61 protein-coding genes (2 of these 61 cut by a window edge) are annotated in these 52,595 nt (G+C 72.2%); 33 read left to right on the forward strand and 28 right to left on the reverse strand.

Annotation, left to right across the window (positions count from 1 at the left end; translation table 11 throughout):
• Nucleotides 1-256: the end of a TetR/AcrR family transcriptional regulator gene (locus ACFPLC_RS36875; RefSeq protein ID WP_378207463.1), read on the forward strand. 350 nt of this gene lie to the left of the window's left edge; only the last 256 of its 606 coding nucleotides appear in the window; the start codon falls outside the window, past its left edge; its stop codon occupies nt 254-256.
• On the opposite strand, the gene ACFPLC_RS36880 is transcribed toward ACFPLC_RS36875, so the two are convergent.
• Nucleotides 236-1,012 carry an SGNH/GDSL hydrolase family protein gene (locus ACFPLC_RS36880; protein ID WP_378207465.1) on the reverse strand — a complete coding sequence of 259 codons (777 nt, stop codon included), beginning with the start codon at nt 1,010-1,012 and terminating at the stop codon, nt 236-238. The two genes, ACFPLC_RS36875 and ACFPLC_RS36880, sit on opposite strands and share 21 nt — an antisense overlap.
• Before the next feature lie 119 nt (nt 1,013-1,131).
• Between ACFPLC_RS36880 and ACFPLC_RS36885 the strand changes: the two genes are divergently transcribed.
• Genes ACFPLC_RS36885 through ACFPLC_RS36895 form a run of 3 tightly spaced genes read left to right on the forward strand, consistent with a single transcriptional unit; the run spans nt 1,132 to nt 4,473 of the window.
• Complete coding sequence (locus ACFPLC_RS36885; RefSeq protein ID WP_378207468.1) at nt 1,132-1,707, forward strand: dihydrofolate reductase family protein; 576 nt, start codon at nt 1,132-1,134, stop codon at nt 1,705-1,707.
• Between the two features lie 60 nt (nt 1,708-1,767).
• A complete protein-coding gene (locus tag ACFPLC_RS36890; RefSeq protein ID WP_378207470.1) occupies nt 1,768-2,442 on the forward strand; it encodes a class I SAM-dependent DNA methyltransferase in 675 nt (224 codons plus the stop codon).
• Nucleotides 2,443-2,472: 30 nt separating this feature from the next.
• The gene (locus ACFPLC_RS36895; protein WP_378207477.1) at nt 2,473-4,473 is read left to right on the forward strand and encodes a DUF1707 domain-containing protein; all 2,001 of its coding nucleotides are present in this window, start codon (nt 2,473-2,475) and stop codon (nt 4,471-4,473) included.
• Here the strand turns inward: ACFPLC_RS36895 and ACFPLC_RS36900 are convergent.
• Nucleotides 4,470-4,982, reverse strand: a complete 513-nt coding sequence (locus tag ACFPLC_RS36900) for a CGNR zinc finger domain-containing protein (RefSeq protein ID WP_378207480.1) — start codon at nt 4,980-4,982, stop codon at nt 4,470-4,472. The genes ACFPLC_RS36895 and ACFPLC_RS36900 overlap by 4 nt on opposite strands.
• Nucleotides 4,983-5,007: 25 nt before the next feature.
• Between ACFPLC_RS36900 and ACFPLC_RS36905 the strand changes: the two genes are divergently transcribed.
• Complete coding sequence (locus ACFPLC_RS36905; protein WP_191306046.1) at nt 5,008-5,172, forward strand: hypothetical protein; 165 nt, start codon at nt 5,008-5,010, stop codon at nt 5,170-5,172.
• 178 nt (nt 5,173-5,350) lie between these two features.
• Here ACFPLC_RS36905 and ACFPLC_RS36910 read toward each other — a convergent pair whose 3' ends face one another.
• On the reverse strand, nt 5,351-6,385 hold the full coding sequence (locus ACFPLC_RS36910; RefSeq protein ID WP_191306047.1) for a site-specific integrase: 1,035 nt from the start codon (nt 6,383-6,385) through the stop codon (nt 5,351-5,353).
• A gap of 88 nt (nt 6,386-6,473) precedes the next feature.
• Here ACFPLC_RS36910 and ACFPLC_RS36915 point away from each other — a divergent pair, with 88 nt between their 5' ends.
• From ACFPLC_RS36915 to ACFPLC_RS36935, 5 genes are all read left to right on the forward strand, one after another.
• Entirely contained in the window at nt 6,474-6,818 is a 345-nt protein-coding gene (locus tag ACFPLC_RS36915; RefSeq protein WP_378207484.1) for a YciI family protein, read from the forward strand.
• On the forward strand, nt 6,815-8,005 hold the full coding sequence (locus ACFPLC_RS36920; RefSeq protein WP_378207487.1) for an RNA polymerase sigma factor: 1,191 nt from the start codon (nt 6,815-6,817) through the stop codon (nt 8,003-8,005). The genes ACFPLC_RS36915 and ACFPLC_RS36920 overlap by 4 nt, the downstream gene beginning before the upstream one ends.
• Before the next feature lie 181 nt (nt 8,006-8,186).
• Nucleotides 8,187-9,260 carry a coiled-coil domain-containing protein gene (locus ACFPLC_RS36925; protein ID WP_378207490.1) on the forward strand — a complete coding sequence of 358 codons (1,074 nt, stop codon included), beginning with the start codon at nt 8,187-8,189 and terminating at the stop codon, nt 9,258-9,260.
• A gap of 9 nt (nt 9,261-9,269) precedes the next feature.
• Nucleotides 9,270-9,620, forward strand: a complete 351-nt coding sequence (locus tag ACFPLC_RS36930) for an ArsR/SmtB family transcription factor (RefSeq protein WP_378207493.1) — start codon at nt 9,270-9,272, stop codon at nt 9,618-9,620.
• Nucleotides 9,617-10,048 (forward strand): SRPBCC family protein, encoded by a 432-nt coding sequence (locus ACFPLC_RS36935; protein ID WP_378207495.1) that lies wholly within the window; start codon nt 9,617-9,619, stop codon nt 10,046-10,048. The genes ACFPLC_RS36930 and ACFPLC_RS36935 overlap by 4 nt, the downstream gene beginning before the upstream one ends.
• Nucleotides 10,049-10,051: 3 nt before the next feature.
• Here ACFPLC_RS36935 and ACFPLC_RS36940 read toward each other — a convergent pair whose 3' ends face one another.
• Nucleotides 10,052-10,978 (reverse strand): AraC family transcriptional regulator, encoded by a 927-nt coding sequence (locus ACFPLC_RS36940; RefSeq protein WP_378207498.1) that lies wholly within the window; start codon nt 10,976-10,978, stop codon nt 10,052-10,054.
• An 82-nt stretch (nt 10,979-11,060) separates the two neighbouring features.
• On the opposite strand from ACFPLC_RS36940, the gene ACFPLC_RS36945 reads away from it, so the two are divergent.
• The gene (locus ACFPLC_RS36945; RefSeq protein ID WP_378207501.1) at nt 11,061-11,882 is read left to right on the forward strand and encodes an NAD(P)H-binding protein; all 822 of its coding nucleotides are present in this window, start codon (nt 11,061-11,063) and stop codon (nt 11,880-11,882) included.
• A gap of 17 nt (nt 11,883-11,899) precedes the next feature.
• Entirely contained in the window at nt 11,900-12,358 is a 459-nt protein-coding gene (locus ACFPLC_RS36950; protein ID WP_378207504.1) for an anthrone oxygenase family protein, read from the forward strand.
• On the opposite strand, the gene ACFPLC_RS36955 is transcribed toward ACFPLC_RS36950, so the two are convergent.
• Genes ACFPLC_RS36955 through ACFPLC_RS36975 form a run of 5 tightly spaced genes read right to left on the reverse strand, consistent with a single transcriptional unit; the run spans nt 12,355 to nt 16,305 of the window.
• On the reverse strand, nt 12,355-12,840 hold the full coding sequence (locus ACFPLC_RS36955) for a GyrI-like domain-containing protein (protein WP_378207508.1): 486 nt from the start codon (nt 12,838-12,840) through the stop codon (nt 12,355-12,357). The two genes, ACFPLC_RS36950 and ACFPLC_RS36955, sit on opposite strands and share 4 nt — an antisense overlap.
• Nucleotides 12,840-13,175, reverse strand: a complete 336-nt coding sequence (locus tag ACFPLC_RS36960) for a YciI family protein (protein WP_378207511.1) — start codon at nt 13,173-13,175, stop codon at nt 12,840-12,842. Before ACFPLC_RS36960 ends, ACFPLC_RS36955 begins: the two co-directional genes overlap by 1 nt.
• 1 nt (nt 13,176) lies before the next feature.
• Entirely contained in the window at nt 13,177-13,941 is a 765-nt protein-coding gene (locus ACFPLC_RS36965; protein ID WP_378207514.1) for an alpha/beta fold hydrolase, read from the reverse strand.
• Nucleotides 13,938-15,212, reverse strand: a complete 1,275-nt coding sequence (locus ACFPLC_RS36970; protein WP_378207517.1) for an RNA polymerase sigma factor — start codon at nt 15,210-15,212, stop codon at nt 13,938-13,940. The genes ACFPLC_RS36965 and ACFPLC_RS36970 overlap by 4 nt, the downstream gene beginning before the upstream one ends.
• A 22-nt stretch (nt 15,213-15,234) precedes the next feature.
• Entirely contained in the window at nt 15,235-16,305 is a 1,071-nt protein-coding gene (locus ACFPLC_RS36975; RefSeq protein WP_378207520.1) for a TetR/AcrR family transcriptional regulator, read from the reverse strand.
• An 86-nt stretch (nt 16,306-16,391) separates the two neighbouring features.
• Here ACFPLC_RS36975 and ACFPLC_RS36980 point away from each other — a divergent pair, with 86 nt between their 5' ends.
• Complete coding sequence (locus ACFPLC_RS36980; protein ID WP_378207523.1) at nt 16,392-17,567, forward strand: cytochrome P450 family protein; 1,176 nt, start codon at nt 16,392-16,394, stop codon at nt 17,565-17,567.
• 56 nt (nt 17,568-17,623) lie between these two features.
• On the opposite strand, the gene ACFPLC_RS36985 is transcribed toward ACFPLC_RS36980, so the two are convergent.
• Nucleotides 17,624-18,409, reverse strand: a complete 786-nt coding sequence (locus ACFPLC_RS36985; RefSeq protein ID WP_378207526.1) for a TetR/AcrR family transcriptional regulator — start codon at nt 18,407-18,409, stop codon at nt 17,624-17,626.
• A gap of 79 nt (nt 18,410-18,488) precedes the next feature.
• On the opposite strand from ACFPLC_RS36985, the gene ACFPLC_RS36990 reads away from it, so the two are divergent.
• From ACFPLC_RS36990 to ACFPLC_RS37010, 5 genes are all read left to right on the forward strand, one after another.
• Nucleotides 18,489-19,415, forward strand: coding sequence for an ATP-binding cassette domain-containing protein (locus ACFPLC_RS36990; RefSeq protein WP_378207529.1), 927 nt, complete (start codon nt 18,489-18,491; stop codon nt 19,413-19,415).
• Nucleotides 19,412-20,194, forward strand: coding sequence for an ABC transporter permease (locus tag ACFPLC_RS36995; protein WP_378207532.1), 783 nt, complete (start codon nt 19,412-19,414; stop codon nt 20,192-20,194). The genes ACFPLC_RS36990 and ACFPLC_RS36995 overlap by 4 nt, the downstream gene beginning before the upstream one ends.
• A gap of 68 nt (nt 20,195-20,262) precedes the next feature.
• A complete protein-coding gene (locus ACFPLC_RS37000) occupies nt 20,263-22,740 on the forward strand; it encodes a DEAD/DEAH box helicase (RefSeq protein WP_378236294.1) in 2,478 nt (825 codons plus the stop codon).
• A complete protein-coding gene (locus ACFPLC_RS37005) occupies nt 22,737-23,825 on the forward strand; it encodes an SWIM zinc finger family protein (protein WP_378207538.1) in 1,089 nt (362 codons plus the stop codon). Before ACFPLC_RS37000 ends, ACFPLC_RS37005 begins: the two co-directional genes overlap by 4 nt.
• Nucleotides 23,826-24,109: 284 nt before the next feature.
• A complete protein-coding gene (locus ACFPLC_RS37010) occupies nt 24,110-24,988 on the forward strand; it encodes a transposase family protein (protein ID WP_378208316.1) in 879 nt (292 codons plus the stop codon).
• Between the two features lie 288 nt (nt 24,989-25,276).
• Here the strand turns inward: ACFPLC_RS37010 and ACFPLC_RS37015 are convergent, their stop codons facing one another.
• Nucleotides 25,277-26,488 carry an FAD-dependent monooxygenase gene (locus ACFPLC_RS37015; RefSeq protein ID WP_378198097.1) on the reverse strand — a complete coding sequence of 404 codons (1,212 nt, stop codon included), beginning with the start codon at nt 26,486-26,488 and terminating at the stop codon, nt 25,277-25,279.
• Nucleotides 26,489-26,565: 77 nt separating this feature from the next.
• On the opposite strand from ACFPLC_RS37015, the gene ACFPLC_RS37020 reads away from it, so the two are divergent.
• Nucleotides 26,566-27,099, forward strand: coding sequence for a TetR/AcrR family transcriptional regulator (locus ACFPLC_RS37020; protein WP_378198095.1), 534 nt, complete (start codon nt 26,566-26,568; stop codon nt 27,097-27,099).
• Nucleotides 27,100-27,183: 84 nt separating this feature from the next.
• Entirely contained in the window at nt 27,184-27,678 is a 495-nt protein-coding gene (locus ACFPLC_RS37025; RefSeq protein ID WP_378198093.1) for a pyridoxamine 5'-phosphate oxidase family protein, read from the forward strand.
• Here ACFPLC_RS37025 and ACFPLC_RS37030 read toward each other — a convergent pair.
• Genes ACFPLC_RS37030 through ACFPLC_RS37040 form a run of 3 tightly spaced genes read right to left on the reverse strand, consistent with a single transcriptional unit; the run spans nt 27,675 to nt 30,375 of the window.
• On the reverse strand, nt 27,675-29,297 hold the full coding sequence (locus ACFPLC_RS37030) for an acyl-CoA dehydrogenase family protein (RefSeq protein ID WP_378198091.1): 1,623 nt from the start codon (nt 29,295-29,297) through the stop codon (nt 27,675-27,677). The two genes, ACFPLC_RS37025 and ACFPLC_RS37030, sit on opposite strands and share 4 nt — an antisense overlap.
• The gene (locus tag ACFPLC_RS37035; RefSeq protein WP_378198089.1) at nt 29,281-29,886 is read right to left on the reverse strand and encodes a TetR/AcrR family transcriptional regulator; all 606 of its coding nucleotides are present in this window, start codon (nt 29,884-29,886) and stop codon (nt 29,281-29,283) included. Before ACFPLC_RS37035 ends, ACFPLC_RS37030 begins: the two co-directional genes overlap by 17 nt.
• Nucleotides 29,887-29,919: 33 nt before the next feature.
• A complete protein-coding gene (locus tag ACFPLC_RS37040) occupies nt 29,920-30,375 on the reverse strand; it encodes an SRPBCC family protein (RefSeq protein WP_378198087.1) in 456 nt (151 codons plus the stop codon).
• A 22-nt stretch (nt 30,376-30,397) separates the two neighbouring features.
• Between ACFPLC_RS37040 and ACFPLC_RS37045 the strand changes: the two genes are divergently transcribed.
• Entirely contained in the window at nt 30,398-31,009 is a 612-nt protein-coding gene (locus ACFPLC_RS37045) for a TetR/AcrR family transcriptional regulator (protein WP_378198085.1), read from the forward strand.
• Here ACFPLC_RS37045 and ACFPLC_RS37050 read toward each other — a convergent pair.
• Nucleotides 30,993-31,556 carry a helix-turn-helix domain-containing protein gene (locus tag ACFPLC_RS37050; RefSeq protein ID WP_378198083.1) on the reverse strand — a complete coding sequence of 188 codons (564 nt, stop codon included), beginning with the start codon at nt 31,554-31,556 and terminating at the stop codon, nt 30,993-30,995. The two genes, ACFPLC_RS37045 and ACFPLC_RS37050, sit on opposite strands and share 17 nt — an antisense overlap.
• A gap of 43 nt (nt 31,557-31,599) precedes the next feature.
• On the opposite strand from ACFPLC_RS37050, the gene ACFPLC_RS37055 reads away from it, so the two are divergent.
• The 5 genes from ACFPLC_RS37055 to ACFPLC_RS37075 all read left to right on the forward strand — a co-directional run bounded on the left by ACFPLC_RS37055 (nt 31,600) and on the right by ACFPLC_RS37075 (nt 34,903).
• The gene (locus ACFPLC_RS37055) at nt 31,600-32,115 is read left to right on the forward strand and encodes a GNAT family N-acetyltransferase (protein ID WP_378198081.1); all 516 of its coding nucleotides are present in this window, start codon (nt 31,600-31,602) and stop codon (nt 32,113-32,115) included.
• 31 nt (nt 32,116-32,146) lie between these two features.
• The gene (locus tag ACFPLC_RS37060) at nt 32,147-32,596 is read left to right on the forward strand and encodes an SRPBCC domain-containing protein (RefSeq protein ID WP_378198079.1); all 450 of its coding nucleotides are present in this window, start codon (nt 32,147-32,149) and stop codon (nt 32,594-32,596) included.
• Entirely contained in the window at nt 32,593-32,937 is a 345-nt protein-coding gene (locus tag ACFPLC_RS37065) for an ArsR/SmtB family transcription factor (RefSeq protein ID WP_378198077.1), read from the forward strand. Before ACFPLC_RS37060 ends, ACFPLC_RS37065 begins: the two co-directional genes overlap by 4 nt.
• Before the next feature lie 3 nt (nt 32,938-32,940).
• Nucleotides 32,941-33,381, forward strand: coding sequence for an SRPBCC family protein (locus tag ACFPLC_RS37070; protein WP_378198075.1), 441 nt, complete (start codon nt 32,941-32,943; stop codon nt 33,379-33,381).
• A 541-nt stretch (nt 33,382-33,922) separates the two neighbouring features.
• Nucleotides 33,923-34,903: a tyrosine-type recombinase/integrase gene (locus ACFPLC_RS37075; RefSeq protein WP_191306077.1), complete on the forward strand. Its 981-nt coding sequence runs from the start codon at nt 33,923-33,925 to the stop codon at nt 34,901-34,903.
• A 52-nt stretch (nt 34,904-34,955) separates the two neighbouring features.
• Here ACFPLC_RS37075 and ACFPLC_RS37080 read toward each other — a convergent pair whose 3' ends face one another.
• The gene (locus ACFPLC_RS37080; protein WP_378198073.1) at nt 34,956-35,336 is read right to left on the reverse strand and encodes a hypothetical protein; all 381 of its coding nucleotides are present in this window, start codon (nt 35,334-35,336) and stop codon (nt 34,956-34,958) included.
• Nucleotides 35,337-35,402: 66 nt separating this feature from the next.
• On the opposite strand from ACFPLC_RS37080, the gene ACFPLC_RS37085 reads away from it, so the two are divergent.
• Nucleotides 35,403-36,194, forward strand: coding sequence for a glycerophosphodiester phosphodiesterase (locus ACFPLC_RS37085; protein WP_378198071.1), 792 nt, complete (start codon nt 35,403-35,405; stop codon nt 36,192-36,194).
• Nucleotides 36,195-36,236: 42 nt separating this feature from the next.
• On the opposite strand, the gene ACFPLC_RS37090 is transcribed toward ACFPLC_RS37085, so the two are convergent.
• Nucleotides 36,237-36,905 (reverse strand): transglycosylase family protein, encoded by a 669-nt coding sequence (locus ACFPLC_RS37090; RefSeq protein WP_378198069.1) that lies wholly within the window; start codon nt 36,903-36,905, stop codon nt 36,237-36,239.
• 243 nt (nt 36,906-37,148) lie between these two features.
• Between ACFPLC_RS37090 and ACFPLC_RS37095 the strand changes: the two genes are divergently transcribed.
• The 3 genes from ACFPLC_RS37095 to ACFPLC_RS37105 all read left to right on the forward strand — a co-directional run bounded on the left by ACFPLC_RS37095 (nt 37,149) and on the right by ACFPLC_RS37105 (nt 39,909).
• Nucleotides 37,149-38,549, forward strand: coding sequence for an MFS transporter (locus ACFPLC_RS37095; protein ID WP_378198067.1), 1,401 nt, complete (start codon nt 37,149-37,151; stop codon nt 38,547-38,549).
• 21 nt (nt 38,550-38,570) lie between these two features.
• Nucleotides 38,571-39,335: a thymidine kinase gene (locus ACFPLC_RS37100; protein WP_378198065.1), complete on the forward strand. Its 765-nt coding sequence runs from the start codon at nt 38,571-38,573 to the stop codon at nt 39,333-39,335.
• 226 nt (nt 39,336-39,561) lie between these two features.
• Entirely contained in the window at nt 39,562-39,909 is a 348-nt protein-coding gene (locus ACFPLC_RS37105) for an RNA polymerase-binding protein RbpA (protein ID WP_003081521.1), read from the forward strand.
• A 158-nt stretch (nt 39,910-40,067) separates the two neighbouring features.
• Here ACFPLC_RS37105 and ACFPLC_RS37110 read toward each other — a convergent pair whose 3' ends face one another.
• Nucleotides 40,068-40,691, reverse strand: coding sequence for an NUDIX domain-containing protein (locus ACFPLC_RS37110; RefSeq protein ID WP_378198062.1), 624 nt, complete (start codon nt 40,689-40,691; stop codon nt 40,068-40,070).
• A gap of 48 nt (nt 40,692-40,739) precedes the next feature.
• On the opposite strand from ACFPLC_RS37110, the gene ACFPLC_RS37115 reads away from it, so the two are divergent.
• Nucleotides 40,740-41,489, forward strand: a complete 750-nt coding sequence (locus ACFPLC_RS37115) for a DeoR/GlpR family DNA-binding transcription regulator (RefSeq protein ID WP_378198060.1) — start codon at nt 40,740-40,742, stop codon at nt 41,487-41,489.
• On the opposite strand, the gene ACFPLC_RS37120 is transcribed toward ACFPLC_RS37115, so the two are convergent.
• Genes ACFPLC_RS37120 through ACFPLC_RS37135 form a run of 4 tightly spaced genes read right to left on the reverse strand, consistent with a single transcriptional unit; the run spans nt 41,422 to nt 46,263 of the window.
• A complete protein-coding gene (locus tag ACFPLC_RS37120; RefSeq protein WP_378198058.1) occupies nt 41,422-42,225 on the reverse strand; it encodes a PIG-L family deacetylase in 804 nt (267 codons plus the stop codon). The genes ACFPLC_RS37115 and ACFPLC_RS37120 overlap by 68 nt on opposite strands.
• Nucleotides 42,226-42,251: 26 nt before the next feature.
• Entirely contained in the window at nt 42,252-43,019 is a 768-nt protein-coding gene (locus ACFPLC_RS37125) for a polyprenol monophosphomannose synthase (RefSeq protein WP_191306086.1), read from the reverse strand.
• 26 nt (nt 43,020-43,045) lie between these two features.
• Nucleotides 43,046-44,656, reverse strand: coding sequence for an apolipoprotein N-acyltransferase (gene lnt, locus ACFPLC_RS37130; protein WP_378198056.1), 1,611 nt, complete (start codon nt 44,654-44,656; stop codon nt 43,046-43,048).
• 11 nt (nt 44,657-44,667) lie between these two features.
• A complete protein-coding gene (locus tag ACFPLC_RS37135; protein ID WP_378198054.1) occupies nt 44,668-46,263 on the reverse strand; it encodes an amidohydrolase in 1,596 nt (531 codons plus the stop codon).
• Nucleotides 46,264-46,382: 119 nt separating this feature from the next.
• Here ACFPLC_RS37135 and ACFPLC_RS37140 point away from each other — a divergent pair, with 119 nt between their 5' ends.
• Together ACFPLC_RS37140 and ACFPLC_RS37145 are read left to right on the forward strand one after the other, a co-directional pair.
• The gene (locus ACFPLC_RS37140) at nt 46,383-47,771 is read left to right on the forward strand and encodes a KamA family radical SAM protein (protein ID WP_378198053.1); all 1,389 of its coding nucleotides are present in this window, start codon (nt 46,383-46,385) and stop codon (nt 47,769-47,771) included.
• Between the two features lie 212 nt (nt 47,772-47,983).
• Nucleotides 47,984-48,982, forward strand: coding sequence for a hypothetical protein (locus tag ACFPLC_RS37145; protein ID WP_378198051.1), 999 nt, complete (start codon nt 47,984-47,986; stop codon nt 48,980-48,982).
• A 43-nt stretch (nt 48,983-49,025) separates the two neighbouring features.
• Here the strand turns inward: ACFPLC_RS37145 and ACFPLC_RS37150 are convergent, their stop codons facing one another.
• The 6 genes from ACFPLC_RS37150 to ACFPLC_RS37175 all read right to left on the reverse strand — a co-directional run.
• Nucleotides 49,026-49,967, reverse strand: coding sequence for a hypothetical protein (locus ACFPLC_RS37150; protein ID WP_378198049.1), 942 nt, complete (start codon nt 49,965-49,967; stop codon nt 49,026-49,028).
• Between the two features lie 240 nt (nt 49,968-50,207).
• The gene (locus ACFPLC_RS37155; RefSeq protein WP_378198105.1) at nt 50,208-50,654 is read right to left on the reverse strand and encodes a SitI3 family protein; all 447 of its coding nucleotides are present in this window, start codon (nt 50,652-50,654) and stop codon (nt 50,208-50,210) included.
• A gap of 15 nt (nt 50,655-50,669) precedes the next feature.
• Nucleotides 50,670-51,338 (reverse strand): CdiA C-terminal domain-containing protein, encoded by a 669-nt coding sequence (locus tag ACFPLC_RS37160; RefSeq protein WP_378198047.1) that lies wholly within the window; start codon nt 51,336-51,338, stop codon nt 50,670-50,672.
• A 7-nt stretch (nt 51,339-51,345) separates the two neighbouring features.
• Entirely contained in the window at nt 51,346-52,047 is a 702-nt protein-coding gene (locus ACFPLC_RS37165) for a hypothetical protein (protein ID WP_378198045.1), read from the reverse strand.
• Nucleotides 52,044-52,373: a type VII secretion target gene (locus tag ACFPLC_RS37170; RefSeq protein ID WP_378198043.1), complete on the reverse strand. Its 330-nt coding sequence runs from the start codon at nt 52,371-52,373 to the stop codon at nt 52,044-52,046. The genes ACFPLC_RS37165 and ACFPLC_RS37170 overlap by 4 nt, the downstream gene beginning before the upstream one ends.
• A gap of 27 nt (nt 52,374-52,400) precedes the next feature.
• Nucleotides 52,401-52,595: the 3' portion of a YbaB/EbfC family nucleoid-associated protein gene (locus ACFPLC_RS37175; RefSeq protein WP_378198041.1), read on the reverse strand. Its footprint extends 234 nt past the window's final position; the window shows 195 of its 429 coding nt (coding positions 235-429); its start codon lies beyond the right edge, outside the window — the gene reads right to left on this strand; the stop codon is at nt 52,401-52,403.

Here is a 52,595-nt window from a genome sequence, read left to right on the forward strand (position 1 = left end):
CACCGCGGCCGGGGTGACGGTGCCGGTCGCGAAGTCCGACATCGGCGCGCGGCTGCTGTCGGCCCTCGGCGTGCTGCTGTCCCGCGCGCAGCAGGCGGGCGCGGTCCGGGCCGACCTGGTCGTCGGCGAGCTGATCCCGGTGATCATCGGTGTCGCGCGGGCGGCGGAGTACGCCGGCCCGGACGCGGCCTTGCGCGACCGGGCCGTGGCGATCCTCTTCGACGGCCTGCGTTCCTCAGCGGGTGACCGGCGCTGAATCCACCGGTGCCAGCGTCGGGCGTTTCGCGGCCATGGCGTCCCCGGACGACTCGCCCTTCACCCGCCGCCGCACCCACGGCAGCGCGTGTTCCCGCGCCCACTGCAGATTCTGGCTCCGGCGCGCGGCCGGGCTCAGCACCGCGCGCGGTGCCGGTTCCGGCTTGACCAGCGGATGCTCCACGCCGAGGACCCGCAGCACCTCGATGGCGACCTCGGTGTGGCCGAGCGCGTTGAGGTGCAGGCGGTCCGGCGCCCAGAACCGGCGGTCGCACAGCTGCCGCATCGACCACAGGTCCACCAGCAGCGCGTCGTGCCGGGTGGCGATGCCGCGCACCAGCTCGTTGTAGATGGCCACCCGGCCGCGGATCGTGCGGAACAGCGGGTCTTCGACGCCGTCGACCCCGGTGAACAGCACCAGGCGGGCGCCGGTGGCCCGGATCCGGGCGACGGCCGCTTCGTACTTGACGAGCATCGCGTCGATGTCGACCTTGGGGCGCATGAGGTCGTTGCCGCCGGCGTAGAGGGTGACGAGGTCGGGCTCCATGGCCAGCGCCGGCTCGAGCTGTTCGGCGAGCACCTGGGGCAGCAGCTTGCCCCGGATGGCGAGGTTGGCGTACCGGAAGTCCGGTTCCCGCGCGGCGAGCTGCTCGGCGACGCGGTCGGCCCAGCCGCGCACGCCGTTGGGGGCGGCGGGATCGTCGTCGCCGACACCTTCGGTGAACGAGTCCCCCAAAGTCACTAAGCGCTTGCTCATGTGTCCAGTGTAGGCAGACCGCGAAGAAAGATTCCGGAGGCCTGTCGGATCGGGGCGGTGGTGTTCGTGGCCAGGTGAGGCGCCACCGGCGCGACCGACGATTCCCGCGAGGAGCCACCATGACCGCCACCTACACCTTCGACGTCTTCTCCACGCTCGACGGCTTCGCCAACCACGACGGCGACTGGGGCGGCTACTGGGGCAAGCAGGGCCCGGAGTTCCTCGCCCACCGCGCCGCCGCCTACCGCGACCCGCTGCGCATGGTGCTGGGGGCCAGGACCTATTCCTCGAACGCGCCGTTCCTGCGCGCGGGCGTCGACCGTGGCCGGTTCGATGGGTGGATCACGCGCATGTTCGAGTCCCCGGTGACGGTGCTCTCCCACCGGCTGACCGAGCCGCTCGACTGGCCGGGCACGACCATCGAGCCCGGTGATCCCGTCGAGGTGGTCCGGCGCCTCAAGGCCGGATCGGACGTGCCGCTGCGCTCCCACGGGAGCCTGACGCTCAACCGCGCGCTGCTGAACGCCGGCCTGGTCGACCTCATCGAGGTGACGGTCTTCCCGGTGCTCTGCGGCAAGACCGGGGTGGACCGGATCTTCGACGGCGTGGACGACTTCGACCTCGAGCTGCTCGAGGCCCGGACCTTCGACGGCCACACGCAGGTGCTGACCTACCGGCCGGTGCGGCACGGGTGACCGAGTTCGCCCGGCGCAAAAACTGTGGACCGCCCCGCCCCGGGCCGGTACACGGGGAAGGTGACCTCCTACGACGCCATCGCCGACTGGTACGAAACCACGCTCGTTCCCAGCTGGCAGGCGGACCCGCTGGAGTTCGGGCCGATGCTGCGGGACCTGCTCGGACCGGGCACGGGAGCGTGTCTCGAACTCGGCTGCGGCACCGGCGCCCACGCCGAGCGGATCCGGCAGCTCGGCCGGACCCCGCTCGGCGTCGACGTCTCCGCCGGCATGCTGCGCCACGCGGCGGCGCGGCTGCCGGTCGTGCGGGGTGACGCCGTCGCGCTGCCGATCGCCACCGGGGCGCTGCCCGCCGTCGTCGCGATCATGGTCCACACCGACATGCCCGCCTACCCGGCGGTGCTGCGGGAAGCCGCCCGCGTGCTGGCGCCGGGCGGGGTGTTCGCGCACATCGGCGTGCACCCGTGTTTCTGCGGCGGGTTCGCCGACCGCACCGACGGCCGCGCCGTGGTGATCCGGCCCGGCTATCGGGAGCCCGGCTGGACGATGGAGTCGTGGACCGACCAGGGTCTGCGGGACAAGGTCGGTGCCACCCACCGGCCGCTGCCCGCGCTGCTGGGCGCGGTCCTCGAGGCCGGCCTGGTGTTCGAGCGGTTCGCCGAAGGCGGCGCACCCACCCCGACGGTGTTCGCCTGGCGGGCGAGAAAGCCGTACGCCGAAAGGCCGCACCGGTGATCGTCCGGGCCGGGTCGCTATCCTCCCGCGATGACTGGGGAAGTCCGAATCGGTGATCAAGCCCGCGCGGCGGCCACCCGCACACTGGACACGGCCTTGCGCGAAGGTCGGCTCGATCTGGCCGAGTACGAACGACGGGTGGTTCTCGTCCAGGCGGCCAAGGTCCGGAAGGACCTGACCCCGGCCGTCGCCGACCTGCCCGGCAGTTCCGGCCGCACCGGCCCGAACCTGCGGGTCTCGGCCGCCGACCGCGAACGGGCGCTGGTCCGGCTGGCCGGCGCCCTGACCGACGGGCGCCTGGAAGTACGCGCCTACGCCGACGCCGAGGAACTGCTGAACCGGGCCGTGACCTACGCCGACGTCGACGCCGTCGTGGGCGACCTGGACGCCAAGGCGAGCCACATCGAACGTGATCAGGCCATCGCGCGCATCGAGGCCGCGGTCGCCGGCGGGCTGCTGGAGCCGGCCGAACAGCACGACCGGGTGGCCGCGGTCCGGCGGGCGACCACCGACGCCCAGCTGGCCGCACTGGTGGCCGACCTGCCCACCGGTACGGGCCCGGCCCGGTCGCCGCGGGCGTCCCACGCCGACCGGGAAGCCGTTGTCGCGCAACTGCACGACGCCGTCGAGGCGGGCGTGCTGGACCTGCCGGAGTTCGACGAGCGGGTGCGCGCGGTCTACGCGGCCCGGTTGCGCGACGAGCTGACGAGACTGGTGGCGGACCTGCCGCACCCGGAGCCGCCACCGGCTCCGCCGGCCGCTTTGCCGCCCGCGCCGCCGATCGCCCCGCTCCCGCGGGAGCAGCCGTCGTTCGAGACCGGCATGACCACGGCCAAGGTGGCGGCCGTCGGCTGGTGCGTCATGGTCGGCATCGTGATCCTCCTGGGGGTGGCGGGGCTGACCGTCCTCGCCCTCGTGCTCGGGACGCTGTCGGCGATCGTGTTCGTCGGGATCCTCGTATGGGCCAAGCGCACGGTGACCGCGGCGATGGAGGCGGAAAGCGCTCCCCGCACCGGAGAACCGTTCCTGCCGGCGGTCGAACCGTTCCCCGGCCGGGGGCCGACGTGGGTCGACGTGGATCCGGCCGAGTGGACGCCGAAGAAGCGGGCACTGGGCCGGCACCAGGGCGACCTCGAATCGATCACGGCCCTGGTGCTGCCCGACGGCACCCCGGTGGCGATCACCGGCAGCCGGGACAACACGGCCCGGGTGTGGGACCTGACCGACGACTCGTCGCGGCACACCCTCAGCGGCCACACCCACGACGTGGTGGGCGTCGCGGCCATGGTCCTGCCGGACGGCGTCCCGGTCGCGGTGACGGTCAGCACGGACCGGACGGCCCGGGTCTGGGACCTGCGGGACGGTTCCCCGCGCGGCACCCTGCCCGGACTGGCCCCGGACCCGAAGACGGTGCGGTGCCTGTCGCTGGCCGACGGCACCCCGGTGGCGGTCGTCCACAACGGCTTCAACGCGATCCAGACGTGGGACCTGCGCGACCACAAGCGGCGGCACAACGTCCGTGAGAAGGACACCTTCGCCCGGATGGTTCCGGCGGTTCTCCCCGACGGCACGCCGGTCGCGGTGGTCGCCGACTGGGGAAACCACCTCCGGGTGCTGAACCTGGCGAACGGGAAGCCCCGGTTCCGGCTCACCGGCCACACCCAGCCGGTCAACGCGATCGACACGACGGTCCTCGCCGATGGGACCCCGATCGTGGTGTCCGCGGGCGATGACAAGACGATCCGCGTCTGGGACCTGGGACGCCGGACGCTGCTGTGCACCATCACCGGCCTGGTCGAAGCGAAAGAGGCCGTGGTGTGCACGGCCCTGCCGGACGGCACCCCGGTCGCGGTCGCCTGCGACTGGGAGCCGGGCAACACGTCGGTGTGGAACCTCCGGGACGGTTCCGAACTGCCGTACCGGTTCGATTTCTGGGGAAAGCTCCTGAGCGCGGTCGCCCTTCCGGACCGGACCCTGCTCCTGGGGTTCTCCGACGAAGCCCGCGCGGCGGCGGTGCGGCAGCTGCGCTAGGCGCTGACCTGCCTCGCCCGGTGCTCGGCGACGTGCACCCGCGTGGCGCACCGCGTCGAGCAGAACCGGCGGCGGCCGTTGCGCGAAGTGTCGACGTACGCCGTTTCGCAGCCTTCGCGGCTGCAGATGCCCAGGCGATCCGGGGCCTCGCACACGAGGTGGGCCAGCCCGCCCGCGGTGTAGGCGCGGACCCGGCCGACCGGACCGGCGTCCTCGGCCGAGTAGTGCAGGTGGGGTGGCTTGCCGTCGTGGGTGGTGATGTACGGGCGGCACGCCGCTTCGGCCAGCAGCTCGTTGACCAGGCCCGGGCGGGCGGCGGCCTCGGCGGCGAACACCGGCCGCAGCCGGTCGGCCCACGCGCCGATCAGGGCCGCTTCGCCGTCGGTCAGTGCCTTGATGGCGGCCATGCCGTTGCGGACCATCCCGTCGAGGAGCTCGCTCGCGGACCCGGCGTTGACCAGGTCGGCGGCCACCAGAGCCGCTGGGCCGCCGTAAGGGTTGAAGTGCACTGACCCATTACAGCACGATCGGGGCATGAACCGGAACCGTTGCCCCCGCTGTGGCTGGCCGCTCGCCGAGCTCCCCGAAACCGCGGCCCGGCCCGTCACCCACCGGCTCGACTACGTGCGCTGCGTCTGCGGCAGCTGGCTCGCCCGCTTGGACGGCGAAGTCGTCGGCGCCACCCGCTCGGCACCATGACTCGCTCTCTCGCGCGGGATCACCAACGCCACCCGGCCGGTGACGTGGCTCAGAAGTCGAGCGCGCCTGCCATTCGCCTTGGCCGCCGATCGCGGCGGGTTCAGCAGCGCCACCCGCACGGCACCGTGACTCGCCCTTCCGCGCGGGCTCACCAGCGCCACCCGGCAAGCGCCCTGACTCACAGGTCGAGCGCGCCCGCGGCGTTGTCGTTCCACTGGTCGACGCGGCGGATGTACTCGTACAGCGCCCGGCTGCCGCGGACCCAGCGGCCCTGGTCGGCGATCGCGAGGTCGTCGGCCCCGGCGCGGCGGGCCTCGGTGGCGAAACCGGATCGCAGGGAGTGGCCCGTCACCGGGTAGGGCAGGCCCGCACGGACGCCGGCCCGGGTGAGGATCTGGTTGACGCCGGTGGTGCTCAACGCGGGCTCGCCGACGTTGCCGTGCCGGTCGACGCGGCGGAACGCCGGCCCCTCGGTGATCCCCGCACCCGAGCGCCACGCGTGCCACGCCCGCACCGGGTCGGTGTCGGGGTTCTCGCGCCGCGGGACGACCATGTCGCCGGTGCTCTTGCCGTGCCGGACGGTCACCGCCAGCCCCCGGTCGTCGACCGGCTGCACGTCGGTGACCAGCAGGTTCGCCAGGTCGGAGCAGCGGGCCGCGATCGGGAAGCCGATCAGCAGCATCGCCCGGTCGCGGGCGCCGGCCAGGGTGTCGGGGCACGCGCGCGACATGGCCCGCAGGTCGGCGAGGGTGACCATGGTGGCCTTGCCGCGGCCGCGCTGGATGCCCTCCCGGGCCAGCCGCTGCCGGTATCCCTTCAGCGCCCGCCACGCGGCGCGGCTGGCTTCGGGATCGACGATCACCTTGTGGTGGCGCAGCCCGGCGAGCGCGCCGGTGAGCCGCCGCTCGATCGTCGAGGGCGCCGCCGGGGCGGCCCGCTCGGGCACTTCGGGCACGGCCCGTTCGTCCGGCCGCAGCGTGCGGCCGCGTTCCAGCCAGACGACGAACCCGGTCAGGGCGCCGATCGTCGCCGACAGCGGCGGGATCCCGGCTTCGGCGGTGTAGTCCTGCCAGACCTGCCAGTCCTGGGCGTAGGCCTTGAGCGTGTTGGGTGGCCGTTGCCCGTCGACGTGCCGGGCGGCGGCCTCGTCCAGCAGCGCCAGCCGCTCGTGGGCGCTCACCGCGGCGTCGGTCACCGGTTCCAGGTCGGGCACGCGCCGAGGTTACGGGATCTCGGTAGGTTCACGTGTCGATCCACGCGGGTGCCGTTCGTATCAGCGGTGGGACACCGAGGAGGACGGAATGAAGCAGTACCTGCTCAGCATCTACCAGCCCGACGGCCCGACCCCGCCGCCGGAGGTCCTGGACGGCGTCGTGCGCAAGCTCGACGCGCTCAACGCCGACCTCAAGGCGGCCGGGGCCTGGGTGTTCGCCGGCGGGCTGCACCCCCCGTCGACCGCCACCGTGCTGCGCGCCGCCGACGGCGACACCCTCGTCACCGACGGCCCCTACACCGAAGGCAAGGAACACCTGGGCGGGTTCACCATCATCACCGCGCCCGACCTCGACGCCGCGCTCGCCTGGGGTGGCCGGCTCGCCGACGCCGTCGCTCCGCTGCCCGTCGAGGTGCGGCCGTTCCAGGGATGAGCGTCGAGGAGGTCTTCGCCGCCGAGTACGGCCGGGCCGTGTCGGTCCTCGTGCGGGTCTTCGGGGACATCGACATCGCCGAGGAAGCCGTGCAGGACGCGTTCGCCGAGGCGGTCCGGCGGTGGCCGTCGGCCGGGCTGCCGCCGAGCCCGGCGGGCTGGATCATCACCACCGCCCGCAACCGCGCCATCGACCGGCTGCGCCGCGAGGCGGCCCGCGCGGACAAGCACGCCCAGGCCGCCCTGGTGCACGCCGAGACCGAACCCGCTGAGGAGGGCGCCGTGCCCGACGAGCGGCTCCGGCTGATCTTCACCTGCTGCCACCCGGCGCTGGCCCGGCCGGCGCAGGTCGCGTTGACGTTGCGGTTGCTCGGCGGCCTGACCACCAGCCAGATCGCGGCCGCGTTCCTGGTCACCGAGCCCACGATGGCCCAGCGGATCGTCCGGGCGAAGAACAAGATCCGCGACGCGGGCATCCCGTACCGCGTCCCGCGCGACGCCGACCTGCCGGCGCGGCTGAACGCGGTGCTGGCCGTGCTGTACCTGATCTTCAACGAGGGCTACACGGCCAGCGCGGGGGAGGAGCTGATCCGCGCCGAGCTGTGCCGCGAGGCGATCCGGCTCGCCCGGGTCCTGGCCGGGCTGATGCCGGACGAGCCCGAGGTGCAGGGCCTGCTCGCCTTGATGCTGCTGATCGATGCCCGCCGTGAGACGCGCACGACCTCTTCCGGGGAGGTCGTGCTGCTGGCCGATCAGGACCGGTCGCGCTGGGACGCCGTCCTGATCGCCGAGGGCCAGGAGATCGTCCGCCGCTGCCTGCGCCGCAACCAGCCGGGCCCGTACCAGATTCAGGCGGCGATCCAGGCCGTCCACAGCGACGCGCCGACCGACTGGTCCCAGGTCAAGGCGTTGTACGACCAGCTGCTGGAGTGGACACCGACGCCGGTGGTCGTGTTGAACCGGGCGGTGGCGGTCGGCGAGGTCGACGGTCCTGCCGTGGCGCTGGCGCTGGTCGAGGACCTCGACCTGCCGCGGTTCCCGCTGTTCCACGCGATCCGCGCGGACCTGCTGGCCAGGGTGGGACGGCCGGGGGAGGCGGCCGCGGCCTACGCGGTGGCCATCGACCTCACGCGCAACGCCGCGGAGCGGGCTCTGCTGGAACGCAAGCGCGCGTCAATCCTGGGTTGACGTTTTCAGGGGGTCTTAGTTTTTCGGGTCCCGAATCCGGCCCTCGTCGGCCCTCCGGTGAATCACCTGATTCTGAGTTGGGATATGTGACCTTATCCGAACTTAAGACCTGACCAGCATTTTTTTAGATTTTGAACAGATACTTCTAGTTCTCTTTAGAAGCTTTGATATGGTCTCCGTCATGACGGAAGATGCTGGTCAGGTGCGGATCTGCGAGTACCGGAGATGCGGAGCGCCGCTGCCGCCGGCTGTGGGGCGCGGGAGCCGCGCGCGGTTCTGCCAGGACGGCAAGACCTGGGGCCGCCGGAACCTCAGCTGCCGCGACGCCGAGGCCGTGCTCTCGGACGCCGAGTCGCTGCGGGAGAGCGACACCGAGCTGGACGACACCGCCGTCACCGCACTGGCCGGTCAGGTCGACCGGGTGCTCGAACCGGCCCGCGGGCTGGTGGAAACCCTCGCGACGCTGCGGCACCAGCTCGAGGCGACGACCGCGACCGCGCTGGCCGAACGGGATGCGGCCCTGGCCGAGACCGACGAGCACCGTCGGCAGCGTGGCCGTGCGGAAGCCGAAGCCGCGCAGGCCCGAGACATCGCCGAAACCGCCGTGTCCGAAGCGGCCGCGGCGGAGCGGGAAAAGGTGGCCGCACTCGGGGAGCGGGACGAGGAGCGGGCCGCCAAGCGGGCTGCCGTCCAGGAACAGCAGCGGGCCGAAGGGCAGCTGGCCGCGGTCCGCGACGAGCTCGGCCGCGTCGCCGACCGGGCCGATGCCGCGGCCGCGCTCGCCGGCGAACGCGCCGCGGTGATCGCGACCCTGACCGCCGAACTGGCGGCCGCCCGGACCGCGCTGGAGGAGGAACGCGGCCGCGGCCAGGCCGCCGTGGCGCGCGCGGAGGCGGCCGAAGCCCGGGCCGCGGCCGTCCAGGAACGGCTCGATGCCGCCCGCGAAGACCATGCCAGGGCGACCGCGGCACAGGACGCTTCGCACGAAGCCGCGCTCGACCGGGCCCGCGCCGAGGCCGAGCGCCTGCGGGCCGGGTTCGACCAGCGGCTCGCCGAGCTGCAGGCGGGGCACGAACAGACCGTCCGGTCGATGCACGACACCACGACGAACCTCGGTGCCGAACTGCGGACCGCGTCCGGCCGGGCCGAGGCCGCCGAGCGCGAGCTGTCGCGGGTGCTCGGCGTTCTGCGGGAGACGCCGGAGCTGCCCGAGACACTTAAGCAATTGCTTGACCGATCGCCGGAGCGGAGTTAACTTAAGTAGGTGCTTAACCATGAGGAGTCGCTGGACCTGCTGTTCCGCGCCTTGGGTGACCGGACGCGGCGGGCGCTGGTGCAGCGGCTGGTGCGCGGGCCGGCGTCGGTCAGTGAGCTGGCCGAGCCGCTGACCATGTCGCTGGCCGCGGTCGTACAGCACCTGCAGGTGCTGGAAACCGCCGGGATCGTGCGGTCGGAGAAGGTCGGCCGCGTGCGCACCTGCCGGATCGAACCGGGGGTGCTGCGCGCGGGCGAGCAGTGGCTGGGACGTCAGCGCACCACGTGGGAGAGCAGGCTCGACCAGCTCGGCGACTTCCTCGCCGAGCCGCCCGGAACGTCGGAAGGGAGCACGTCATGACCGTCCTGCACAGCACGTTCAGCCTGGAGCGCACCTACGGGGAGCCGCCGGAGCGGGTGTTCGCGGCCTGGGCGGACCCGGCCGCCAAGCAGCGCTGGTTCGCTTCCGAGGGACCCCACGAGCTGGACTTCCGCGTCGGCGGCCGGGAAACCGTCGAAGGCCGCACCCCCGGCGGCGGGCCGCTGAAGTTCGTCGCGACCTACCACGACATCGTGCCCGAGCAGCGGATCGTCTTCTCCGGCACGCTCACCGGCGACGGCTCGCTGGCGACCGTGTCGACCACGACCGTGGAGCTGTTCGCCGAAGGGGACGGCACCCGGCTGGTGCTCACCGAGCAGGACACGTTCCTCGACGGCGCGGAGAAGCCGGAGTGGCGCGAGCAGGGCACGGGCGACTGGCTCGACCGGCTCGGTGCCGAACTGAAGTGACGCCTACCGGGTCCGGTAGTGCTGCGGGCTGGCGCCGAACTCGCGTTTGAACGCGGCGCTGAGGGCGAACGCGCTGCCGTAGCCGACCTGGCGGGCGATCGAGGCGATCGTCGTCTCCGGGTGCTGGCGCAGCAGGTCCGCGGCCAGCGCGAGCCGCCAGCCGGTCAGGTACGCCATCGGGGTCTCGCCCACCGCGGCCGCGAACCGGCGGGCGAACGCGGCCCGCGACACCCCGACGTCGGCCGCGAGCTTGGCGACCGTCCACGGCTCGGCGGGCTGGTGCTGCAGCAGCCGCAGGGCCTGGCCGACGACCGGGTCGTCGTGCGCCCGGTACCACGCCGGCGCGCTGGTGTCCGGCCGGTCGAACCAGGCGCGCAGCGCGGCGATGAGCAGCAGGTCCAGCAGCCGGTCGAGGACGGCTTCCTGGCCGGGGGCGTCCTTGCCGATCTCGGTGGCGAGCAGTCCGGCGAGCGGGGTGGGCCAGTCGGCCGCGCGCAGGACGATCAGCGCGGGCAGCGCGGCGAGGAGTTTCCGGCTGATTTCGCCTTCCATGCCGTAGGTGCCGGTGAGCAGCACGACCGGGCCGCCGGTGCCCCAGGTGCGGACGCCGAGGTCGGCGTAGGCGCTCAGGTGCCCGCCGTCGGGGGTGCGGCACTCCTGGCCGGGCAGGATCAGCGCCTGCGGCGGGGTCGCGGGGTGGTCGGCGACCAGGTACGGGTCCGGGCCGCGGGTGATCGCGACGTCGCCTTCGCCCAGCAAGACGCCTTCGCCGCCGTCGGGCACGATCCACGCTTCGCCGCGGACCACTGTCACCACGGTCAGCGGCGCCCGGTCTTCGATACGCAGCGCCCACGGCGGGGTCAGCACCGAGCGCAGCAGGAACGCGCCGTGGGCGCGGGGGCCGTCGAGGAGGGCGGCGAGCGGGTCCATGCCGTCGATCGTAGACGCTGGAACATGCGATCAAGGCTTTGAACCATGGATAGTCTTGCCGGACGCCGGTTGACTGATCGGCATGACAACGAACTTCCTGGTGGTGGGCGGCACCGGCAAGACCGGGCGCCGGGTGGCGGACCGGCTGCGCGAGCGCGGTGAAACCGTGCGGATCACTTCGCGGCGCGGGGTGCCGCCATTCGACTGGAGCAAGCGGGAAACCTGGCCGGCGGTGCTGGACGGCGTCGACGCGGTCTACCTGGCCTACTACCCCGATCTGGTGGTGCCGGAGGCGGCCGGCGACATCCGGGCGTTCACGGAACTCGCGGTGGCAGCCGGGGTGCGGCACCTGGTGCTGCTGTCCGGCCGCGGCGAGGCGGAAGCCGAGGCCTGCGAGGACATCGTCCGGGCGGCCGGGACCGGCTGGACGATCCTGCGGTGCAGCTGGTTCGCGCAGAACTTCAGCGAGCACTTCCTCCTCGACGCCGTGCGCGCCGGGGAGATCGTGCTGCCGGCGGGTGCGGTGACCGAGCCGTTCGTCGACGTCCGGGACATCGCCGATGTCGCGGTGCGGGTGCTGACCGAGCCCGGCCACACCGGCCGGCGGTACGAGCTGACCGGGCCGCGGCTGCTGAGCTTCGCCGACGCCGCCGCCGAGATCGCCGCCGCGTCCGGCCGGGATGTCCGCTATGTTCCGGTTTCGGCCGGGGAGTTCGCGGCCGCGGCGGCGAGCCAGGGCGTGCCCGAGGAGGAGGTCGGCGCGCTGACCGAGCTGTTCGCCCGCGTTCTCGACGGCCGCAACGCGTCGGTGACGCCCGACGTTGCGGACGTGCTGGGCCGTCCGGCGACGGATTTCGCCGATTTCGTGCACGACGCCGCGGCGACCGGGGTCTGGACGCGGTGACGGGGAAGGGGAATCCGATGCCGACGGTGGTGCTGGTGGCCGCGCTGGTCGCGGCGGGACTGATCGCGGGGTTGTTCTACGCCTACGCCTGCTCGGTCCTGCCGGGCTTGGCGCGCGGGGACGACAAGACGTTCGTCGAAGGCATGCGCGGGATCAACATCGCGATCGTCAACCCGGTGTTCATGGTGACGTTCCTGGGTGCGCCGCTGCTGGCCGGGGTGGCGGTGTTCCTGCATCTCGGGTCGCCGTCGCTGCCGTGGGTGGTCGCGGGGTTCGTGTTCCTGGCGGGGATGGTGCTGCTGACCGGGGCGGTGCACATCCCGCTGAACAACGCCCTCGAGGCCGGCGGCGACGACTACGCGGCGGTGCGGGCGGCGTTCGAGACGGCGTGGGTGCGCTGGAACGTGCTGCGCGCGCTGGTGAGCACGGCCGGGTTCGGCTGCCTGGTCGCGGCCGTGCTCACCCGGCGTGGTTAGTCCTCGAGGCGGAAGAGCAGGTCGGTGACCCACTGCGCGGGGTCGGGGACTTCGCGGGGGTCGGTGCGCAGGACTTCCAGGCGGCAGCCCCATTCCTCGCCGTCCGGTCCCCCGGTGCGGTCCCAGGTCAGGCCTTGGTCCGCACCCCAGGCGAGGACGGCCTCGGTGGCGGCGGCGAGGCCGTCCGGCGCGCCGACGTAGGTGTCGAGGACGTACCGGCCGGCCGGGAGTTCGCCGCGGAAGGCGGGCTCGTCGGGGGTGTGGTCGCCGTCGATGGGGACGCCGGCTTCGACGGTGAAGCGCATCCCCGGGTGCAGCACGCGGTAGCGGAAGAACGGCGCTCCGGCCGGGGTGACGCCGGCGGCGGCGAGGGTGCCGATCAGGGGTGGCAGCCGGTCGGCGATCCGCGGGAAGTCCGGGATGGCGAGGGTGGCGCGTTCGGCGACGTACCGCTGGGCGGGCCGCTGCACGACGGTGGGCATCAGGCGAAGTCCTCCGGTCCGAGCATCGGGCGGACCTCGATGCTGCCGTAGGTGGCGGCGGGGTGGCGGGCGGCAAGTTCGAGGGCTTCGTCGAGGTCGGCGCAGTCGAGGATGACGAAGCCGCCGATCTGTTCCTTGGCTTCGGTGAACGGCCCGTCGGTGAGCAGCACTTCGCCGTCGCGGACGCGGATGGTGGTGGCTTCGGTCGGCGGGCGCAGGCCGCCGCCGCCGCGGATCTTGCCGCGGCGTTCCATGTCTTCGCTCCAGCCGCCGCAGCCGTCGTAGGCGTGTTCCTCCGCGGTTTCGTCGCCGCAGATCATCAGCAGGTACTGCATGTCAGCATCCTTTCAGGACTTCGCGCAGGCGCGCGGCGAACGCTTCGGCGTGGGAGTCGAACCCGCCGTGGCCGCCGGGGAACACCTCGGTGCCGGCGCCGAGGGCCGCGGCCAGCCCGAGGGCGGCCTGGTGGACCGGCAGGGCGGTGGACTCTTCGCCGACGGCGACCACCAGCCGCGCCGGTGTTGCCCGGAGTGTGTCGAGGTCGGGCTCGTACGCGCCGGTCGCGGGCATCAGGTGGCCGAAGAAGTAGGCGAAGTTGCCTTCCGCGCGCGGGTCGAGCGGCGGCGCGGGGTCGACGCCGACGACCTTCATGAACGCGGCGAAGGCGGCGGCGAGACCTTCCTCGCGGAACAGGGCCGGGATGTCGGGACCGTCGAGAGCACCGGCGGGCAGGTACCGGGTGACCGGCGGTTCGTGCAGCACGACCGTGCCGACGTCGGCCGGGTGGCGGCGCACGAGTTCGAGCAGGGTGATCGCGCCGCCGCTGCTGGCCAGGACGTCGGCGGGGCCGACTTCGGCGAGCAGCCGGTGCACGTCGTCGGCATGGTCGCCGACCGGGTCCGGACCCGGGGTGCCGTCGAGGGGGCTGCGGGACAGGCCGCGCGGGTCGAACGTGACGACGGTGTGGTCTTCGGCCAGCAGCGGCCGCAGGTGGGTGAACACCTGGGCGTCGGCGGGGCCGCCGGGGACCAGCAGCAGCACCGGGCCGGTGCCGTGGACGTCGTAGGTGAGGGTGGCGCCGGGGACGGCGAGGGTGGTCATGGGGCTTCCTCCGGTGGTCGGTCTTCAGCCGACCGACGAACGACGTCGGCCGGGACCGACACCAGCTCGGAGATTCTCCGGGTGAGGTAGGTGCGTTCGGCTTCGGTGCCGGCCAGCTCGCGGGCTTTCCCGTACCAGTGGGCGGCTTCGGCGTGGCGGCCGAGGCGGCGGAGGAAGTCGGCGCGGGTGGCGGCGAGCAGGTGGTAGCCCTCCAGCGGCAGGGCGTCGAGGAGCTCGAGCCCGGCTTCCGGGCCCTCGGCCATGCCGACCGCGATGGCGCGGTTGAGGTCGACGACGGTGCTGGGGACGTGCTTGCGCAGCTGGTCGTAGAGGCCGGCGATCTGGGGCCAGTCGGTGTCGGCCGGGTGGGCGGCGGTGGCGTGGCAGGCGGCGATGGCGGCCTGGATCTGGTACGGGCCGGGACGTCGCCGCCGCAGCGCGGCTTCCAGGATCGTGGTGCCTTCGGCGATGGCGGCGGTGTCCCAGCGGGTGCGGTCCTGTTCTTCGAGGGGGACGAGGACGCCGCCCGCGTCGACGCGGGTTTCGCGGCGGGCGTGCTGCAGCAGCATCAGGGCGAGCAGGCCGATTGCTTCGGGTTCGTCGGGCATCAGCTGCGCGAGGACGCGGGCGAGCCGGATCGCTTCGGCGGCGAGGTCCGGGCGGAGCAGGTCGGGGCCGGCGCTGGCGGAGTAGCCCTCGTTGAACGTCAGGTAGAGCACCCCGAGCACGGCATGGGTGCGTTCGGGCAGCAGGTGCGCGGGTGGGACCCGGTAGGGGATGCGGGCGTGGCGGATCTTGCGCTTCACCCGCACGAGCCGCTGGGACATGGTCGCTTCGGGGACGAGGAAGGCGCGGGCGATCTCGGCGGTGGACAGCCCGGCGAGGGTGCGCAGGGCGAGCGCGACCTGGGCTTCGGTGGCCAGCGCGGGGTGGCAGCAGGTGAAGATGAGCCGCAGCCGGTCGTCGGTGACGCCGCTGTCGTCGGGTTCCGGTGCGTCGGGGACGGGCATGCGGGCGGCCTCCCGGAGCTTGGCGGCGCCGACGGCGTCGCGGCGGAGCCGGTCGGTGGCGCGGTGGCGGGCGGCGGTGGTCAGCCAGGCGCCGGGCCGGGCTGGGACGCCGTCGCGGGGCCACGTCCGCAGGGCCAGTGCGAAGGCTTCCTGGGCGCACTCCTCGGCGAGGTCCCAGTCGCCGGTGATCCGGATGAGCGTGGCCACGACTTGGCCCCACTCCGCCCGGAACGCCTCGGCGACGGCGGTCTCGACGTCCACCACCCGCTCCTTCCCGCCGGTTTCAGCCTCCCGACGAACGGCCCGGCCCGGAACCGACAGCCACGGCGTGACACGCGCCGAATCCTTCCGCGCGCGCGACGATCCGGCCGGCTTCGACGCGGACGGCGGTCTCGGTGGCGTCGCTGACGGCGGTCACGCCGGCGGCCGCGGCGAGGGCGCCGGTGGCGTCGCAGACCAGCCGCAGCCGGGGGTGGGCCGGGGGCGCGATGGCCTGGTCGAGGCAGGTGCGCAGGTCGGCGAAGGCGAGCCGGGTCAGCGGGGCGAGTTCGCCGGGGTCGCTGGTGACGAGCACGGCGGTGACGTCGGCGCCGGCGCGGACGGCTTCTTCGAAAGCGGCGGCGCGGTGCAGGCCGAGGACGGCCACGACGCCGTCGCCGGGCCGGAAGTTCTCGCCGGTCAGCAGGTCGGTCGCCGCCGGCGGGTCCCACGGCTGCCCGGCGGGCCGGGACGGGGTGGTGATCGGCGGCTCGGCCGGCCAGTCGTCGGCGAGGCCGAGGTCGAGCAGGGCGGCGCAGGCGGTGACGAGGTGGAACGGTTCGCCGAAGCCGGGTGCGGCGGCGGCGAGCTGGGCCGCGCCGTGCAGCGTGGTGAGCGCGGCTTCGGCGACCCGCACCAGGCGCCGTCCCGGGCGGGCGCGCTCGAGGGCCAGTCCGAGCAGGATCGCGTCGACGCGGGTGAGCTGGGCGAACGGCCGCCGGGTGTGCTCGTCGGCGAGGATCTCCGGCAGCAGGTCGCGGGCGAGCCGGGCTTCTTCGCTGTCGCTGTCGGTGGACAGCGGGAGCCGGGCGATCCAGGCGCGGGCGAACGCGGCCAGGACGTCGGCCGCGGACGGGTCCGGCGGTGGGGTGGCGGGCCGGGGCGCGCGTTCGGCGAGGTCGGCCAGGACCGCGAAGTAGAGGGCGCGTTTGCCGGGGAAGTTGGAGTAGACCGCGCCGCGGGTGAGTTCGGCGCGTTCGGCGATGACGTCGATCTTCGCCTCGCGGAAGCCGCGGCGGGCGAACTCGTCGCGGGCGGCGGTGAGCACCTTGGCGCGGTTGCGCTCCTGGGTTTCCGCCCTGCTGAGCCTGACCATCGTCCTCCTTGCCGTGGGATCCCGGGTCAAGATACCGTGACCACTGAGATGATAAGAACATCTGATTTGAACATCTGGAGTGGTGGATGACCCCCGAGATCGACCTGACCGACCCGTCGGTGCTGACCGACCCGTTCACCGCCTACGACCGGGCGCGGGAGGTGAGCGCGGTGGCCAAGCTGGTCATTCCCGGATTCGGCCCGTTCTGGGCCCTGACCCGCTACGCCGAAGCGCGCGCGATGCTGACCGACCCGCGGTTCGAGGTGAATTCCGGCAGCTTCCTGCGCCCGCCGGGCATTCCGGACCACTGCCTCGCGTACCTGGAGACGATGGCGGAGAAGGACGGGCCGGAGCACCTGCGGCTGCGGCGGCTGGTGGCGCCGGCGTTCACGCCGAAGCGGGCCGCGCAGCTGCGGCCCCGGCTGGCGGCGATCACCGCACGGCTGCTCGACGAGCTGCCCGGCCACGCCGAGGACGGCGTCGTCGACCTGGTCCCGCACTTCGCGCGGCCGCTGCCGATCGACGTCATCTGCGAGCTGGTCGGCATTCCGGAGACCGATCGGCCGCGCTGGCGGGACTACGGTGCCGCGGTGGCGAGCGGAATGGGGCCGGACTTCGCCGCGGCGATCCCGGCGATCATCGAGGGCGCGAAGGAGGCCGTGGCGCGCAGCCGGGCCGAGCCGGGTGACGACCTCATCGGCGACCTGGTGCGGGTCCAGGCCGAGGACGGTGACCGGCTGAGCGACACCGACCTGGTCACCCTGGTCTGGCACCTGGTCCTGGGCGGGCAGACGCCGGTGAACCTGATCGCCAACGCCGTGGAAGTGCTGCTGCGGCACCCGGACCAGCTGGCCCTGCTGCGGGCGGACGCCGGGTTGTGGCCGGGGGCAGTGGAGGAGCTGATGCGGTTCTGCAGCCCGCAGCTGCTGACCACGCCGCGGTTCGCGCGGGAGGACGTCGAGATCGACGGGCAGGTGATCGGCAAGGGCGAGCGGGTGACCGCGGCGATGGTGGCCGCCGACCGCGACCCGCGCGTGTTCGCCGACCCGGACCGCTTCGACATCACGCGCACGGGGCCGGCGCAGCTGGGCTTCTCGCACGGGCCGCACTTCTGCCTGGGTGCCTCGATCTCGCGGGTGCAGACCGAGGTGGCGTTGTCGGCGCTGTTCGAGCGCTTCCCGGACCTGGCGCTGACCGAGGACGTGCCGCGGGCGCCCGACGGCGGGACCTGGCGTCCGGCGCGGCTACTGCTGGCGCTCTGACCGCCGGTTCGCCTGCAGTGAATGACTCATTCCTGGCGTGGCACGCCAGGAATGAGTCATTCACTGCACCTGGCGCGGGTGGTGACCAGCGCTTCGATGCCGTCGAGGACACGGGCCAGGCCGAAGCGGAAGGTGTGTGCCGGGTTCTCGGCGGCGTTGTGGGCTTGCCCGGCCGCTTGGCCGACGCGGGAGGAAATCGGGTAGTGCGCCGCGTCGGCGGCCGGGATGCCGGCCAGCACCGGCCAGGCGCGCTCCCACCACTGGGCGTCGGTCATGCCGGTGGCGCGGACCAGGCGGGCGTTGTCGAGCGAGCTGCGCGCGGTGGTGCGGACGAGGCCGGTGACGAGGCTGACCACGGCGTCCATCTCGACGTCGTCGAGCCCGATGCCGTCGATCGCGCGCAGCTCCCGCTCGTACTTGGCGAAGCTGTGCGGGCCGAGCGCGGAGCGGCTGGTGGGGACCTGCAGCAGCCAGGGGTGGCGGTGCAGCAGCGCCCACTCGTCTTCGGCGATGGCGGTCAGCGCCGCCCGCCAGCCGAGGCCTTCGTCGACGGCGGCCAGTTCGCCGTGGGCGTGGTCGATCATCAGGTCCAGCAGCTCGGCCCGGCCCGGGACGTAGGTGTAGAGCGACATGGGGGAGACGCCGAGCTGCTCGGCGACCCGGCGGATGGTGACGGCGTCGATGCCGTCGGCGTCGGCCAGCGCCACCGCCGCGCGCACGACGTCGGCGGTGGCCAGCTTGGGTTTCGGGCCGCGGCGCGGGGCTGCCGGGACGCCCCAGAGCAGCTCGATCGCCCGTCGCGGATCGCCGTCACCGTTGTCCTGCGTGCGCACGCCGGCCATTCTGCCCACCTGATTTCCGTACAACGTACAGAGTTGTGCTAACCTGTTCTCCGTACACTGTACAGAGTTAAGGGGCAGGATGACTCCGCAGATCCACGCCGAGGGACTTCGCAAGCGCTACGGCGACGCGTACGCCCTCGAGGGGTTCGATCTCTCCGTCCCGGCCGGCACCCTGTGCGGCCTGCTGGGACCCAACGGCGCCGGGAAGACGACGGCGGTCCGCGTGCTCTCGACGCTGCTGCGCCACGACGGCGGGGCCGCCCGGGTCGCCGGGTTCGACGTCGCCACCGAACCGGCGAAAGTGCGCGCTGCGATCGGGCTGGTCGGGCAGCAGGCCGCGGTCGACGAACTCCTGTCCGGGCGGCAGAACCTGATCCTGTTCGGCCGGCTGCACCACCTGGGCCGTCGCGAGGCCACCCGCCGCGCCGACGACCTCCTCGAACGCTTCGACCTCGCCGGCACCGGCTCGAAGCCGGTCTCGGCCTACTCCGGTGGGATGCGGCGGCGCCTGGACCTCGCCGCGTCGCTGCTGGCCGCCCCGCGGGTGCTGTTCCTCGACGAGCCGACGACCGGGCTCGATCCGCGCAGCCGGCTGGAGGTCTGGCGGGCGGTCCGGTCCCTGGTCGCCGACGGGACGACCGTGCTGCTCACGACGCAGTACCTGGAGGAGGCCGATCAGCTGGCCGACCGGATTTGCCTGGTCGAGCGCGGCCGGGTGATCGCCGAAGGCTCCCCGGCCGAGCTGAAGGGCTCGCTCGGGGCGACCCGGATCGAGCTGGTGCTCACCGATCCCGGCGCCCTCGCTGCGGCGGCGGGGCTGCTGGCCCGGGTCACCGGCGCCGAGCCGGTCACCGAGGAGCTGCGGGTGAGCGCGCCGGCCGAGCCGTCGATGCTGACCGACGTCGTGCGTGAGCTGGCGGCGAGCGAGCTGTCGTTCGCCGACGTGGCGTTGCGGCACCCGACGCTGGACGAAGTGTTCCTGGAGCTGACGGGGGTGGCGCGATGAGGTGGGCGCTCGAAGACGGCTGGACGCTGACCGGGCGGTACCTCGCGCAGCTGGCCCGGCGCCCGGCGCGCCTGGCCGGGGTGGTGGCGTTCCCGATCCTGATGGTGCTGATCTTCGCCTACCTGCTCGGCGGCGGGATGAGCGTGCCCGGCGGGGGCTCCTACCAGGAGTTCCTGATGCCGGGGATGTTCGCGATGACCATGGCCTTCGGCCTGTCGGGGACGATGATCGCGGTGCTCGACGACACGGGCAAGGGCGTCACCGACCGGTTCCGGTCGCTGCCGATGGCGCCCTCGGCGGTGTTCACCGGGCGGGTGGCGGCGGATCTGGTGAACGCCGTCCTCGCGCTGGCCGTGCTGGTGGGCTGTGGGTTCGCCGTCGGCTGGCGCCCGCACGGCAGCCTCGGCGAAACCCTCGCCGCGCTCGGCCTGCTGCTCCTGCTGCGCACCGCGCTGGTGTGGGCCGGGATCTACCTGGGCCTGCTGACCTCGGATCCGGCGATGGTGTCGCTCGTGCAGACGCTGGAGTTCCCGTTCGGGTTCCTCTCCGGCGCGTTCGTGGCGACCTCCACGATGCCGGCGTGGCTGGGAACCGTGGCCGAGTGGAACCCGTTGTCCTCCACGGTGACCGCGGCGCGGGTGCTGTTCGGCAACCCGGGCGCGGCCGGCACGTCCTGGGTGAGCACGCACGCGGTGCCGATGGCCGTGGTGTGGCCGCTGGTGCTGCTGGCGGTGTTCGTGCCGTTGACCGTGCGCCGATACAGGAGGCTGGGGAACTGAACGTCCACTTCGAACCGGGCGAACCACCGCGGGCGGGCCGCCTGGTGGTCGACGGCCGCGCACTGTCCATGGCCGACGGCCTGCCGGAGCTGCTGACCGGCGCCGACCCCTTCTGGGCGACGGCGGCGCGGGCGGCGCTGCGGCTGGTCGCGGCGGGACGGCTGCTGCCGGGGGTCACCGCGGCCGGGCACGACGCCTGGCGGGCGGGGCCGCTGGAACCGGCGGAAGCCGCGTGGCTGCGGGACCTCGCGGCCGCGATGCCGCCGGACGACCGCGCCCCCGGTCCGCTGCTGCGGGCCTTCCTCGACGCCGTCGCCGACACGCTGCCCCGCACCCCCGCCGCGGCCAAGGCCGCCGGGACGCGGTTGTTCGCCGCCGTCGCGCCCCAGCGCGCGGATTCCCTGCGTGACTGGGCGGACGAACTGGCCGCGGGCCTGGACTCCGGGATCCGGGTGTCGCTGCGGGTGGAGGCACCCGGCGGGTTCGACGCCGGTCGCTTCCGGGCCGTGGTCCAGGCGCACAGCCTGGCCGAGCCCGGGCTGGTCGCCGACGCGGCGCAGCTGTGGGAGACCGGCCGGTTCGGGCCACGGGCCCGCATCGACGTGCTGCTGGCGCTGCGCCGCGGCGCGCAGGTGTGGCCGGCGCTGGGACCGCTGCTGACCTCGGCGGTGCCGGCCGAGGTGGCCCTCGGCGAGGACGACGTGACCGAGCTGGTCGCGTCCGCGGGCCCGCGGCTGGCGGCGGCCGGGATCGACGTGCACTGGCCGGCCGAGCTGGCGGGCTCGCTGACCGCGCGGGCCGTCGTCCGCGCCGGGGACACCCCGGGCGACCTGCCGTCGTTCTTCGGCGGCGGGCACGCGTTGGCGTTCGACTGGCAGCTGGCGCTGGGCGGTGAGGTGCTGACCGAGGCGGAACTGGACGCGCTCGCCGAAGCCCGCCGCCCGGTGGTGCGGCTGCGCGACCAGTGGGTGCTGGTCGACCCGGCGCTGGCGGCGAAGGCGCGGGACCGGGCGCTCAAGCCGCTGACGCCGGTCGACGCGCTGGGTGCGGTGCTGTCGGGCACCACCGAGGTCGAGGGCGAAGTGGTCGAGGTCGTCACCGACGGCTGGCTGGCGCGGCTGCGGGAACGGCTGTCCCGGCCGCCGGAACCCCAGGCGCCGCCGTCCGGGCTGGCCGCGACGCTGCGGGACTACCAGCTGCGCGGGCTGCAGTGGCTGGCCACGGTCACCGGGCTCGGCCTCGGCGGCTGCCTCGCCGACGACATGGGCCTGGGCAAGACGGTCACGCTGATCGCCCTGCACCTGCACCGGGCGTCGGGTCCGACGCTGGTGGTGTGCCCGGCGTCGCTGCTGGGCAACTGGGAACGCGAGATCCGCCGGTTCGCCCCCGGCGTGCCGGTGCGGCGCTTCCACGGCAGCGCCCGGTCCCTGGACGAGCTCGACGGGTTCGTCCTGACCACCTACGGCACGCTGCGCACCGATCCCGCGCCGCTGGCCGGCGTGCGGTGGGGGCTGCTGGTGGCCGACGAGGCCCAGCACGTCAAGAACCACCGCTCGGGCACGGCGAAGGCGCTGCGGCTGGTGCCGGCGGCGGCGCGGGTGGCGCTGACCGGCACGCCGGTGGAAAACACCCTTTCGGAGCTGTGGGCGATCCTGGACTGGACCGCGCCGGGCCTGCTGGGGTCGCTGAGCGAGTTCCGGACGCGCTGGGCGAAGCCGATCGAAGCCGGGGATCCCGCCGCGGCAGAACGGCTGTCGCGGTTGCTGCGGCCGTTCCTGCTGCGGCGGCGCAAGTCCGACCCGGGGATCGCCCCGGAGTTGCCGGCGAAGACGGAGACCGACCGTCCTGTGGCGTTGAGCGCGGATCAGGTGGCGCTGTACGAGGCGGTCGTGCGGGAGATGATGGCCGACATCGCCGCCAGCGACGGGATGGCCCGGCGCGGGCGGATCGTCAAGCTGCTGACTGCGCTCAAGCAGATCTGCAACCACCCCGCGCAGTACCTCAAGCAGCCGGGTGGCCGGTCGGGCAAGGTCGAGCTGCTCGACGAATTGCTGGACACGATCCTCGCCACCGGCGGCGCGGTGCTGGTGTTCACCCAGTACGTCGCCATGGCGCGGCTGCTGGAGAAGCACCTGGCCGGGCGCGGGATCGCCACGCAATTGCTGCACGGCGGCACACCGGTGGCGCGCCGCGAGGAGCTCGTGACCCGGTTCCAGGACGGCGAGGTGCCGGTGTTCCTCCTGTCGTTGAAGGCGGCGGGCACCGGGCTGAACCTCACGCGCGCCGACCACGTCGTGCACTTCGACCGCTGGTGGAACCCGGCGGTGGAGGACCAGGCGACCGACCGGGCGTACCGGATCGGGCAGACCCGGCCGGTCCAGGTGCACCGGCTGGTCGCCGAGGGCACGGTCGAGGACCGGATCGCGGCGATGCTGCGGGAGAAGCGGGCGCTGGCCGAGGCCGTGCTGGCCGGTGGCGAGGCGGCGTTGACGGAACTGTCGGACACCGAGCTGGCCGAGCTCGTGGAACTGAGGAGCCGCGGATGAGCGACGACCGGGTACGCGGCTTTCCCGCGTTCGGCGCGGGCGGCCACTTGGCGCGTTCGTGGTGGGGCCGGGCGTGGGTGCGCGCGATGGAGGACACCGCGCTGGACCTGCGTCAGCTGAAGAAGGGCCGCAAGTACGCCGCGGCCGGGCTGGTCGGCCCGATCACCGTCAGCCCGGGCCGCATCGCGGCGGCGGTCGACGACGCCGACGGCGGCCCGTACCGCACCCAGCTCCGGCTCGCGGAACTGTCCGAAGCGGACTGGACCCGGTTCCTCGACCGCGTCGCCTCCCGGGCGGGGCACCTGGCGGCGCTGCTGGACCGCGATCTGCCACCCGATCTGGCCGAAGCGGCCGGCGTCGACCTGCTGCCGGGGATCGGCGACCTCGACCCCGAGTGCGACTGCCCCGGGTGGGAACTGCCGTGCCGGCACGCGGCGGCGTTGTCGTTCCAGGCGTCGTGGCTGCTCGACGCGGACCCGTTCCTGCTGTTGCTGATGCGCGGCAAGGGCGAGCGGGAGATCCGGTTCGAGCTGGAGAGCCGTACGGCGCCGGTTGGTTCCGAGGAACCGGCCGCGGACCGGGTGCCGGGCGAGCTGCCTTCGCTCGAGGAGTTCCGGCCGTCGGGAGCCCCGTCGATCCCGGCGGCACCGGGGGTCCCGGCTGCGGTGTTCGAACTGCTGGCGGCGAACGGTGCCGCACGGGCCCAGGCGTTGCTGGAGGGACGTCCGTGGCCGGCGCGCCGGCTGGACGCGATCCGTCTGGCGGCGGAGTTCCCCTCGGCGGCCGGACGGCTGGGGGAGGGTGCGGGGTTCGAGCGGGCGGTGGCGGCGTGGCGGTACGGCGGACCGGACGGGGTGGAGGTGCTGGAGACACCGTGGACCCCGCCGAAGGCGGTGGTGGCGGCCGCGCGGGCAGCGCTGGCGGAGGTCGAGGCGGAGCCGGTGTTCGAGCGGAACCGGTGCACGGTGGGTGAGGTGCAGCTGAGGCTGGATCGCCGAGGCCGGTGGCACCCGTACCGGCTCGAGGGCGGGGAGTGGTGGCCCGCGGGACCGCCGGAGAGCGACCCGGGCCTGCTCGCGGGCTGAGTACGGCGTTTCCCCCATGCGCCCCAAGGCGGCCTTGGTTGCGTTGATTCGGCACTGCGGCGCGAAGCGCCTCCGTTGAGGGCGGTGGTGGGGGCATGGATGGAGCACCGAATGTGGCCTTGGTTGCGTCTGACGCACCGAAGGCCACATTGGGGTTGTTTCATCGTGGTTGTGGCTGGTGGGGGTGGTGGGCTGGGTGTGTTTCGGTGATCTGGCAGCGAGTGTTGTCGGGACGGGGTGGCCGTCCCGCTGGGCATGAGTGAAGCCCTCGGCAAGATCGAGATGTGAGTCAATCACCCGCCGAGGGCTTCGGCCCCATTTCTTACCAGGTCACCCTCCCGCTGTCGCGGCAGACCCTGAGCATGGTCGCCGACCTGATCCGCACCCGGCGGCGCCGGCTGCGGTCCCGCTGGCGCAAAGCCACCCCAGCCGGGCAAGCGCTGGTGGTGCTGGCGGTGCTGCGCCACGATCAGCGGCTGGCTCACATCGGTGCCGGTCAGGGTGTGTCGGCTGCGACGGTGCGCCGGTGGGTGCTGGAAGTCATCACCCTGCTCGCCGCCCGCGCCGCACGACTGGACCGGGTCCTGCACCGGCTGGCCACCGCAGGTGCGGCGGTGGTGCTGGTGGACGGCACCCTGATCCGGACCCGCCGCCGCACCGGGCGGGCCAACCGGGCCCACTACAGCGGCAAACACAAACACCACGGACTGGTCGTCCTCGCCCTGACCGACGAGACCGGCCGGATCCTGTGGGTCTCGGCGACCCTGCCGGGCAGGACCGCCGACATCACCGCCGCCCGCCGGCTACGCCTGCGCGAACGGCTGCACGCCCACGACCTGACGCCCGCAGCGGACAAGGGCTTCCACGGCTGGCACAAAGACGTCCGTGACACCCGCACCTGCCACCGATGCGGCGGAGCGTGTGAGCAGATCGTGCTCACCCCCTACAAAGCCGAGGCGAACCGGCCCCTGACGAAAGCCCAGCAGCAGGCGAACGCGGCCTTCTCCGCGATGCGCTGCGCGGTGGAGGGCGGCTTCGCCGCCCTCAAAACCTGGCGCATCCTCGACAAACTCCGCATGCACCCACGCCACGCCACCACCCTGCTACGCGCCCTGCTCGTGCTCACCCACCACGAACAAACCGCCCGGACAAACCAGCCCTGAGCCACTACCAGACCCCGTCAACCCACCACGACCAGCACAAACCACGATGAAACAACCCCATTGGGGCGCTTCGGGCGGGTGGGCGGAAATCCGTCCCTTCTGCCCGTATCCAGCGCGGTACTCGTTGTCTCCTGTCCCCCGACGGCGGGTTCCGCCGGGCCACTGGGGGTGCGGGCGCGCGGGGTTCTCCCCGCGCGCCCGCCCGGTTTCCACCGGTGACCGACACGGTTCGAAGCGAACCCGCTGTCGAAGCCGGAGGGGGCTGCCACCACGGGGTCCCCTCCGGCGTCAGGCCGCCGCCTTCACCGCGTAGTCCTTGACCCGCATCGAGTCGTGCATGCGCACGCCGCCGGTGTTGAGCTTGGCGATCGCCCGCGTCAGCCCGGCCGGCAGCGCCGAGACCAGCTGGCCCCCTCGGGCCAGGGCCCACACCCCGGCGCGCGAGGCCGGGATCAGGCTCCGGGCCGCGCCGATCGCGAAAGCCCGGCTGCGGCGCACCAGCTCACCCATCTCCCGCTCGTACGCGGCGAAGGCCCGCTCGTGGTCCCCGTTCGCCGCGGCCAGCTCGCCGGCCAGGACGTAGGCGCCCAGCACCGCGAGGCTCGTGCTGCCGCCGACCGCCGGGCCGGGGCAGTAGCCGGCGTCGCCGACGAGCGTCACGCGGCCGCGGGACCAGGAGTCCAGCCGCAGCTGGGTGATCGAGTCGAAGTAGAACGGGCCGGGGCCGTCGAGCTCGGCCAGCCAGCCGTCGACCTGCGGGTGCATCCCGGAGAACGCTGCCCGGAGCAGCTGCTGCTGCCGGGAGACGTCACGGTGGTGGTAGTCGAGCGGCTCGTCGCGGCGGAACAGGAACACCGCGCGCGCGTCGTCCAGGTGCCCGGCGCTGTAGAGGGAGGCGGTGCGGCCGGGGCCGAGGTGGGTAACGGCCTCACCGTCGAGGCCTAGCGTGTCCGGCAGGGACAGCACCGCCAGGTACGCGCCGATGAACGTCGTCATCCCGGCCTCATCGCCGAACACCAGGCGCCGGACGTTCGAGTGCAGCCCGTCGGCACCGACGACGACGTCGAACCGGCGGGCCCGCGCGTGTTCGAAGGTGACCTCGCCGTCGGGGGAGATGGCGGTGATCGAGTCGCCGAAGAGGTACTCGACGTCGTCGCGGCCCGCGTCGTAGTAGACCTCGGACAGGTCGTCGCGCATCACCTCTACGTGCCGGTCGGAGGTGGCCTGGAAGACCTTGGCCAGGTCCACCCGCAGCGGCCTGGGGCTGCCTTCGCGGTGCAGGGTCATCCGGGTGGTGCCGGTGGCCACGGCGGTCACGCGCGGCAGGACGCCCATCTTCTCGGTGATGTCCATGGCGGGCCGGAACAGGTCGACGGCGTGGCCGCCGGTCTTGCGCAGCGCCGGCGCGCGCTCGACGACGGTGACGTCGAAGCCGTGGCGGCTGAGCCAGTACGCCAGTACCGGACCGGCGATGCTGGCGCCGGAGACGAGGATCCGCATCAGTACCTCCCTGACTTAACGGTAGGTAAGTTGTACCACAACTCCTTACCTATCGTTAAGTCAGTTATGCTGGGCCGGTGCCGAAGCCCTCCGACACCAAGCAGCGCATCCTCGACGTCGCCCGTGACCTGTTCGCCAGCCAAGGCGTCCAGCGCACCAGCCTGCAGGACATCGCCGACCGGCTCGGCATCACCAAACCGGCCCTCTACTACCACTTCCCGTCCCGCGAAGACCTGGTCCGCAGCATCGTCCAGCCGCTGCTCGACGACGGCGAGAGCTTCCTGCGCGACCAGGAAGCCCGCGGCGACGCGCCGGTGCGCGAGCTGATCGAAGGCTTCTTCGACTTCAACCACCGCCACCGCGCCGACGTCGTCATGCTGCTGGCCGAGATGCCGACCCTGGCCGACCTCGGGTTGATCGACCGCGTCCTGGGCTGGCGGACCCGCCTCACCGAGCTGATCTGCGGCCCGTCACCCACGCTCGAGCAGCAAGCCAGGGCCATCCTGGCGCTCGGCGGCCTGCAGGACGTCTGCATGCAGTTCCCCGACGTCCCGGTCGCCGACCTCAAGGCGGCCGCGGTCGCCGGCGCGCTCGACGCCCTCGGCCGATAAAAAATCTTCGCGGCGCGTGTCGAGAACGTCCGGGCGGCTCCGTCCCCGGGGCAGAAGAGACCGCCACCGCAGAAGGAGCCCACCATGCAGCAGCACGAGATCGCCGAGGTGCTCGACCGCCCGCTCAGCCGCGAACTGCTCGCCCGCGACCTGACCCGGCTGGCCTACGTCGCCAAGGACGGCACCCCGCGCTCGATCCCGATCGCCTTCACCTGGAACGGCAGCGAGATCGTCCTGTGCACGACGAAGAACTCCCCGAAGCTGCCGTCCCTGCGCGCCAACCCCGCGGTCGCCCTGACCATCGACACCGAGGTGCACCCGCCCAAGATCCTCCTCATCCGCGGCCGCGCGAAACTGGACGTCGTCGACGGCATCCCCGAGGAGTACCTGCAGATGAACGGCTCCTACGAAATGACCTCCGAGCAGCGCGTCGAGTGGGAGCGCGAGGTCCGCTCGCTCTACGACGGCATGGTCCGGATCGTCATCACCCCGACCTGGGCCAAGCTGATCGACTTCGAAACCACCCTGCCCAGCGCGGTCGAGGAGCTGGCCCGGCAGCGGGCCGAGCGCGTCGGCTAACCGATCGCGGCGCGCTCGATGATCGCTCCCGTGTCGACGCCGGCCGGGAGCGTGCCGAACGCGATGCCCCAGTCGCCGCCGAAGCGGGACGCGCAGAAGGCATCGGCGACCGCCGGGTGGCCGTGGCGCACCAGCAGCGATCCCTGCAACACCAGCGCCATCGCCTCGACCAGCCGGCGCGCCCGGTACTCGATGCCCTCGAGGTCGGTGAGCTCTTTGCGGACGCGGTCCACCGCGTCGTCGAGCCGGGCGTCACCACCGGCGGCCCGCTCCACTTCGGCGAAGAACGCCGCCACCGACTCCGGCTGCTTGCCCATGGCGCGCAACGCGTCCAGCGCGGCGACGTTGCCCGAGCCCTCCCAGATCGACGACAGCGGCGCCTCCCGGTAGAGCCGCGGCATCCCCGACTCCTCGACGTACCCGTTGCCGCCGAAGCACTCCAGCGCCTCGGCCGCGTGCGCCGGCGCCCGCTTGCACACCCAGTACTTCGACACCGCCAGGCCCAGCCGCCGGAACGCCTGTTCCTGCGCGTCGTCGCGCCGGTCGCCCGCCGCGGCCAGCCGCATCGCGACCGTCGTCGCCGCCTCGGACTCGATCACCAGATCGGCCAGGACGTTCGCCATCAGCGGCTGGTCCACCAGCGCCTTGCCGAAGGCGTGCCGGTGGGTCGCGTGGTGCACCGCGCGGACCGCACCCAGCCGCATCCCGGACGCGCTGCCCAGCGTGCAGTCCAGCCGGGTGTTGTTGACCATCTCGATGATCGTGCGGACCCCGCGGCCCTCCTCGCCGACCAGCCAGCCCACGGCGTTGTCGTACTCGATCTCCGACGACGCGTTCGACCGGTTGCCGAGCTTGTCCTTCAGCCGCTGCAGCCGGATCGGGTTGCGCGAGCCGTCCGGCAGGACACGGGGGAGCAGGAAGCACGACAGCCCGCCCGGCGCCTGCGCAAGCGTCAGGAACATGTCGCACATCGGCGCCGAGGTGAACCACTTGTGCCCGACCAGGGTGTAGCTGCCGTCCGCCACTGGGGTGGCGGTCGTCGTGTTCGCCCGCACGTCCGAGCCGCCCTGCTTCTCGGTCATCGACATGCCCGCCAGCAGCCCGCGCTTGGTGCCGGGCTCGCGCAGCCCGAAGTCGTACTCGGTCGCGGCCAGCAGCGGCTCGTACCGCGCCGCCAGCTCCGGGGTCGCGCGCAACGCCGGGATTGCCGCGTACGTCATGGAAATCGGGCAGCTGTGCCCGGCCTCGACCTGGCCCCAGACGTAGAACTTCGCCGCCCGCGCCGCGTGGACACCCTCGCGGGGGTCCTGCCACGGCGTGCCGTGCAGGCCCTGCGCCGTCGCGACCTTCATCAGGTCGTGCCAGTGCGGGTGGAACTCCACCTCGTCGATCCGGTGACCGTAGCGGTCGTGGGTGCGCAGCACCGGCTCGTTCTCGTTGACCAGCCGGCCCCACTCCTGGACCTCCTCGGTCCCGGCCAGCCGCCCCAGCTCGTGCAGCTCGCCGGCAGCCCACCCCGCACCGGCCCGCTCGAGCCCGGCCAGCAGCGCCGGGTCGTCGGCGACGTCGTGCCCGGCCAGCGGCGGGACCTGGTTGGTGACCTCATGCGTGGCGGGCATCGGAACCTCCTAGAGCGCGAAGGATGAACGTGCGAAGCTCGGCGACATCGGTGGCGTTTCCGCTGGTCAACGGGCCGATGAGGACTTCGGCGGCGGCCCCGACCAGCGCGGCGGCGGTCAGCCGGCCGTCCTGGGGCGGCAGCGACCCGTCCCGGACCCCGGCGGCGACGTGCTCGGCGATGACCTCGGTGTAGGCGCGCCGGAATTCCAGCCGCTCGGCGTCGATGAGCGCGTCGACCGGCTCGGCGAGCAGCGCGTACGCCTGCTTCGGCGCCTTGAGCGCGCGCTGGGCGAAGGTGTCGACCGCGGCCAGGACCCGCTCGGCCGGTGCGCCCGCCTCCGCCGACGCCGTCCGGACCGCCTCGACCTCCCGCGTCACGACCTGCCGGAAGACGTGCACGACCAGGTCGGCCTTGGTGGGGAAGTGCCGGTAGACGCTGCCGACGGCCACCCCGGCCCGCTCGGCGACCGCGGCGACCGAGCAGCCGCCGTAACCGTGTTCGGCCAGCTGCCGCGTCGCGGCGGCGATGATCGTCTCGCGCTGGGCGTCGAGGCGTTCCTGCACCTTCGGGGTGCGGCGGTAGGGCACGTCAAGAAGTGAAGCACTGATTCACAACTTCAGTCAACGTTCGAGCAGCCGCTTCGCACCCCGCACCTCCGCCTCGACGTCGGCCCGCAGCTTCCGCCGCAGCATCGGCTCGACCAGCCAGCGCAGGGGAGCGGCGAACCCGAACGCGATCCGCCGCCGCACCCGGATCCCGCCGTCCACCGGCACGCACTCGAAGTGCGCCTCGAACGTCGAAACCCGGCGCGCGAGGCGGTTCTCCGGCCGATCGGGCAGCTGGACGTCGACCCGCCGGCCGGGGGTCAACGTCATCCGGGAGACGATCTTCGGGCCCGGCCCCAGCCCCGGCAGCGCCGAGCGGAACCGGAACTCGGTGACGTCACCCTCGGTGCGGACCCAGTCGATCCGCCCCAGCTTGCGGTCGATCTCCGCGTACCGGCGCGGGTCCATGACCAGCGCCAGGAACGCCTCCGGCGAGCACGACACGAACTCTTCCACGGTCACCTCAACCATAGAAAGAGAGTAGTTTCTCACTATGGCTCGGACAACCCCCGGCGTCACCCGCCGCCGCATCCTCGACGAGGCCGTGCGCCTCTTCGCCACCCGCGGCTACGACACGACGTCCATCGCCGACATCCAGACCGCCTGCGGCCTCCACCCCGGCAGCGGCGCCCTCTACAAGCACTTCCCCTCCAAAGCCGCCGTCCTCGAAGCCGCCGTCCACGACAACCTCGCGCGCTTGGCCGCCCGCACCGCGGAAACCGCCGACGCCCAGCTGCCCGAGGACCCGCGCGAAGCCCTGCGCGTCCTCGCCGACGTCGTCTGGGCGTTCATGGCCGCCGACCGCGACCTCATCCGCCTGATGATCCGCGAATTCACCGGCTTCCCCGAGCTGTTCGAGCAGATGTGGCACGGCGTCGTGGCCACCGTCTACCGCCGCGGCACCGAGTGGATCACCACCCTGAGGGACCAGGGGAGAGCCGCCGTGCCAGACCCGGAAGCCACCGCGGCCGTGCTCGTCGCGTCGCTGACCTACTACCCGATCCTCGACGTCCTCATCGGACACACCCCCGGCGACCTCGCGCCCGACCGCTTTCTCGCCGCCTGGCTCGACTCCTCGATCGCCGCCCTCAACCTCCGCGCTTGACCAGCGCCACCAGGTACCGGCACACCACCGGCCCCGGGTTCGCGAACACGCAGTCCGCGGCCGGCCCCAGCTGCAGGCAGTCGCCGACGGCCAGCTCGTGCACCTGTGCCCCCTCGTGGAACCGCAGGTGCCCGGCCAGCACCCAGATCTGCTGGTGCAGGAACGCATACGTCCCCGCCACCAGCGGTACCTCGACCCCCGGCGGCAGCTCCACCTCCACCAGCTCCAGCGGACGCCCCGCCGCGGGGGAGACCGACCGCCGCCGGTAGCCCGTCTCCGGGTCCGTCCACACCGGCTGCTCCGCCGCCCGCGCCAACCGCCGCTCGTCGCCTTCGGCGCGCGCGATGAGCTCCGACAACGTCAGCCCCAGCGCGGCCGACAGCTTCGCCAGCAACGCCGCCGTCGGCTGCACGTCACCCCGCTCGATCTTGCCGATCATCGCCCGCGACACCCCCGACGCCTCGGCAAGCGCGGCCGATGAGAGACCTCGTGCCGCGCGGGCAGCGTGCACGGTCGCGGCCAGGCGAGCAGTCAGGGGATCAGTCATAACTCTGGATACTATACGAGCCGTCCCGGCTACCATATGAGCCATGATCCGAGACGCCACCACGCACGACGCCGCTGCCTGCGCCGCCCTCTACGCCCCCTACGTCACCGATACCGCCATCTCCTTCGAAACCGAACCACCCGACACCCCCGAAATGGCCCGCCGCATCGCCGTCGCCCACGCCTGGTTCGTCCTCGAAGACGAAGGAAACATCGCCGGCTACGCCTACGCCACCCGCTTCGCCGAACGCGCCGCCTACCGCTGGTCCTGCGAAACGAGCATCTACCTCGAACAAGGCCGCCGCCGCACCGGCGCCGGCCGCGCCCTCTACGAAGCACTGTTCCAGCGGCTGCGCGAACGCGGGTTCTGCCGCGCCTTCGCCGGCATGACCCTCCCGAACGACGCCAGCGCCGGACTCCACCGCGCCCTCGGGTTCGAGCCCGCCGGCGTCTACCGCCGCGTCGGCTGGAAACACGGCGCCTGGCACGACGTCGCCTGGGTCCAGAAAGACCTTCGCGCAACCGACGGTTGCACATCAGCGCCCGGCGAGCTAACGTGACACGCAACCAAACGTAGCACGAGGAGCTCGCATGGAACACGGCACCATCGAACGGGAAATCCACATCGACGCCCGCCCCGAAGTCGTCTTCGACGTCGTCAGCAGCCCCCAGCACCTCCGCGAATGGTGGCCCGACGAAGCCGAGTACCCCGTCGAACCCGGGGGAGAAGGCCGCATCGCCTTCGGCGGCTCCTGGGTCCGGTTGACCGTCGTCGACGCCATCCCGCCCCGGCACTTCTCCTTCCGCTGGACCCACGCCGACGGGGAGACCGCCGCCCCCGGCAACTCCTTCCTCGTCGTCTTCGAACTCGAACCCGACGGCACCGGCACCCGCCTCCGGATGACCGAAACCGGCTTCCGCGAACGCGGCTGGGACGAAGCCAAGATCGCCGCCGAACACGCCGACCACGTCAGCGGCTGGGACCACTTCCTCTCCCGGCTCCCCACCTACGCCACCAAGGTCGCCGGAGCCACCCCGTGACCACCGCCGTCGACGACGACCTCTGGTCGGCCATCGGCGACCCGACCCGGCGCCGCATGCTCGACCTGCTGCTGACCGAGGGGAGTGGCACGGCGACCAGCCTCAGCGAGCACCTCCCGGTGACCCGGCAGGCCGTCGCCAAGCACCTCGCCGTCCTCGACCGCGCCGGGCTCGTCCACGCCCACAGCGCCGGCCGCGAAAAGCAGTTCCACGTCGACGAAGCCCAGCTCGCCCGCGCCGTCGCCCAGCTCACCGACGTCGGCAACGCGTGGGACGCCCGGCTCCGCCGCATCAAGCACATCGCCGAAACCATCGAAAAGACCATCGAGAAGAACGGGTAGAAAATGGACATCCTGCACCGCATCGGCATCCGCGACACGACCCCGGAGAAGGTCTACGACGCGATCACCACCATCGACGGCCTGGCCGGCTGGTGGACCGAGAAGACCGAAGGGGAGACCGGCGTCGGCGGCGTCATCGCCTTCCGCTTCATCCCGGGCGGCTTCGACATGAAGGTCCTCGAACTCGACCCGGGCAAGCTGGTGCGCTGGGAAGTCGTCGACGGGCCACCGGAGTGGCTCGGCACGACGATCCGGTGGGACCTCGAGCAGCGCGAGGACTACACGATCGTCCTGTTCAAGCACGAAGGCTGGCGCGAGGCCGGTGAGTTCATGCACCACTGCAGCACGAAGTGGGCGAGCTACCTGCTGAGCCTCAAGCAGCTCGTGGAGACCGGGGAGGGCGCCCCGAGCCCGCGGGACGTGCAGATCAGCGACTGGCACTGACGTTACTTGACATAATGTACATTATCGGCACTTGGCGACGTGCTGGGCGGACAGCCGGGAGGGGCGCCGAGCCCGGGGTCGGGCTTGTTCCGATTGCGGGAGCGTCCACTTTGCCAGGACGGCTCCTCTCAAGGTTTGACCCTCCTGCCCGGCGGTCGGTTGCCCGATTGGGCTCCTGAGAGGCCCGAGAGCATCCCCTGAGAGGCGTGAGCACGAGGTCCAGCCACTCAGCCTCAAAACGTCACGGTGACGAAATCAACCAGGGGTCGTGAGTGAGAAACAGTGTTAGAACACTGTTTCTCACTCACGACCCCTTTGGCACCCGACGGGCGTTCGGCGCCCCAGGCTCCGGGTCGGTGTCGAACGTATGTGCGCACGGCCGCGATCAAGGCAGCAGGAGCGTCGAAGCCCAAGAAAACGGCCTCGGGAAGATGTCGTGTCCCCCAGGGGGAAGATCCTGGGTCAGACCGGCATTTCATGCATAATGGCAATTATGCATGAAATGCCGGGTTCGGGGGCGGCCGCGGAAACTGTCGGTGGTGTGCGGTACAAGATCCACATGAAGGTTTCCGAGGCCCAGCAAGCCTTCTTCGCCGCCCGCCGTCCGCGCAAGGACTCCCCGCACACGACCGACGCCTACCGCCGGGATCTCGCCGGCATCACCACTCTCCTGGTTTCGGAGCTCGGGCGTCCGGCCGAGGACCTCGAGGTCGCCGACCTCACCGGGCCGGCGCTGCGGTCGGCGTTCGGCGCGTTCGCCGACGGGCACGCGAAGAGCTCGGTGCTGCGGGCGTGGTCGACGTGGAACCAGTTCCTCACGTTCTGCGTGGCCGACGGGCTCCTGGCGGGCAATCCGATGGGTGCGGTGGCGCGGCCGCGGACGCCGGCGTTGACGCCGAAGCCGTTGCGGGGTGAGGAAACCCCGGAGCAGCTGTTGTCGGCGGCGGCCGCCGGGTCGCGGCGCGCGCGGGATCCGTGGCCGGAGCGGGACGTGCTGGTGATCGCGCTGGGGCTGGTGGCGGGGTTGCGGGCGGCGGAGATGCGGGCGCTGACGTCGCGGTCGCTGGTGGGGCGGGCCGGTGAGCTGCGGTTGCACGTGAAGGGCAAGGGCAGCCGGGATCGGTCGATTCCGGTGCAGCCGGTGCTGGCGGAGCTGATCGAGCGGTACCGGGCGTCGTGCCGGGTGCGGTTCCCGAACGTGCGGTTCTCCCCTGGTTCGCCGTTGCTGCTGGATCGGGCGGGTGAGCCGATCGGGCGGGGTGCGCTGGAGTACCTGGTGAAGTCGTGTTACCGGGGTGCCGGGTTGCACGACCGGGTGCCGGTGGGGGCGAATCTGCACGCGTTGCGGCACACGTTCGCGACGCGGCTGGCGGAGGACGGGGCGACGGCGTCGGAGATCATGGCGTTGCTGGGGCACGCGAGTTTGGCGACGAGCCAAAACTACATCGAGGCGACGGGCCGGGAGCAGCGCGCGGCGGCGGCGAGCAACCGGACGTACCGGGCGTTGGACACTTTGGGCTGACCCCTCGTGAGTGGGAAACAGTGTTCTAACCCTGTTTCCCACTCACGAGGGGTCAGCGGAGTTGTTCGAGGTCCTTAGCGGCGCGGGCGATTTCGGCGGCGAGGCTGCGGAGTTCTCGGGGGTCGGCGCCGTCGTCGGCGGCGGTGACGATGTCTTCGGCGGCGCAGCGGAGCTGGAAGAGGCGGTCCTGGAGGGCGGCGATTTCGGTGTCGGAGAGGACGACGGCGTCTTCGGGGAGGCCGCTGCGCTGGAGCGCGGTGCGGCGTTCGTAGGCGCGTTGGCGGCAGGATTGGCCGCAGTAGCGCCGGCGGCGGCCGACGTTGCCGCCTTCGGGGAGGCGTCGTCCGCACCAGCCGCAGTGCTTGGGGGCGCCTCGGCGGGGCGGGGCGAGTTCGATGGTGGTCGGCTGGGTCAGTTCGGCGGCGTCCCTCACCCGGGAGACCCTAGCTGGCCATCGTTTGCTCATGCCGGGGTCATGGCGGAAGGGCACACTTGGGGGATGCAGGCTTCGTTTCCGTACCTGGCCGATCCGGTCCCCCGTGCCTTCGCGCACCGGGGGTGGCACCTCGATGAGCTCGAGGGGCTGGAGAACTCGTTGCCGGCGTTCAAGCGGGCGTGTGCGGAGGGGTACCGGTACCTCGAGACGGATGTGCACGCGACGGCGGACGGGGTGGTGGTGGTCCACCACGATCCGGACCTCGATCGGACGACCGATGGGTCCGGGCCGATCGCGGCGCAGACGTGGGAGCAGCTGAAGAACGTCAAGGTGGGCGGGAAGGCGCCGTTGTCGCGGTTGGAGGACGTTCTCGAGGAGCTGCCGGACGCGCGGTTCAACGTGGATGTGAAGGCGGATCGGGCGGTGGAGCCGTTCGTGCGGGTGCTGGAGCGGACGAAGGCGTTCGACCGGGTGGCGGGGGCGGCGTTTTCGGATGCGCGGCTGGTGCGGTTGCGGAAGCTGGCGGGGCCGCGGCTGGTGACGGCGATGGGGCCGCGGTCGGCGTTGGCGTTGTGGGTGCGGGGCCGGTTGCCGCTGTTGCCCCTCGGCCGGCTGGTGCTGGGGGCGATGGCGCAGGTGCCGGTGCGGCAGGGGGCGTTGCGGGTGGTGGACAAGGCGTTTCTGGCGATGGCCGGGCGTTCGGGCATCGAGGTGCACACGTGGACGATCGACGATCCGGCGGAGATGCGGATGCTGCTGGATCTGGGAGTGCACGGGATCGTGACGGATCGGCCGGATCTGCTGCGTGAGGTGCTGATCGAGCGGGGCAAGTGGCAGCAGTCCCAGCAGTCGTGAGTGGTAAGTCGGGTTAGAACCCGCTTTACCACTCACGAGGGGTCAGCGGGGTGGTTTGCCGGTCCAGGCGGCTTCCCAGGTTTTGGGGCCGAGGAGGCCGCTGTCCTTGATGCCGTTGGCGCGCTGGAGGTCGAGGACGGCGGTGCGGGTCTTGTCGAGATAGCAGCCGGTGCCGGTGAAGCCGTAGCCGAAGGCGTTCATGCGGAGCTGGAAGGTCTTGAGGGGGTCGGCGCAGTCGCCGTAGCGGTAGACGACGCCGGGCCAGGCGGGGCGGGGGCCGCCTGGCCCGGGTGGTGGGGCGGGCAGGTCTCCCCCGCCGATGTAGGCGGATTCGGCGTAGGTGGGGACGCGTTTGCTGCGGGCGTCGGCGTCGGCGGCGAGCTTGAGCATGCCGGCGCACTGCCAGGGTTGCCAGCCGCGCATGCGGTAGAGGTAGAGGGCGCGGTAGTCCTGTTCGGCGGGGGCGGCCTGGTCGGGGCGGCCTTTTCCGCCGACGCTGCGCCAGGTGGGCAGGTCGAACTGGTAGGCGCCGTAGTAGCCGTTGCCGGTGTTGGTGGCGTAGCGGTCGCTGGATTCGCACATGCGGAGCTTGGCCCAGGCGCTCGACGCCGGGTCCGCGGAGGCGGCGGTGGGGGCGGTCAGCGGCAGACCCATGGCGGCGACGGCGAGGAGCAGCAGTCTCGCCACGGTGCGTCGACGGTTATGGATCATGGGTGCACAGTAGGAGCGTGTCCCGGTGATCACAACAGACACGATAGGCACTTCAGTCTCACATGAATCACTGTTCACTTTGGCCGCCGACCGCCGTGAGCGGCGAACCTGGTGCGGCGGCGGGTCGGTGGATGATCACGAAGCGACAAACCGGACACGGTTTCGGTGGCGTGGTCACCGGGTGTCCGCCTCCCCCGTAGTCTCCGCGCTGACCTGGAAGTTCTCGATCCGAAGGAGCCGTGGATGACGCTGGCCGGAACGCGCTCCACGAAGCGCGAGCGCTGGGGCTGGTACTTCTACGACTGGGCGAATTCGCCGTTCTATTCGTCGACGACGACGGTGTTCGGGGCGCTTTCGATGAGCCCGGTCGCGGCGGCGGACGCGAAGGCGAACATCACCCTTAACGGGGACCGTGCGTGCCTCGATGCGGCGGGTCATCCGGACACGTTGAACCACTGCGACGTGACGTTGTTCGGGTTGCACTTCCCGGCCGGTTCGGTGTGGGGGTACCTGCTGTCGGTGGCGACGGTGGTGCAGGTGCTGGTGCTGCCGATCGCGGGTGCGGTGGCCGACCGCAGTCACAACAAGCGGCGGATCCTGGGCGGGTTCGCGTTCCTGGGTGCGGCGGCCGCGGCGGGGATGTTCGTCCTGACCGGCTCGGATTGGCAGCTGGGGGCGGCGCTGTTCATCGTGGCGAACATCGGTTACGGGGGTTCGCTGGTCGTCTACTACTCGTTCCTGGCCGACATCGGCGGGCCGGACGAGCGGGACGGCATCTCGGCGAAGGGCTGGGCGTTCGGGTACCTGGGTGGCGGGCTGGCGCTGGCGTTGCAGCTGGGGTTCTACCTGAAGCACGACCTGTTCGGCGTGGACCAGGACCTTGCGGTGCAGATCTGCTTCCTGACGTCGGGGCTGTGGTGGGCGGCGTTCACCATCCCGGCGGTGCGGCGGCTCCCCCGGCGGCACGTGCCGGTCGACGTCGCGCCGGGGCGGTCGGTGCTGCGGGCGGGGTTCACGGAGCTGCGGCAGACGCTGGTGGCGGCGAAGGCGTACCCGTTGACGCTGGCGTTCTTGGGCAGCTATCTGGTCTTCACCGACGGGATCAACACGGTGGTGACGGTGTCGGCGCAGTACGGCAAGGACGAGCTGGGGTTCGGCAACAGCGTGCTGATCGTCACGATCCTGGTGATCCAGTTCGTGGCGTACCTGGGTGGGACGCTGCACGGGCTGGTGGCGCGGCGGATCGGGGCGAAGCGGACGATCCTGGGCAGCCTGGCGGTGTGGATGGTGGTGCTGGGCGGGGCGTACTTCGTGCAGCCGCGGCAGATGCTGCAGTTCCTGGCGGTGGCGGTGGGGATCGGGCTGGTGCTGGGCGGGACGAACGCGTTGTCGCGGTCGTTGTTCAGCCAGATGATCCCGGCGGGCAAGGACGCGCAGTACTACTCGCTCTACGTCGTGGGCGAGCGGGGGACGTCGTGGCTGGGGCCGCTGGTGTTCGCCGGGGTTGGGCAGGCGACGGGGTCGTTCCGGCTGGCCATCGTGGCGTTGGTGGTGTTCTTCGCGGTGGGGCTGGTGCTGGTGTGGCTGGTGCCGGTGCGGCGGGCGATCGTGGCGGCGGGCAACCGTCCGCCGGAGGTGTTGTAGCCACCGATAGGGTCGGGCGTCGTGACCTTGCTCAACGACCAAGCCGCCAGCCCTGATCCCACCGATGCCCTGTCGTCGGTTCCCGCGGCCGGTTCGCGCCGGGGGACGCCGCCGGTGGGCAGGCTGAAGTTCTGCTACGGGCCGATGGACTGCGGGAAGTCGACCCTGGCGCTGCAGATCGATCACAACCACGCGCGGCAGGGCCGCCGGGGGCTGGTGCTGGTGCGCCACGACCGGTCGGGTGCGCCGCAGATCTCCAGCCGGATCGGGCTGACCCGGCAGGCGGTGGAGGTCGGTGAGGACACCGACGTGCGTGACCTGGTGCGGCAGGAGTGGGCGCAGGGGCGGCACGTGGACTACGTCGTGGTGGACGAGGCGCAGTTCCTCTCCCCCGGTCAGGTCGACCAGCTGGCGGAGCTGGCCGACGAGGTCGAGATCGACGTGTACTGCTTCGGGATCGCGACGGACTTCCGGAGCCGGTTGTTCCCGGGTGCCGCTCGCCTGTTCGAACTGGCGGACGAGTTGCAGCCGGTTCAGGTGGAGGTGTTGTGCTGGTGCGGGCTGCCGGGGCGGTTCAACGCGCGGGTCGTCGACGGCGAAGTGGTGCGCGAAGGTGACACCGTTGTCGTCGCAGATACCGAACAATCCGTAGTTGAAACTTCAGCTTCAGCACGTTTTGAGGCCGAATTCGCTACTGTGCGTTATCAGGTATTGTGTCGCCGCCACTTTCGATCGGGTGACTTGGGACCGGTTACTGCTCATCACGGTCAGTTACGGTTGACCTGAGCGAGACGCCAGTAGCCCATCCGGGGGATATCAGCACTAAGAAGGCCGTATTGACGTCACGCCAGAGCGCGAAAGGCCTCCTACTAGTGGAAGCTAATGCAGGCGGGTGACGCAGCTCATCGTGAGCAACGACATGGTGTCCCGGGAATCCTCCGGACCCTCGGGTCGTTGCATAGGGTGAGCAACACCCTGGCTCCACCCCGGAGCTGACTGAAAGGACCCCATCATGGCCGACCGTGTTCTTCGTGGAAGCCGGCTGGGAGCGGTCAGCTACGAGACCGACCGCAACCACGACCTCGCCCCACGCCGCACCGTGCGCTACGCCTGCCCGAAGAACCACGAGTTCGAGGTGCCGTTCTCCGACGACGCCGAGATCCCGACGGTCTGGGAGTGCCGCCTGCACGGGAGCGAATCGGAGATCGTCGATGGCGGGCAGCCCGAGCAGAAGAAGGTCAAGCCGCCGCGCACCCACTGGGACATGCTGCTCGAGCGGCGCACGATCCCCGAGCTCGAGGACCTGCTCAACGAACGTCTCGCCGAGCTGAAGGGCCGCCGCACCTCCCGGTCGGCGTGACCCTCCCGGCTTCGGCCTCGTAGCCCAGCTCCCACCACAACGGAAAGGCCCCCGCGACCTCCCCCCGCGGGGGCCTTTCGCATGCCCGGAACACCTACGCCGCGGCCCGAGCGCAGTGAATGACTCATTCCTGACGTCCCACGTCAGGAATGAGTCATTCACTGCATCCGGACGGCCGTCGGGCGGAAGGGGCCGCGGAGGGCCGCCCACTGCAGGAGCATGATCGTCTTGGCGTCCGCGATCTCGCCTGTTCCGATCATCTCCAGGGCCTTGGTGAACGGGAGCTCCAGGACCTCGATGTCCTCGCCCTCCTCCGCGAGCCCGCCGCCGACACCCCGGTCGGCGGGGTCGTAGGGCGCGGCGTAGCAGTGCAGGCGCTCGGTCACCGAGCCCGGGCTCGTGTAGACGTCGAACACGTGCTCCAGCTCCCCGATCCGCACGCCCGTCTCCTCCTCGGCTTCGCGGCGGATCGCGGTCTCCGGGTCGTCGGTGTCGAGCAGGCCGGCCGCCGTCTCGACGAACATGCCGTCCGGGTGGTCGTTGACGTAGACCGGGTAGCGGAACTGGCGGGTCAGCAGCACCGTGCCGCCCTGGAGGTCGTAGAGCAGCACGGTGGCGCCGTTGCCGCGGTCGTAGGTCTCGCGCTGCTCGGTGGTCCAGCGGCCGTCGCCGTGCTGGTAGTCGAACGTCGTGCGGCGCAGCACGTACCAGGCCGACGACAGCAGCTCCACGTTGGTGACCCGGACGCGCGGGTTGCGGGACAGGCTTGTCGAAGAGGTCATGCCCAGACCATAATGTGCATGATTCGGAAAGAACAAGGAGGACCGTGCATGCTGGTCGGCGAACGTCGTGAACTGCTGCTCGCCCGGCTCGCCGCCGAGGGCAAGGTGCTGGCCAAGGACGTCGCCGCCGAGCTCGGCGTTTCCGAGGACAGCATCCGCCGGGACCTGCGCGACCTCGCCGCGGCCGGGCTCTGCCAGCGCGTCTACGGCGGCGCGCTGCCCGTCTCCCCCGCCGTCGCCGACTACGCGAGCCGGACCGCCATCGCCAAGGACGGCAAGGACCGGGTCGCCAAGGCGGCGGCCGCGCTGGTCCGGCCCGGCTCGACCGTCATCCTCGACGGCGGCACCACCACCCTCGCCGTCGCGAAAGCCCTCCCGGAAGACCTCGAGGCCACCGTCGTCACCCACAGCCCGACCGTCGCGGTCGCCCTCCTCGACCACCACGGTGTCGAGGTGTTCCTGCTGGGCGGACGGCTGTTCCGGCACTCGGCGGTCACCTGCGGGGCCGCCGCGGCCGAGGCCGCGCAGTCGATCAGCGCCGACGTCTTCCTGCTCGGCGTCACCGGCGTCCACCCCGAAGCCGGCCTGACCACCGGCGACGCCGACGAAGCCGCGATGAAACGCACCCTGGCCCGACGCGCGGCCGACACCTACGTGCTGGCCAGCGCCGAAAAGCTCGGCGCGGCGTCACGGTTCACCGTGCTGCCTTTCGGCGACGTCGCCGGGATCGTCACCGACGCCGACGACCAGAACGTGCAGGAACTTGCAGAGCGGGGTGTGGCGATCCTGCCGGCGTGACTTCGGCGTACCACTCGCGGCCGGCGACCAGCCCGAACAGCGGTGCCGGCAGCCACACGAGCACCCGCAGCACCGCCGAGAGCCGCCCGGTGCCGCGCACGTCCGACACGTGCGCGGCCAGCGCCGCCTGCTTGCGCGCGGCGAAGCGCCGCACGTCGAACCGGTGGGTGATGGCCGAGGCCGGGCTGTAGGTGTGGCCGAGCGCTTCGGCGTCGTAGTCGAACGGGATCCGCAGCGCCCGGACCACTCGCACGAACCGCTGCGCGAAGTCGCGCGGCAGGGTGGCTTCCAGCAGCCGCGTTCCGGTCAGCCGGGCCGCCCGGCGGGCTACCTGGTGCACCTTGACGTGGTCGGGGTGCCCGTAGCCGCCGTTGCCGTCGTAGCCCAGCAGCAGGTCCGCGCGTTCCTCGTGCAGGACGGCCGCGAGCCGGTGCGCGGCTTCCTCGGTGTCCGCGCGGGCGAAGCGCTGCCTGCCTGGCGGGTCCGCGTACAGCTGCGGGCCGTGACCGCTGTCGGCGTAGCCCAGGTGCACGACCCGGTGCACGCCGAGGATGGCCGCGGCCGCCTCCAGCTCGGCCCAGCGTGGGGTGGGGTGCTCGGCGGCCATGCCGTCGGTGGCCACGACGACCACCACCCGGTGCCCGTCGGCGGCGGCACGGGCGAGCGTGCCGCCGCTGAGCAGGACGGGGTCGTCGGCGTGGGCGTGGAGGGCCACGATGGTCGTCACCGGGCCCATGATGGCCCAGAACGGCCGAAAACGGCTCAGGCGCGCTTGACGAGCTTGCGCAGCTGGTGCCAGCGGCGCTCCGCGCCCCACTTGGCCACCCGCAGGAACGCCTCGCGGATGATCGAGCCGCTCATCTTCGACTCGCCGATCTCGCGCTCGGTGAAGGTGATCGGGACCTCGACGATCTCGAACCCGGCGTCGGCCGTGCGGATCGTCAGGTCGATCTGGAAGCAGTAGCCGTGCGAGTTGACCTCGTCCAGGGCCAGCTTCTCCAGCACGCGGCGGCGGTAGGCGCGGAAGCCGGCGGTGATGTCGCGGGTCCGCATGCCCAGCGCGAGCTGCGAGTAGACGTTGGCGCCGCGGGAGAGGATCTGGCGGTTCACCGGCCAGTTCACGACGCTGCCGCCCGGCACGTACCGCGAGCCGATCGCCAGGTCGGCGTCGCCGACCGCGTCCAGCAGGCGGGGCAGGTCCTCGGGGGCGTGCGAGCCGTCGGCGTCCATCTCGACGATCGTGTTGTACTCCCGGGCCAGGCCCCAGCGGAACCCGGCGATGTAGGCGGCGCCGAGGCCGGCCTTCTCGGTGCGGTGCAGCACGTGGACGTGGTCGTTGGCGGCCGCGCGCTCGTCGGCGAGCTCGCCGGTGCCGTCCGGGCTGCCGTCGTCGACCACGAGCACGTGCACGTCCGGGAGTGCCTTGTGCAGGCGATCCAGGATCGGGCCGAGGTTCTCCCGCTCGTTGTAGGTCGGGATCACCACCAGCACCGGCTCGATTTCCCGGGCCCCCCGCGGCGCCTGCGACATCCGTGCTCCTCCGATATCCGCGGCGGTCAGTCCGCCGCTTCCCCTGCCGTGCCGGCGCTGCTGCGCCGGGTGCGAAAACGGAGTACGAGCCCGCCGGCCACCCCGGCGATCGCCAGAGCCAGCAGCCCGTACTCCGTCCACGCACCTAGTCGATCCGACAGCGTAGTCTGCGTCCGCAGCGGGACGCGCCCGACCAGGGAATCCGCCGTGAAAAGGCCCGTTGAGCTGGTCACCGTCCCGTCCGGGGCGACGACCGCGCTCACCCCGGAGACCGCCGAGACCACGACGGCCCGGCTGTGCTCGACCGCCCGCAGCCGCGACATGGCCAGCTGCTGCACGCTCATCTCGCTCTCGCCGTACCACGCGTTGTTGGTCGGCACCACCAGCAGTTCGGCGCCGTCGCCCACGGCGTCGCGGGCGGGGTAGTCGAACGCCGCTTCGTAGCAGATGAACACGCCGACTTTCGTGCCCGCGGCGGTCATGGTCTGGTTCGCGCCGTCGCCGGGGACCATGTCCACGGTTTCGTTGTCGAGGAACGGCGTGACGAGCTCGGCGACCTTGCGGGCGGGGACGTACTCGCCGAAGGGCACCAGCTGCTGCTTGGCGTAGCGCGCGCCGGGCCCGGTGCGGGGGTCCCAGGCGATGACGGAGTTCTGCAGGTGCCCGTCCGGCAGCCGGTAGATCGCGCCGATGAGCGCCGGGACGCCGAAGTTCGCGACGAGCTGGTCGACCTGCAGGTCCGGGCCGGTGACGGTGGTGGCGCTCTCCGGCCACACCAGCAGGTCCGGCTTGGGCACCTTCCCGGCCCGGATGGCCGCGAGCAGCCGTTGGCTTTCGGCGATGGTGTTGTCGCGCAGCACGGTCCGCTCCCCCTGCAGGGCCAGCCCGATGTCCGGGGCGTTGCCCTGCACGGTCGCGACCGTGCGTTCGCCGTCCTGCGCACCGGTCCCGATGGTCGGCCACAGCGCCAGGCCGGCGACGACGGGCAGCAGCGCGGCCAGTGCGGTGAGGACCGCCGGCCGGGTGAGCTTGCGCACCTCCCACAGCCGGGCGGCGAGACCGGCCAGGCAGAAACCGGTGAGGACGACGGCCAAGCCGACCAGCGGGGCGCCGCCGACCGAGGCCAGTGGCAGGAACGCGCCTTCGGGCTGGCTGAAGGCGACGCGGCCCCAGGGGAAGCCGCCGAAGGGGAACCACGCGCGCGGCGTCTCCAGGGCGATGAACACCAGCGCGCCCCACAGCGGGCCCGCGGGCAGCCGGGACACCAGCGTGATCAGGCCGCTCGCCAGGCCGTGGTAAAGCGCGAGGGCGAAGGACAGGCCCAGCCACGGCCAGGGGCCGAAGTCCGGGCCGAGGAAGTCCAGCAGCCAGGTCAGCAGCGGCAGGAAGAAGACGAACCCGAAGGCGAACCCGTAGCCGAAGCCGGCCCGGAACCGGCGTCCGCGCAGCACGAGGGCCAGCCCGGCGAAGGCCAGCGGGGCGAGCCACCACAGCGGGCGCGGCGCGAAGCTCAGGTAATAGGCGAATCCGGACGCCAGGGCGGCGACCAGCCGCAGGAGCCACGCGCGGGGGAACCGCCGGGTGCGCGCGGGCTGGTGCTGGGCGCCCGGTTCGGGATCCGCCACGGTGACTGCCACGGGTGCCAACTCTAGGTCAGCGCGTCGTGGAGGACTTCACCCGCGCGGACCGTGCGCAGGCACCGCGGGAGGGTGGCGTCCGGTTCGAGCCGGGGCAGCGGCGGCACACCGGCGCGGGGATCGGTGGACCAGCGCTGCACGCGGCTGTCCTGGGTGGCCACGACGAGGTCGGCGGCGTCCCAGATCGCGTAGTGCGCGGGGGCGCCCGGGACGAGGCTGCCGGTGACGCCGTCGTTGACGCCGGCCGCGCGGTGCCCGGCGCGGGTGTGGGCGGTGAAGGCCGCCCGCGGCGACAGGCCCGCGCCCGGCGTCCGGTGGTAGGCCGCGGCGCGGACGCTCGCCCACGGGTCGAGCGGCGTGACCGGCGCGTCGGAGCCGAAGGCGAGCAGGACGCCTTCGGCGGCCAGGGTCGAGAAGGGGTTGAGCCCGGCCGCGCGGTCCGCGCCGAGGCGTTCGGCGTACATGCCTTCCGGACCACCCCACAGGGCGTCGAACAGGGGCTGCATCGAGGCGGTCACGCCCCAGCCGGCCAGGTGCTTGGCCTGCTCGGCGGTGACCATCTCCAGGTGCTCGAGCCGGTGGTGGCGGGCGGCCAGTGCACGCTGGCCGACTTCTTTTTCGGCCAGCCGGAAGCCTTCGACGACTTCGGCGACGGCGGCGTCGCCGATGACGTGGAAGCCGGCCTGCAGCCCGGCTTCGGTGCAGGCGGCGAGGTGCTCGGCGATGCGGTGCGCGTCGAGGTAGCGGGTGCCGTCGCCGGGGTGGTCGGCGTAGGGGTGGGTCAGCGCGGCGGTGTGGGAGCCGAGGGCGCCGTCGACGAACAGGTCGCCGGCCAGGCCGCGGGCGCCGAGGTCGCGGGCGGTTTCGACGGCGCCGAGCTCGCCCCAGTACCCGACGACCTCGGGCGTGCCCGGTCCGGCGAGGGCGAGGAGGGCGGCGAAGTCGGCGCGGCCGGAGATGTCGGGGCCGGCGCATTCGTGGACGCTCACGATGCCCTGCTGCGCCGCCTCGGCCAGGAACGCCCGCTGGGCCCGCTCGCGCTGCTCCGGGGTGATGGCGGCGCGGACGGCCGCGCGCACGGCGTGGTGGGCGGCGCGGGTCAGCGGGCCGTCGGGCGACCAGCCGTCGGCGTCGCGGGCGGCGGGGGCCAGCTCGACCAGCGCGGTGGAGACCAGCGCGGAGTGGACGTCGACCCGGCTGAGGTAGACCGGCGCGCCCCCGGCGGCGGCGTCGAGCTCGGCGCGGCTGGGCAGGCGCGGGTCGGTCCAGGTGGTCTCGTCCCAGCCGTGGGCGAGCAGGACCTGGCCGTTGCCGGCGGTTTCGCGCACGCGGGCCAGCAGGTCGGCGCGGCTGCGGACGCCGGTGAGGTCGAGGCCGGTCAGGTGCAGGCCGGTGGCGGTGGCGTGGACGTGCGCGTCGACGAACGCGGGGGCGACGAAGGCGCCTTGGAGGTCGACGATCTCGGCGTCCGGATGCAGGGCGCGGGCCGGGGCGTCCTGCCCGACCCAGACCACGGTGCCGCCGGTGATCGCCATCGCCGTGGTGTCGGGGCCGGCGGGGGTGTAGATGCGCCCGCCGAGCAGGAGCGTCGTGTGTTCGTCCGTCACCCCCTGAGTCTGCCCCCTGCGTCCACGTGGGGGACGACGACCCAGCAGGCAGGAAGATTTACTCCGCACGGACGATATGACAGGATATTTTAACGCGTTCCCGACGACTAGGAGTACAAGTGACTGCGACCCAGGAACCTGTGACGCCTGCCGCCGCCTTCGACCAGCCCTACGAGTACGCCCGCGCCGAGCTGGTGGAACCCGACTGGCGCCGCTTCCCGGGCTGGCACGACGTGACCGAGGCCGAGTGGCGTGACGCGCAGTGGCAGCGGGTGCACTGCGTCCGCAACGTCAAGCAGCTGCGCGCGCTCATGGGCGACCTGCTGGAGGAACGCTTCTACGACGACCTGCTCGCCGACCAGCGCGAGATGGCGACGATGTCGATGCTGCTGCCCCCGCAGATGCTCAACACGATGGCCCCGACCGCGGGCACCGACCCGGCGAAGGTGACCGAGGCGTTCTACGCCGACCCGATCCGCCGCTACATGCTCCCGGTGCGCAGCGACCGCGACCCGGCCTGGCCGAGCCACCCGCATTCGGAGCGCGACTCGCTGCACGAGGCCGAGATGTGGGTGGTGGAGGGCTTGACCCACCGCTACCCGACGAAGGTGCTGGCCGAGATGATCTCGACCTGCCCCCAGTACTGCGGTCACTGCACCCGCATGGACCTGGTCGGCAATTCGACCGAGACGGTCGAGAAGCACAAGCTGACCCTCAAGCCGGTCGACCGCCAGGACGCGATGATCGCGTACCTGAAGAAGACCCCGGGCGTCCGCGACGTGGTGGTCTCGGGCGGCGACGTGGCCAACGTCCCGTGGCCGCAGCTGGAGTCGTTCCTGATGCGCCTGATGGACATCGACACGGTCCGCGACATCCGCCTGGCGACCAAGGCCCTCGCGGCGCTCCCCCAGCACTGGATCCAGCCGAAGGTCGTCGAGGGGCTCGAGCGTGTCGCGGTGACGGCCCAGCGCCGCGGGGTCAACCTGGCGATCCACACCCACGTCAACCACGCCCAGTCGGTGACGCCCTTGGTGGCGGAGGCGGCCCAGACGGCGTTGAACGTCGGTGTCCGGGACGTGCGCAACCAGGGCGTGCTGATGCGCGGGGTGAACGCGACGCCCGCCGCTTTGCTGGACCTTTGCTTTGCGCTGCAAGGGGAAGCGAACATCCTGCCGTATTACTTCTACATGTGCGACATGATCCCGAACGCGGAGCACTGGCGGGTGTCGGTGTGGGAGGCGCAGGAGCTGCAGCACGCGATCATGGGGTACCTGCCGGGGTACGCGACCCCGCGGATCGTGTGCGACGTGCCTTACGTCGGGAAGCGGTGGGTGCACCAGCTGGCCGAGTACGACCGCGAGCTGGGGATCTCGTACTGGACGAAGAACTACCGGACGGGGATCGAGCTGGAGGACCCGGAGGCGCTGCAGCGGCGGTACCCGTACTACGACCCGATCTCGACGCTGCCGGAGGCCGGGCAGACCTGGTGGGCGAACCGCTCCCGCTGACGCTGGTGCATCACCGTCCGAGACGAGACCCGAGGGGGGCCCGATCCGGGCTGCACGCGCCCCCTCGGGTCTCCGACGGTTCTGACCGCGACGCGGGCTCGCCAGTGACCCGCGTCGGGGGTGTTAGCTGGGCCGGACGGGTGAGGCAGCTCAACCCACGGCCGTGGTGCGGCGTGGAGTCGGCATCGACCGATTCCGAGGGGGAATTCCGTATGTTCCGACGTGCTGCCGCGCTCACCTTCGCGGTACTCGCCCTGGGCGCCGCCGTCACGGCGCCGTCTGCCGCCGCGGGCGAGGCCTGCACCTGGACGGCGCACAAGATCGTGGCGCCCGACGGCTACTTCGACACCGACGTCACCATCACGGGGACCGACAGCCACGGCAACTACTCCGGGTACGTCCTCGACCGCGGCGTCGACATGGGCAAGGTCGTCCTCTGGACCGACGGCGCGCCCCGCATCCCGGGCGCGCTCGCGCCGTTCGTCTACCCGCACGTCGCCGACGAGAACTCCGCCGGGACCGTGCTGCTGGACGGTGGTCTTCCGGCGACGGGCCAGGGCGTCTACCTGTTCAGCGGCGGCCACCGCGGGCCCGGCACGCTGACCCGCCTGCCCGACCCGCCCGGATACCGGCTCGAATCGGCCACCGCGCTCAACGACCGCGGGGATGTGCTCACGTCCGCCACGTCGCTCTCGGACGGCCACCGGGTGAGCGTCCTCTGGTCGGTCCTGGCCGCGGGACCACGGGTCATCGACGTCCCGGGCCGGTACGGCATGGACCTCGACGACGACGGCACCGTGCTGCTGGGCGCCCCGGACAACAAGCTCGGCGGGCTCTGGCGGGCCGGCGTGGTCACCCCGCTGACCGGTGAAGACCGTCCGGTGCTGATCCGGCAGATCCGCAACGGCGTGGTGGTCGGCACGGCGATCGACTCGTGGCCCGCGTCGCGCGCCTTGGCGTGGCACGGCCCGGCCGACCCGCGCCCGCTCGAACAGGGCGGGACGGCGGAAGCGACCAACAAGCACGGACTGATCGCGGGCAGCCTCACCAACCTGGTCGGACCGTCCGCGGTCTGGCAGGACACCAAGCTGCTCGGCCTCCTGCCGTTCCCGGACGGCGGTGACGCGGACGTGTACGTCGTCGGAGACGACGGCGTGATCTTCGGCAACACCAGCGGCGATCACGCCGCGCTGCGCTGGACCTGCGACTGACCGGCGAGGGGCAGCGGCTGGTGCGCCTGCGCAAGGCCCCACGTCACGCGGGACGGAAGCTGCCCAGGCAGGGGTAGCCGGGCAGACCGGCTTTGACCGGTTTGCCCGGCTGCGGGGAGCCCAGCAACCACAGCTGCCCGGTCATCGCGACGTTCGCGGCCAGCGAGATGTCCGCGGTGAGCCGGAACCGCGTCTGGCGCCCGTCCGGGTACAGCGCCCAGCCCGTCAGCCGGACCGCGGTACGCGCCCGGGGGACGAACGGCGTGTCGAGCGCGACGCGCAGTTCCACCCAGCCGCTGTCGGTGATCGGGCGGCGGATCCGCAGGCTGCCGACGGCCGTCAACGCTCCCAGCAGCACGAAAACCGCGCTGCCGCCGCCGATGCCGCCCACCGCGGCCGCGTCCGCGAGGCCGCCGGGTCCGGGATCGGCCACCGACGAGGCGAGCGCGATCCCCGCCGCGCCCAGCGCCACGAACGTCACCCCGGCGACGGCCGACCGCCGGGCCTGGAACGCCCGGTGCGCGGCGATCACCGGATCGTGCGACGGCGGCGTCGGGTGGCGCGAGACGAGCTCGGCAGGCACCGCTCCGGCCACGGGCGCGTCCTCGATCCGCGCGGTCCGCACCCACATCGCACCCGGCACGCGGACGAACACCCGCCGGCCCGTGCCGAGCACCCACAGCCGTCGTTGGCCGGCCAGTTGGACGCGGGGGCCGTCGGTGAGGCGGGTCCGCAGCCAGCGTCCGTCGGGCAGCCGCACCGAGACCCGCGAACCCTTGGTGAACAACCCGTCCGCCGCGATGTCGAGCCGGTGGTACGGCTCTTCGAAATGACTTCGAACGCGCCGGTAGAGGACCAGGACGTAGGTCCATACCGCCAGCAGACCGCCGAAGATGCCGAAGTAGAAGTAGGGCAGCGTGCTCTCCCACCCGCCGGTGAGCATCAGCAGCACGCCCAACAGGACAAAGGCGCCGCTGAGCCCCATGCGGACAATGGTCAGTCCGGTCAATTTCTGGACAAACCCGGCAAACAACGGATCGGCACCCGACGGCACATTCGGAACGGGCTCGTGGACACGAACTCTGTCCGTACCGGAAATGCTGTCCATGCCTTGTCCCCCATCGGTTCGTGTGCTCGGCCGCGGCAGCGTATCCGGCGGGGGAATCGGAACTTCGGTCGGAGGTGCAATTCCGCGGAATAGGGGGAACAGACGTCGCGGAGGTGCTCAGCGGAACGCCATCGGCCGCCGTTCGTAGGGCTGCGGGAGGAGGGCGAGCCGCTGGGGGCCCCACAGGGTGTCGTTGACCGTCAGCCGGCCGGCGAGGCGGTGCAGCCACACCTCGGAGTACTGGGAGTGGAAGAGCGCGTCGCCCGGGATGCGGGCCAGCACGGCGAGGACCAGCCGCAGCACGTCGGTTTCCTGGCTGTCGAAGTCGCCGGTTTTGCTGAGGCCGAAGACGACCTCGACCGTCGGCGCGAACCCGAACTGGCTCTCCACCGGGTCGGGCGGGTCGTACTCGGCGGCGTCGACGCTGAACCACCCGCCGCCGCGCAGCGAGGCTCCCGCGGCGTCGTGCTCGGTGACGGCACCGGGGACGGCGTCGACGAGGACGGCCAGCACCGCCTTCGGCGTGGTCGCCGCGCCGAGGTCGAGTTCGTAGGTGATGGACATGGTCACGCCCTGCCGCTACTGGGGGAAAGCATCGATGATGGTGCCGTTCTTGTCGATGATCTTGACCTCGGTGAGCCCCTTCACCGTGGGGAGGAGCGCTTTCATGTCCGCTACGGACATGGTGCTCCTCTCCATGTTGATGACGATGTACGGGGTCTGTTCCTTGACCTTCTTGCGCAGTTCCCGCCGGATGGTCTCCCGGTTGTCCCTCGGCGCGTAGTTGTCCCACAGCTTCCCCTCCATCTTGTAGTCGGGGTTGCTGCGGCCGTTCACCCCCACTTCCGGCGGGTTCTGGTCGATGCGGTAGCCGGCCCGCGCGAGGGCGGTCGCCGAGTCGTTCTCGATCCGGAGGTTGTCCCGGTTCTCCGCGCTCCCGGAGGAGGTGTCGCTCGGGGTTCCGCCGGGCCGGGCGTTCGGGTCGGGCTGTCCCGAGGGCTGCGTGTGCGCCGTCGACGGGGGCGGGGTGGGCGGATCGCCCGGTTTGCCTCCGCCGCCGGCCTGGCCTTCTTCCAGTTTTCCCCGGATGACCTCGTGCGCGGGGCCGACGCCCGCGCTCGCGTCGACGTCGCCGGACCGCAGCGGCGGCTTCCCGTCGGCCGGTTTGCCGTCGCCGTCCCCGGGCTTGCCGTGGCCCGGCTTGCCGTCGCCGGGTTTGCCGGAGGGGGTTCTGGGTTTGCCCGTCATGACCGCCCTACCCGTCGAGGAGCTTGGCGAGGTTCTGGAGGCTGGTGATCAGGGACGTGGTGTAGGTGAGGATGCGCCCGGCCCACTTCACCACCGCGGCGGCGATCTGTGAGGCGACGACCGGGATGGTGATCACGAAGATCGCCTCGACCGCCCACACGATGACCCGGGCCACGAGGTCGGCGATGAGGTCGCGCACGATCTCGCGGGTCATCTCCACGAGCCCGCCCGCGCCCTCGGTGGCCGCCGCCATCGCCGCCGCGGTGGCACCGAGCCCGCCGATGGCTTCGACGTTGCTGGCCATCAGGCGCCGGTAGCCGTCGGCCGCACCGCCGGTCCAGCCCGGCAGGTCCGCGGCCAGCGCGGCCTTCAGGTCGGCGGAGACGTCCGCCAGCTCGGCGGCCATCCTGGTCCAGGTGGCGGCGTGGGCGGCCACCACGTCCGGCTTGCCCGTCAGCTCGTCGAGCATCTGCCGCAGCGGTTCGAAGTACTCCATGGCCCAGCCCAGCCCGTTGGCCAGCAGCGCGCTGATCGGGTCCAGCACGGTCGCGGCGACCTCGACGCCGAGGCCGGCGCCGGCGAGCGCGTCGTCGACCCAGCCTTCGGTCTTGATCGCGTCGACGAGCCCTTCGATGCTGTCGGCGAGGCTCGAGCCGGTCCACGCCTCGCGGGTCGGCTGGACGGGTGCGATGAGGGACTCGTCGGTCATCGCGCAGGTTTGCCGAGTTCGTTGCCGATGGCCTTCAGCGTGCCGGACGCGCCGGTGTCGGTCTCCTCGTAACGCGCGGCGCTGTCGCGCAACCCCTTCGCGGCGAGGTCGAGGTTGCTCGCGGCGAAGTCGAGCAGGCTGTCCTGCTCGCGGTGCCTGCCCTCCAGCACCGCGGCGATCCACCCGCACAGCAGCCCGTAGGCCTGGTGGTCCTGGGTGATGTGCGTGCTCGCGGACTTGACGGCCGCGAAGCGCGCCCGCAGCGCGTCGAGGTTCGCCGCGTGCTTGCGGAGTTCCTCGGGTTGGACCGTGTAGCCGTCAGCCATGGTCACCGCCGGGGGTCGCAGGGGTGGTCACTGTCGTCGCAGGAAGGACTGCCCGCCGAAGTCTTCGTCGTCGGCCGCCGGCGCGGCCCGCAGGTGCTGCCCGACCTGCTCGACGATCGCCCGCCCGGCGGCCGAGTCCTCGCCCATCGTCTCGGCGATGACTTCCTGCGAGCGCTGGGCCGCCTGCCCGCGGGCCTGCCGCACCAGGGAGAGGACCGCCTG

Origin of the sequence: Amycolatopsis plumensis, assembly GCF_042652605.1 — a bacterium.
Classification (GTDB): domain Bacteria; phylum Actinomycetota; class Actinomycetes; order Mycobacteriales; family Pseudonocardiaceae; genus Amycolatopsis; species Amycolatopsis plumensis.

Excerpts from the sequence above, each read along its gene's own strand:
- ACFPLC_RS36880 (WP_378207465.1), bottom strand. The coding sequence starts at position 1,012 with ATGAGCAAGCGCTTAGTGACTTTGGGGGACTCGTTCACCGAAGGTGTC.
- ACFPLC_RS36885 (WP_378207468.1), top strand. The coding sequence starts at position 1,132 with ATGACCGCCACCTACACCTTCGACGTCTTCTCCACGCTCGACGGCTTC.
- ACFPLC_RS36895 (WP_378207477.1), top strand. The coding sequence starts at position 2,473 with ATGACTGGGGAAGTCCGAATCGGTGATCAAGCCCGCGCGGCGGCCACC.
- ACFPLC_RS36905 (WP_191306046.1), top strand. The coding sequence starts at position 5,008 with ATGAACCGGAACCGTTGCCCCCGCTGTGGCTGGCCGCTCGCCGAGCTC.
- ACFPLC_RS36915 (WP_378207484.1), top strand. The coding sequence starts at position 6,474 with ATGAAGCAGTACCTGCTCAGCATCTACCAGCCCGACGGCCCGACCCCG.
- ACFPLC_RS36920 (WP_378207487.1), top strand. The coding sequence starts at position 6,815 with ATGAGCGTCGAGGAGGTCTTCGCCGCCGAGTACGGCCGGGCCGTGTCG.
- ACFPLC_RS36925 (WP_378207490.1), top strand. The coding sequence starts at position 8,187 with ATGACGGAAGATGCTGGTCAGGTGCGGATCTGCGAGTACCGGAGATGC.
- ACFPLC_RS36935 (WP_378207495.1), top strand. The coding sequence starts at position 9,617 with ATGACCGTCCTGCACAGCACGTTCAGCCTGGAGCGCACCTACGGGGAG.
- ACFPLC_RS36940 (WP_378207498.1), bottom strand. The coding sequence starts at position 10,978 with ATGGACCCGCTCGCCGCCCTCCTCGACGGCCCCCGCGCCCACGGCGCG.
- ACFPLC_RS36945 (WP_378207501.1), top strand. The coding sequence starts at position 11,061 with ATGACAACGAACTTCCTGGTGGTGGGCGGCACCGGCAAGACCGGGCGC.
- ACFPLC_RS36950 (WP_378207504.1), top strand. The coding sequence starts at position 11,900 with ATGCCGACGGTGGTGCTGGTGGCCGCGCTGGTCGCGGCGGGACTGATC.
- ACFPLC_RS36955 (WP_378207508.1), bottom strand. The coding sequence starts at position 12,840 with ATGCCCACCGTCGTGCAGCGGCCCGCCCAGCGGTACGTCGCCGAACGC.
- ACFPLC_RS36960 (WP_378207511.1), bottom strand. The coding sequence starts at position 13,175 with ATGCAGTACCTGCTGATGATCTGCGGCGACGAAACCGCGGAGGAACAC.
- ACFPLC_RS36965 (WP_378207514.1), bottom strand. The coding sequence starts at position 13,941 with ATGACCACCCTCGCCGTCCCCGGCGCCACCCTCACCTACGACGTCCAC.
- ACFPLC_RS36975 (WP_378207520.1), bottom strand. The coding sequence starts at position 16,305 with ATGGTCAGGCTCAGCAGGGCGGAAACCCAGGAGCGCAACCGCGCCAAG.
- ACFPLC_RS36980 (WP_378207523.1), top strand. The coding sequence starts at position 16,392 with ATGACCCCCGAGATCGACCTGACCGACCCGTCGGTGCTGACCGACCCG.
- ACFPLC_RS36985 (WP_378207526.1), bottom strand. The coding sequence starts at position 18,409 with ATGGCCGGCGTGCGCACGCAGGACAACGGTGACGGCGATCCGCGACGG.
- ACFPLC_RS36990 (WP_378207529.1), top strand. The coding sequence starts at position 18,489 with ATGACTCCGCAGATCCACGCCGAGGGACTTCGCAAGCGCTACGGCGAC.
- ACFPLC_RS36995 (WP_378207532.1), top strand. The coding sequence starts at position 19,412 with ATGAGGTGGGCGCTCGAAGACGGCTGGACGCTGACCGGGCGGTACCTC.
- ACFPLC_RS37000 (WP_378236294.1), top strand. The coding sequence starts at position 20,263 with ATGGCCGACGGCCTGCCGGAGCTGCTGACCGGCGCCGACCCCTTCTGG.
- ACFPLC_RS37005 (WP_378207538.1), top strand. The coding sequence starts at position 22,737 with ATGAGCGACGACCGGGTACGCGGCTTTCCCGCGTTCGGCGCGGGCGGC.
- ACFPLC_RS37015 (WP_378198097.1), bottom strand. The coding sequence starts at position 26,488 with ATGCGGATCCTCGTCTCCGGCGCCAGCATCGCCGGTCCGGTACTGGCG.
- ACFPLC_RS37025 (WP_378198093.1), top strand. The coding sequence starts at position 27,184 with ATGCAGCAGCACGAGATCGCCGAGGTGCTCGACCGCCCGCTCAGCCGC.
- ACFPLC_RS37030 (WP_378198091.1), bottom strand. The coding sequence starts at position 29,297 with ATGCCCGCCACGCATGAGGTCACCAACCAGGTCCCGCCGCTGGCCGGG.
- ACFPLC_RS37040 (WP_378198087.1), bottom strand. The coding sequence starts at position 30,375 with ATGGTTGAGGTGACCGTGGAAGAGTTCGTGTCGTGCTCGCCGGAGGCG.
- ACFPLC_RS37045 (WP_378198085.1), top strand. The coding sequence starts at position 30,398 with ATGGCTCGGACAACCCCCGGCGTCACCCGCCGCCGCATCCTCGACGAG.
- ACFPLC_RS37050 (WP_378198083.1), bottom strand. The coding sequence starts at position 31,556 with ATGACTGATCCCCTGACTGCTCGCCTGGCCGCGACCGTGCACGCTGCC.
- ACFPLC_RS37055 (WP_378198081.1), top strand. The coding sequence starts at position 31,600 with ATGATCCGAGACGCCACCACGCACGACGCCGCTGCCTGCGCCGCCCTC.
- ACFPLC_RS37060 (WP_378198079.1), top strand. The coding sequence starts at position 32,147 with ATGGAACACGGCACCATCGAACGGGAAATCCACATCGACGCCCGCCCC.
- ACFPLC_RS37070 (WP_378198075.1), top strand. The coding sequence starts at position 32,941 with ATGGACATCCTGCACCGCATCGGCATCCGCGACACGACCCCGGAGAAG.
- ACFPLC_RS37085 (WP_378198071.1), top strand. The coding sequence starts at position 35,403 with ATGCAGGCTTCGTTTCCGTACCTGGCCGATCCGGTCCCCCGTGCCTTC.
- ACFPLC_RS37090 (WP_378198069.1), bottom strand. The coding sequence starts at position 36,905 with ATGATCCATAACCGTCGACGCACCGTGGCGAGACTGCTGCTCCTCGCC.
- ACFPLC_RS37095 (WP_378198067.1), top strand. The coding sequence starts at position 37,149 with ATGACGCTGGCCGGAACGCGCTCCACGAAGCGCGAGCGCTGGGGCTGG.
- ACFPLC_RS37105 (WP_003081521.1), top strand. The coding sequence starts at position 39,562 with ATGGCCGACCGTGTTCTTCGTGGAAGCCGGCTGGGAGCGGTCAGCTAC.
- ACFPLC_RS37110 (WP_378198062.1), bottom strand. The coding sequence starts at position 40,691 with ATGACCTCTTCGACAAGCCTGTCCCGCAACCCGCGCGTCCGGGTCACC.
- ACFPLC_RS37115 (WP_378198060.1), top strand. The coding sequence starts at position 40,740 with ATGCTGGTCGGCGAACGTCGTGAACTGCTGCTCGCCCGGCTCGCCGCC.
- ACFPLC_RS37120 (WP_378198058.1), bottom strand. The coding sequence starts at position 42,225 with ATGGGCCCGGTGACGACCATCGTGGCCCTCCACGCCCACGCCGACGAC.
- ACFPLC_RS37125 (WP_191306086.1), bottom strand. The coding sequence starts at position 43,019 with ATGTCGCAGGCGCCGCGGGGGGCCCGGGAAATCGAGCCGGTGCTGGTG.
- ACFPLC_RS37145 (WP_378198051.1), top strand. The coding sequence starts at position 47,984 with ATGTTCCGACGTGCTGCCGCGCTCACCTTCGCGGTACTCGCCCTGGGC.
- ACFPLC_RS37150 (WP_378198049.1), bottom strand. The coding sequence starts at position 49,967 with ATGGGGCTCAGCGGCGCCTTTGTCCTGTTGGGCGTGCTGCTGATGCTC.
- ACFPLC_RS37155 (WP_378198105.1), bottom strand. The coding sequence starts at position 50,654 with ATGTCCATCACCTACGAACTCGACCTCGGCGCGGCGACCACGCCGAAG.
- ACFPLC_RS37160 (WP_378198047.1), bottom strand. The coding sequence starts at position 51,338 with ATGACGGGCAAACCCAGAACCCCCTCCGGCAAACCCGGCGACGGCAAG.
- ACFPLC_RS37165 (WP_378198045.1), bottom strand. The coding sequence starts at position 52,047 with ATGACCGACGAGTCCCTCATCGCACCCGTCCAGCCGACCCGCGAGGCG.
- ACFPLC_RS37170 (WP_378198043.1), bottom strand. The coding sequence starts at position 52,373 with ATGGCTGACGGCTACACGGTCCAACCCGAGGAACTCCGCAAGCACGCG.